Source organism: Paeniglutamicibacter sulfureus, from assembly GCF_039535115.1.
Taxonomy (GTDB): domain Bacteria; phylum Actinomycetota; class Actinomycetes; order Actinomycetales; family Micrococcaceae; genus Paeniglutamicibacter; species Paeniglutamicibacter sulfureus.
In genome coordinates this window covers 2,118,690-2,173,516 of sequence record NZ_BAAAWO010000001.1, presented here as the reverse complement: position 1 = coordinate 2,173,516, position 54,827 = coordinate 2,118,690, and the positions used below count along the sequence as shown (strand labels likewise).

Annotated in this window: 55 protein-coding genes and 2 pseudogenes (2 of these 57 cut by a window edge); 36 read left to right on the top strand and 21 right to left on the bottom strand. The window is 65.5% G+C overall.

Going from position 1 to position 54,827, the window contains the following annotated elements:
• On the bottom strand, nt 1-631 hold the start of the coding sequence (locus ABD687_RS09925) for an MFS transporter (RefSeq protein ID WP_310291679.1). Its footprint begins 698 nt before the window's first position; 631 of the gene's 1,329 nt are visible here — the first part of the coding sequence; it begins with the start codon at nt 629-631; the stop codon falls past the left edge of the window.
• Between the two features lie 381 nt (nt 632-1,012).
• Between ABD687_RS09925 and ABD687_RS09920 the strand changes: the two genes are divergently transcribed.
• From ABD687_RS09920 to ABD687_RS09890, 7 genes are all read left to right on the top strand, one after another.
• Nucleotides 1,013-2,383, top strand: a complete 1,371-nt coding sequence (locus ABD687_RS09920; protein ID WP_310291682.1) for an aromatic ring-hydroxylating oxygenase subunit alpha — start codon at nt 1,013-1,015, stop codon at nt 2,381-2,383.
• Nucleotides 2,384-2,434: 51 nt separating this feature from the next.
• Nucleotides 2,435-2,779, top strand: coding sequence for a non-heme iron oxygenase ferredoxin subunit (locus ABD687_RS09915; RefSeq protein WP_310291686.1), 345 nt, complete (start codon nt 2,435-2,437; stop codon nt 2,777-2,779).
• A gap of 49 nt (nt 2,780-2,828) precedes the next feature.
• On the top strand, nt 2,829-4,040 hold the full coding sequence (locus tag ABD687_RS09910) for an NAD(P)/FAD-dependent oxidoreductase (RefSeq protein WP_310291688.1): 1,212 nt from the start codon (nt 2,829-2,831) through the stop codon (nt 4,038-4,040).
• Between the two features lie 36 nt (nt 4,041-4,076).
• Nucleotides 4,077-4,622, top strand: coding sequence for an aromatic-ring-hydroxylating dioxygenase subunit beta (locus tag ABD687_RS09905; RefSeq protein ID WP_310291690.1), 546 nt, complete (start codon nt 4,077-4,079; stop codon nt 4,620-4,622).
• A gap of 70 nt (nt 4,623-4,692) precedes the next feature.
• The gene (locus tag ABD687_RS09900; protein ID WP_310291692.1) at nt 4,693-5,541 is read left to right on the top strand and encodes an SDR family NAD(P)-dependent oxidoreductase; all 849 of its coding nucleotides are present in this window, start codon (nt 4,693-4,695) and stop codon (nt 5,539-5,541) included.
• Nucleotides 5,538-7,130: an acyl-CoA synthetase gene (locus ABD687_RS09895; RefSeq protein WP_310291696.1), complete on the top strand. Its 1,593-nt coding sequence runs from the start codon at nt 5,538-5,540 to the stop codon at nt 7,128-7,130. The genes ABD687_RS09900 and ABD687_RS09895 overlap by 4 nt, the downstream gene beginning before the upstream one ends.
• Nucleotides 7,130-7,612: a hypothetical protein gene (locus ABD687_RS09890; protein WP_310291699.1), complete on the top strand. Its 483-nt coding sequence runs from the start codon at nt 7,130-7,132 to the stop codon at nt 7,610-7,612. Before ABD687_RS09895 ends, ABD687_RS09890 begins: the two co-directional genes overlap by 1 nt.
• An 81-nt stretch (nt 7,613-7,693) precedes the next feature.
• On the opposite strand, the gene ABD687_RS09885 is transcribed toward ABD687_RS09890, so the two are convergent.
• Entirely contained in the window at nt 7,694-8,503 is an 810-nt protein-coding gene (locus ABD687_RS09885) for an IclR family transcriptional regulator (RefSeq protein WP_302264497.1), read from the bottom strand.
• Between the two features lie 126 nt (nt 8,504-8,629).
• Between ABD687_RS09885 and ABD687_RS09880 the strand changes: the two genes are divergently transcribed.
• Nucleotides 8,630-9,199, top strand: coding sequence for a helix-turn-helix domain-containing protein (locus ABD687_RS09880; RefSeq protein WP_302264498.1), 570 nt, complete (start codon nt 8,630-8,632; stop codon nt 9,197-9,199).
• 24 nt (nt 9,200-9,223) lie between these two features.
• Here the strand turns inward: ABD687_RS09880 and ABD687_RS09875 are convergent, their stop codons facing one another.
• Together ABD687_RS09875 and ABD687_RS09870 are read right to left on the bottom strand one after the other, a co-directional pair.
• Nucleotides 9,224-9,688: a PaaI family thioesterase gene (locus tag ABD687_RS09875; RefSeq protein ID WP_302264499.1), complete on the bottom strand. Its 465-nt coding sequence runs from the start codon at nt 9,686-9,688 to the stop codon at nt 9,224-9,226.
• Between the two features lie 200 nt (nt 9,689-9,888).
• Nucleotides 9,889-10,749, bottom strand: a complete 861-nt coding sequence (locus ABD687_RS09870; RefSeq protein WP_302264501.1) for an alpha/beta fold hydrolase — start codon at nt 10,747-10,749, stop codon at nt 9,889-9,891.
• Nucleotides 10,750-11,067: 318 nt separating this feature from the next.
• Between ABD687_RS09870 and ABD687_RS09865 the strand changes: the two genes are divergently transcribed.
• Nucleotides 11,068-12,279: an NAD(P)/FAD-dependent oxidoreductase gene (locus ABD687_RS09865; protein WP_310291704.1), complete on the top strand. Its 1,212-nt coding sequence runs from the start codon at nt 11,068-11,070 to the stop codon at nt 12,277-12,279.
• 63 nt (nt 12,280-12,342) lie between these two features.
• On the opposite strand, the gene ABD687_RS09860 is transcribed toward ABD687_RS09865, so the two are convergent.
• Nucleotides 12,343-12,900 (bottom strand): dihydrofolate reductase family protein, encoded by a 558-nt coding sequence (locus ABD687_RS09860; protein ID WP_310291707.1) that lies wholly within the window; start codon nt 12,898-12,900, stop codon nt 12,343-12,345.
• A 166-nt stretch (nt 12,901-13,066) separates the two neighbouring features.
• Here ABD687_RS09860 and ABD687_RS09855 point away from each other — a divergent pair, with 166 nt between their 5' ends.
• Nucleotides 13,067-13,429 (top strand): non-heme iron oxygenase ferredoxin subunit, encoded by a 363-nt coding sequence (locus ABD687_RS09855; protein ID WP_310291710.1) that lies wholly within the window; start codon nt 13,067-13,069, stop codon nt 13,427-13,429.
• Between the two features lie 8 nt (nt 13,430-13,437).
• Here ABD687_RS09855 and ABD687_RS09850 read toward each other — a convergent pair whose 3' ends face one another.
• Nucleotides 13,438-14,271 carry a hypothetical protein gene (locus ABD687_RS09850; protein WP_310291712.1) on the bottom strand — a complete coding sequence of 278 codons (834 nt, stop codon included), beginning with the start codon at nt 14,269-14,271 and terminating at the stop codon, nt 13,438-13,440.
• 204 nt (nt 14,272-14,475) lie between these two features.
• On the opposite strand from ABD687_RS09850, the gene ABD687_RS09845 reads away from it, so the two are divergent.
• The 4 genes from ABD687_RS09845 (at nt 14,476) to ABD687_RS09830 (ending at nt 18,379) form a co-directional block, all read left to right on the top strand.
• A complete protein-coding gene (locus ABD687_RS09845) occupies nt 14,476-15,762 on the top strand; it encodes an MFS transporter (protein ID WP_310291715.1) in 1,287 nt (428 codons plus the stop codon).
• An 82-nt stretch (nt 15,763-15,844) separates the two neighbouring features.
• Nucleotides 15,845-16,297 carry a DedA family protein gene (locus ABD687_RS09840; protein WP_310291719.1) on the top strand — a complete coding sequence of 151 codons (453 nt, stop codon included), beginning with the start codon at nt 15,845-15,847 and terminating at the stop codon, nt 16,295-16,297.
• A 191-nt stretch (nt 16,298-16,488) separates the two neighbouring features.
• On the top strand, nt 16,489-17,790 hold the full coding sequence (locus tag ABD687_RS09835) for a S1C family serine protease (RefSeq protein WP_310291722.1): 1,302 nt from the start codon (nt 16,489-16,491) through the stop codon (nt 17,788-17,790).
• A gap of 169 nt (nt 17,791-17,959) precedes the next feature.
• Nucleotides 17,960-18,379 carry an Lrp/AsnC family transcriptional regulator gene (locus ABD687_RS09830; protein WP_254455817.1) on the top strand — a complete coding sequence of 140 codons (420 nt, stop codon included), beginning with the start codon at nt 17,960-17,962 and terminating at the stop codon, nt 18,377-18,379.
• Nucleotides 18,380-18,386: 7 nt separating this feature from the next.
• Here the strand turns inward: ABD687_RS09830 and ABD687_RS09825 are convergent, their stop codons facing one another.
• The gene (locus tag ABD687_RS09825; protein WP_310291724.1) at nt 18,387-19,844 is read right to left on the bottom strand and encodes a GuaB1 family IMP dehydrogenase-related protein; all 1,458 of its coding nucleotides are present in this window, start codon (nt 19,842-19,844) and stop codon (nt 18,387-18,389) included.
• 242 nt (nt 19,845-20,086) lie between these two features.
• Here ABD687_RS09825 and ABD687_RS09820 point away from each other — a divergent pair, with 242 nt between their 5' ends.
• The 3 genes from ABD687_RS09820 to ABD687_RS09810 all read left to right on the top strand — a co-directional run bounded on the left by ABD687_RS09820 (nt 20,087) and on the right by ABD687_RS09810 (nt 22,710).
• On the top strand, nt 20,087-20,380 hold the full coding sequence (locus ABD687_RS09820) for a DUF1540 domain-containing protein (RefSeq protein ID WP_302264509.1): 294 nt from the start codon (nt 20,087-20,089) through the stop codon (nt 20,378-20,380).
• A gap of 227 nt (nt 20,381-20,607) precedes the next feature.
• The gene (locus ABD687_RS09815) at nt 20,608-21,825 is read left to right on the top strand and encodes an NRAMP family divalent metal transporter (RefSeq protein WP_264270156.1); all 1,218 of its coding nucleotides are present in this window, start codon (nt 20,608-20,610) and stop codon (nt 21,823-21,825) included.
• A 69-nt stretch (nt 21,826-21,894) separates the two neighbouring features.
• A complete protein-coding gene (locus tag ABD687_RS09810; RefSeq protein ID WP_310291729.1) occupies nt 21,895-22,710 on the top strand; it encodes a putative hydro-lyase in 816 nt (271 codons plus the stop codon).
• A gap of 254 nt (nt 22,711-22,964) precedes the next feature.
• Here the strand turns inward: ABD687_RS09810 and ABD687_RS09805 are convergent, their stop codons facing one another.
• Nucleotides 22,965-23,966: an adenosine deaminase gene (locus tag ABD687_RS09805; RefSeq protein WP_310291731.1), complete on the bottom strand. Its 1,002-nt coding sequence runs from the start codon at nt 23,964-23,966 to the stop codon at nt 22,965-22,967.
• Nucleotides 23,967-24,053: 87 nt separating this feature from the next.
• On the opposite strand from ABD687_RS09805, the gene ABD687_RS09800 reads away from it, so the two are divergent.
• On the top strand, nt 24,054-25,436 hold the full coding sequence (locus tag ABD687_RS09800) for an MFS transporter (protein WP_344760986.1): 1,383 nt from the start codon (nt 24,054-24,056) through the stop codon (nt 25,434-25,436).
• Nucleotides 25,437-25,462: 26 nt separating this feature from the next.
• Here ABD687_RS09800 and ABD687_RS09795 read toward each other — a convergent pair whose 3' ends face one another.
• Nucleotides 25,463-25,975, bottom strand: a complete 513-nt coding sequence (locus ABD687_RS09795; RefSeq protein ID WP_310291736.1) for a hypothetical protein — start codon at nt 25,973-25,975, stop codon at nt 25,463-25,465.
• A gap of 117 nt (nt 25,976-26,092) precedes the next feature.
• The gene (locus ABD687_RS09790; RefSeq protein WP_310291739.1) at nt 26,093-27,754 is read right to left on the bottom strand and encodes a PucR family transcriptional regulator; all 1,662 of its coding nucleotides are present in this window, start codon (nt 27,752-27,754) and stop codon (nt 26,093-26,095) included.
• 136 nt (nt 27,755-27,890) lie between these two features.
• Here ABD687_RS09790 and lysA point away from each other — a divergent pair, with 136 nt between their 5' ends.
• The 5 genes from lysA to ABD687_RS09765 all read left to right on the top strand — a co-directional run bounded on the left by lysA (nt 27,891) and on the right by ABD687_RS09765 (nt 32,851).
• Complete coding sequence (gene lysA / locus ABD687_RS09785; protein ID WP_310291742.1) at nt 27,891-29,195, top strand: diaminopimelate decarboxylase; 1,305 nt, start codon at nt 27,891-27,893, stop codon at nt 29,193-29,195.
• A 66-nt stretch (nt 29,196-29,261) separates the two neighbouring features.
• Nucleotides 29,262-30,203 (top strand): ABC transporter substrate-binding protein, encoded by a 942-nt coding sequence (locus ABD687_RS09780; RefSeq protein WP_310291745.1) that lies wholly within the window; start codon nt 29,262-29,264, stop codon nt 30,201-30,203.
• Nucleotides 30,190-31,146, top strand: coding sequence for an amino acid ABC transporter permease (locus ABD687_RS09775; RefSeq protein WP_310291748.1), 957 nt, complete (start codon nt 30,190-30,192; stop codon nt 31,144-31,146). The genes ABD687_RS09780 and ABD687_RS09775 overlap by 14 nt, the downstream gene beginning before the upstream one ends.
• Nucleotides 31,147-31,158: 12 nt before the next feature.
• Entirely contained in the window at nt 31,159-31,968 is an 810-nt protein-coding gene (locus tag ABD687_RS09770) for an amino acid ABC transporter ATP-binding protein (RefSeq protein ID WP_310291751.1), read from the top strand.
• Between the two features lie 118 nt (nt 31,969-32,086).
• Nucleotides 32,087-32,851 (top strand): SurA N-terminal domain-containing protein, encoded by a 765-nt coding sequence (locus tag ABD687_RS09765; RefSeq protein WP_264270161.1) that lies wholly within the window; start codon nt 32,087-32,089, stop codon nt 32,849-32,851.
• Between the two features lie 24 nt (nt 32,852-32,875).
• On the opposite strand, the gene ABD687_RS09760 is transcribed toward ABD687_RS09765, so the two are convergent.
• From ABD687_RS09760 to ABD687_RS09745, 4 genes are read right to left on the bottom strand one after another with little or no spacing between them, the layout of a single operon-like run.
• Entirely contained in the window at nt 32,876-33,562 is a 687-nt protein-coding gene (locus ABD687_RS09760) for a GntR family transcriptional regulator (protein ID WP_264270162.1), read from the bottom strand.
• Between the two features lie 41 nt (nt 33,563-33,603).
• Nucleotides 33,604-35,346 carry an acetyl/propionyl/methylcrotonyl-CoA carboxylase subunit alpha gene (locus ABD687_RS09755; protein ID WP_310291754.1) on the bottom strand — a complete coding sequence of 581 codons (1,743 nt, stop codon included), beginning with the start codon at nt 35,344-35,346 and terminating at the stop codon, nt 33,604-33,606.
• A complete protein-coding gene (locus ABD687_RS09750) occupies nt 35,343-36,998 on the bottom strand; it encodes a 5-oxoprolinase subunit B/C family protein (protein ID WP_310291757.1) in 1,656 nt (551 codons plus the stop codon). The genes ABD687_RS09755 and ABD687_RS09750 overlap by 4 nt, the downstream gene beginning before the upstream one ends.
• A complete protein-coding gene (locus ABD687_RS09745; protein WP_310291759.1) occupies nt 36,995-37,753 on the bottom strand; it encodes a LamB/YcsF family protein in 759 nt (252 codons plus the stop codon). Before ABD687_RS09745 ends, ABD687_RS09750 begins: the two co-directional genes overlap by 4 nt.
• A 206-nt stretch (nt 37,754-37,959) precedes the next feature.
• Here ABD687_RS09745 and ABD687_RS09740 point away from each other — a divergent pair, with 206 nt between their 5' ends.
• The 3 genes from ABD687_RS09740 (at nt 37,960) to ABD687_RS09730 (ending at nt 39,281) form a co-directional block, all read left to right on the top strand.
• Nucleotides 37,960-38,148 carry a hypothetical protein gene (locus tag ABD687_RS09740; protein WP_217387513.1) on the top strand — a complete coding sequence of 63 codons (189 nt, stop codon included), beginning with the start codon at nt 37,960-37,962 and terminating at the stop codon, nt 38,146-38,148.
• 65 nt (nt 38,149-38,213) lie between these two features.
• Nucleotides 38,214-38,714, top strand: a complete 501-nt coding sequence (locus ABD687_RS09735) for a DUF456 domain-containing protein (RefSeq protein WP_302264525.1) — start codon at nt 38,214-38,216, stop codon at nt 38,712-38,714.
• A 204-nt stretch (nt 38,715-38,918) separates the two neighbouring features.
• Nucleotides 38,919-39,281 (top strand): hypothetical protein, encoded by a 363-nt coding sequence (locus tag ABD687_RS09730; RefSeq protein WP_264270168.1) that lies wholly within the window; start codon nt 38,919-38,921, stop codon nt 39,279-39,281.
• A 97-nt stretch (nt 39,282-39,378) separates the two neighbouring features.
• Here the strand turns inward: ABD687_RS09730 and ABD687_RS09725 are convergent, their stop codons facing one another.
• Together ABD687_RS09725 and ABD687_RS09720 are read right to left on the bottom strand one after the other, a co-directional pair.
• Entirely contained in the window at nt 39,379-39,618 is a 240-nt protein-coding gene (locus ABD687_RS09725) for a LapA family protein (RefSeq protein ID WP_310291765.1), read from the bottom strand.
• Nucleotides 39,619-39,779: 161 nt separating this feature from the next.
• On the bottom strand, nt 39,780-40,490 hold the full coding sequence (locus ABD687_RS09720) for an SDR family oxidoreductase (RefSeq protein WP_310291768.1): 711 nt from the start codon (nt 40,488-40,490) through the stop codon (nt 39,780-39,782).
• Nucleotides 40,491-40,803: 313 nt separating this feature from the next.
• Between ABD687_RS09720 and ABD687_RS09715 the strand changes: the two genes are divergently transcribed.
• A complete protein-coding gene (locus ABD687_RS09715) occupies nt 40,804-41,406 on the top strand; it encodes a TetR/AcrR family transcriptional regulator (RefSeq protein WP_310291770.1) in 603 nt (200 codons plus the stop codon).
• Nucleotides 41,407-41,469: 63 nt separating this feature from the next.
• Nucleotides 41,470-42,021, top strand: coding sequence for a PaaI family thioesterase (locus tag ABD687_RS09710; RefSeq protein WP_302264530.1), 552 nt, complete (start codon nt 41,470-41,472; stop codon nt 42,019-42,021).
• A gap of 79 nt (nt 42,022-42,100) precedes the next feature.
• Here the strand turns inward: ABD687_RS09710 and ABD687_RS09705 are convergent.
• The 3 genes and pseudogenes from ABD687_RS09705 to ABD687_RS09695 form a co-directional block, all read right to left on the bottom strand.
• Nucleotides 42,101-42,965: pseudogene (locus ABD687_RS09705) on the bottom strand (alpha/beta fold hydrolase).
• A gap of 72 nt (nt 42,966-43,037) precedes the next feature.
• Nucleotides 43,038-44,033: an NADP-dependent oxidoreductase gene (locus ABD687_RS09700; protein WP_310291776.1), complete on the bottom strand. Its 996-nt coding sequence runs from the start codon at nt 44,031-44,033 to the stop codon at nt 43,038-43,040.
• A gap of 433 nt (nt 44,034-44,466) precedes the next feature.
• Nucleotides 44,467-45,141: a TetR/AcrR family transcriptional regulator gene (locus tag ABD687_RS09695; protein WP_310291779.1), complete on the bottom strand. Its 675-nt coding sequence runs from the start codon at nt 45,139-45,141 to the stop codon at nt 44,467-44,469.
• Nucleotides 45,142-45,250: 109 nt separating this feature from the next.
• Here ABD687_RS09695 and ABD687_RS09690 point away from each other — a divergent pair.
• The 8 genes and pseudogenes from ABD687_RS09690 to ABD687_RS09655 all read left to right on the top strand — a co-directional run bounded on the left by ABD687_RS09690 (nt 45,251) and on the right by ABD687_RS09655 (nt 54,033).
• A pseudogene (locus tag ABD687_RS09690) lies at nt 45,251-46,676 on the top strand (flavin monoamine oxidase family protein).
• Nucleotides 46,677-46,680: 4 nt separating this feature from the next.
• On the top strand, nt 46,681-47,559 hold the full coding sequence (locus ABD687_RS09685; RefSeq protein WP_310291784.1) for a universal stress protein: 879 nt from the start codon (nt 46,681-46,683) through the stop codon (nt 47,557-47,559).
• A 78-nt stretch (nt 47,560-47,637) separates the two neighbouring features.
• Complete coding sequence (locus ABD687_RS09680; protein ID WP_310291787.1) at nt 47,638-49,164, top strand: APC family permease; 1,527 nt, start codon at nt 47,638-47,640, stop codon at nt 49,162-49,164.
• Between the two features lie 183 nt (nt 49,165-49,347).
• A complete protein-coding gene (gene idi, locus ABD687_RS09675; protein ID WP_264270179.1) occupies nt 49,348-49,878 on the top strand; it encodes an isopentenyl-diphosphate Delta-isomerase in 531 nt (176 codons plus the stop codon).
• A gap of 216 nt (nt 49,879-50,094) precedes the next feature.
• Nucleotides 50,095-50,859 carry an electron transfer flavoprotein subunit beta/FixA family protein gene (locus ABD687_RS09670; RefSeq protein ID WP_310291790.1) on the top strand — a complete coding sequence of 255 codons (765 nt, stop codon included), beginning with the start codon at nt 50,095-50,097 and terminating at the stop codon, nt 50,857-50,859.
• Between the two features lie 15 nt (nt 50,860-50,874).
• Complete coding sequence (locus ABD687_RS09665) at nt 50,875-51,843, top strand: electron transfer flavoprotein subunit alpha/FixB family protein (RefSeq protein WP_310291792.1); 969 nt, start codon at nt 50,875-50,877, stop codon at nt 51,841-51,843.
• 45 nt (nt 51,844-51,888) lie between these two features.
• Complete coding sequence (locus ABD687_RS09660) at nt 51,889-52,821, top strand: cytochrome b/b6 domain-containing protein (protein ID WP_310291795.1); 933 nt, start codon at nt 51,889-51,891, stop codon at nt 52,819-52,821.
• A 75-nt stretch (nt 52,822-52,896) separates the two neighbouring features.
• Nucleotides 52,897-54,033: an acyl-CoA dehydrogenase family protein gene (locus tag ABD687_RS09655; RefSeq protein ID WP_310291798.1), complete on the top strand. Its 1,137-nt coding sequence runs from the start codon at nt 52,897-52,899 to the stop codon at nt 54,031-54,033.
• Nucleotides 54,034-54,218: 185 nt separating this feature from the next.
• Here the strand turns inward: ABD687_RS09655 and ABD687_RS09650 are convergent, their stop codons facing one another.
• Nucleotides 54,219-54,614, bottom strand: a complete 396-nt coding sequence (locus ABD687_RS09650; protein WP_302264548.1) for a RidA family protein — start codon at nt 54,612-54,614, stop codon at nt 54,219-54,221.
• Between the two features lie 94 nt (nt 54,615-54,708).
• Nucleotides 54,709-54,827, bottom strand: the final stretch of a protein-coding gene (locus tag ABD687_RS09645; RefSeq protein WP_264270185.1) for an Lrp/AsnC family transcriptional regulator. 358 nt of this gene lie beyond the right edge of the window; 119 of the gene's 477 nt are visible here — the last part of the coding sequence; its start codon lies off the right edge, out of view — the gene reads right to left on this strand; it ends in the stop codon at nt 54,709-54,711.

The window sequence follows — 54,827 nt, the reverse complement described above, 5'->3', positions numbered from 1 at the left end:
GCACCGCGGAAAGCAGGAACGGGATGCGCCAGCCCCAGGCCAGGAATGCCTCCTCGGGGAGCCCCGCGAAGAGGCCAAGGATCAGGGTAGCCAGCACGGATCCGGTCGGACCGCCGGTCACGGCGATGGAGGCAGCGAAGCCGCGGTTCTTTTCCTTCACGTGTTCGGCGGCCATCAGCGTGGCGCCTGCCCATTCGCCGCCCACCGCCAGGCCCTGGATGACGCGCAGCAGAACCAGGAGCAGCGGCGCCGCGATGCCGATGGTCTGGTACGTCGGCATCAGGCCGATGGCGACCGAGACCAGGCCCATCATCATCAGCGTGATGAACAGGATGTTCTTGCGGCCAAACTTGTCACCGAAGTGACCGAAGAGCACGCCACCCACGGGGCGGGCGATGTAGCCGGCCAGCAGGATCACGAACGACAGCGCGGTGCCAAGGCCCTTGTCCATGCTCTCCGGGAAGAACAGGTGGGGGAAGACCAGTCCGGCGGCAGCGCCGTAGAGCAGAAAGTCGTAGTATTCGACCGTCGAGCCCAGGAAGCTGGATATCAGTGCCCGGCGGGTTTCCTTGGGCGTTGCCTCAGGGTGTTGCTGTGCTGCGTCCAGCCCGGTGTGGGAAGGGGTTGCCATGGTGACTCCGTGGTGTGTTTGCGAGTTGTGTCACATGGAAGCATGGCTGGCCGAGCCCGAGGATTCCCAAGCAGCGTGCCGCAGGGTGGAACGGCAACCGGGCCTTGCCCACGCTTGGACCGGAAGTTCATGGCGTCCAGACGGGAGCACACCGGACGTCAGGTTCCCCGAAATATGTCCTGGCCGCAGCCCCGGGTCGTCGTGGCCGGGACATTGCATTTGAGCCGGTGGAAATGCGTGGGCCGCCCGTGTTGACAGGGTTGTGCGTGCTGGGGTTCGGCACGGGCGTTGGCTCTTTGCCTCTCTCCTGGGGTCTTATTGAGAGCACGACCACACCCCATCATCCGTCGGGCGGCGAGCGCCCAGGAGGAAACGATCCACATGAGCACCACGGACAGCTGCCCCTCTGAGGCGAATGCCGCCATCGGCAAGATGCGCGGCTCCGAACACGGCCCGAAGAACATCGACGTCTCCGCGCTGGTCGACGCCGAAGGCGGGCTCATCGATCGGTCCATCTACACGGACCCAGGGATCTACGACCAGGAAATGCGCCGGATCTTCGCCCGCAGTTGGCTCTTCCTGGCCCATGCCAGCCAGTTCAAGAAGCCCGGCGACTTCTTTACCACCTTCATGGGGCAGGACCCGGTGATCGTCACCATGGACAAGACCAAGACGATCCGCGCCTACCTGAACTCCTGCCGCCACCGCGGGATGAGGTTGTGCCGCGCCGACGCCGGCGCCACCAAGATGTTCACCTGCACCTACCACGGATGGTCCTTCGACCTGGCCGGCGCCCTGCAGACGGTGCCCAACGAGAAGGCCTACCCCGAGGACTTCGACAAGAAGCAGTGGGGCCTGATCGAGGTCCCCCGCGTGGCCGAATACAAGGGCCTGCTCTTCGGCAACTGGGACAAGGACGCCGAGGACCTCGAAGAAACCCTGGGCGACATGCGCTACTACCTGGACGCCATGCTCGACCGCGACCCGGAAGGCACCGAGGTCATCGGCGGGGTGATGAAGTGGGAGCTGGAGGGCAACTGGAAGCTGGCCGCGGAACAGTTCGCCACCGACTGGTACCACGTGAACATGTCACACGCCTCCGCGCTGATGGTCATGTCGCCGACCGGCAAGGGCCCCAAGGCCGAGATCGTTGCGACGCCCGGGCGCCAGTTCCTCTCGCCGAATGGACACGGCGCGGGTTTCCCCACGCACCCCAAGTCCCGCTTCGACGCCCAAGCGGTGCACGAGCACTACGACTACGACGCCCTGCGGGAGCGCCTGGGCGACGCCGCGGTGGAGGGCCCGATGACCACCGGCCACGCCACGGTCTTCCCGTCGTTTTCCTACTTGCCGGTCAACGGCTCGATCCGCATCTGGCACCCCAAGGGACCGAACAAGATCGAGGTCTGGGCCTGGATTCTGGTGGACAAGTCGATGCCGGAGGACGTCAAGGACGCCCAGCGACTCTACAATCTGCGCACCTTCGGGCCCTCGGGCATCTTCGAGGCCGACGACGGGGAAAATTGGTCGGAGATCCAAGCGGTTTCCGGTGGCTTCGTCACCAACTCGGTGCCGTTGAACTTCCAGATGGGCATCGGCTCGGAGCGCGAGGACGGGGTGTATCCCGGGCAAACCTCGGAACTCTACTCGGACGCCGCGGGCCGCAGCTTCTACAGGCACTGGGCCGAACTGATGAACACCCCGGCCTGGCACGAACGGCCCGCGCCGGCACCCGCGGGCGAATCGGCCTGATCCCCGGCAGCAGCTGCCACCACCCACACGGATTTTTAGCAGGAGGACGCCATGAGCGAAGCAATCAATATCGGAACCATCGATGACATCGACGAGGGAGAAGCGAAGGTCATCCCCGCCGAGGAGAACGGCACGGGCGAGGACATCGCGGTGTTCCACGCCGAGGACGGCAACTTCTATGCGCTGGACGACACCTGCACGCATGAGACCGCGTCCCTTGCCGACGGCTGGATCGAGGGCACCGAGGTCGAATGCCCGGTGCACTCGGCCAAGTTCTGCCTGAAATCCGGCACGGCCCTGTGCATGCCCGCCACCCTCGCTGCCCGCACCCACAAGGTCGAGGTTTCAGGCAACGACGTGCTGCTTTACCCGGCCGTGAGCGTCGTCGACGCCTAGCCGCAATCGTCCACTTTCTTCCACCCGCCTGAAACCCAAGGAAAAATCGATGAGCGTCGAATCTGTTGTGATCATTGGTGGTGGCCTCTCCGGCTTCACCGCCGCCAAGGAACTGCGGGGACGCGGTTTCGCCGGGACGCTGTCCATCATCGACCCGGAGGGCCTGCCCTACGACCGTCCACCGTTGAGCAAGGACTACCTGGCCGGTTCCAAGGACGCAGCAGGAATCGCCCTGGCGCCGGCAACCTGGTACGTGGAAAACAACGTCACCGTCATCACCGGCACCGCCACCGCGCTGGACCCGGACGCGGGCACGGCAACGCTGGCTGACGGCAGGGTGCTGGTCGCGGACCGCTTCGTGCTGGCCACCGGCGGGCGGGCCCGCCGCCTGTCCATCCCCGGCGGGGACCTTCCCGGGGTCCTGGAACTTCGCACCAAGAATGATGCCGACACGCTGCGTGGGCTCCTGGCTCCGGGCGTCCGCCTCGCGATTGTCGGTGCCGGGCTGATCGGTGCGGAAACAGCTTCCTCCGCCCGCGCTTTCGGTGCGGAAGTCACGTTAGTCGACCCCGTGGAAATCCCGCTGGTCCCGGCAATCGGCGAAGTGCTGGCCAGCCGACTGCACGCCATGCATTCCGAGCACCAGGTGCGCACCGTCACCGGAATCCCGGAGGAAATCACCCAAGACGCCGAGGGCTACGGCATCCTTCTGTCTACCGGTGAAACCATCGCGGCCGACGTGGTGCTGGTGGGCATCGGCATCATCGCCGCCACCGAACTGGCCGAGGCCGCCGGCCTGGATACAGACAACGGGGTGCTGGTCGATGAACGAGGCGCCACTTCCCACCCGCGCGTATTCGCGGTGGGCGACTCCGCCCGTACCCGGCTGGCCGACGGCACGCTGCTGCGCCGCGCCGAGCACTGGGAACACGCCATGAACGCCGGAGCCACGGCGGCCGCCGCGATCCTGAACCAGGAGCCGCCGGTGCACGGCGCATCCTGGTTCTGGTCGGACCGGCACGGGGTACACGTAGAGGGCGTGGGGTCGATGCACGGGGATGGCGAGCACGTGGTGCGGATGCTTGACGGCGTGCCGATCGCGGCCTTCCGCCTCGACGCCGAGGGCCTGATGCTCGGAGCCGCGGCTATCGACGGCGGGCTGACGGTGCGGGCGGCACGCCGCATCATTGACCGCAGCATCAAGGTCGATCCGCTCGCGCTGGCCGATCCGGCCACCGAACTGAAGAAATTGGCGCGCTAGCGGCGCCCGGCAACGATCCAAAGAAACGGAAACACCATGACCCAGGAAACCGGCACGCAGTTCCAGGTGCGTCTGGCCGACGCCGAACTGACCCACGCAGTGGCGCAGTTCTATTTCCACGAGGCCGAGCTGCTCGACGACGGGCGTTTCGCCGACTGGCTGGAGATCTTCGACGAGGACCTTTTCTACTTTGCCCCGCTGCGCACCAACAGGCTGCGCCGCCAGGCCGCCCTGTCCATTGGGCAACCGGGGGAGGCAGCCTACTTCGACGAGACCAAGGAGTCGTTGGCCTGGCGCATCCGCCGCTACGACTCGGGCATGGCCTGGGCCGAAGACCCGCCCTCGCGCACCCGCCACCTGATCTCCAACGTGATGGTGCGGCACACCGGGGACTCCGAACTCACGGTCCGCTGCGCCTTCCTGGTCTACCGGAACCGGCTGCACACCGAGACCGACATCTACGCCGGCGGACGCACCGACGTGGTCCGCGTCCAGCCCGACGGAGGCTTCAAAGTCGCCAAGCGCGAGATCCTTTTCGATGCGAATGTTTTGCAGGCCAAGAACCTGTCGACCTTCTTCTAGACCCTGCAGGCAGGGGCACCGTCCCTCCAGTCCCTACACATCAATGGAATAACACGAGAGTGAGCAGATCATGAGCACCACGGCACCAGGCTGGCTCGAGGGCAGCGTCGCCCTGATCACCGGAGGAGGCTCCGGCATCGGACGCGCGGTGGCCGACCGCTACCTCGCCGAGGGGGCGAGCGTGGCGATCTTCGGCCGCGATGCTGCCAAGCTGCAGACCGTCGTCGATGCCTCGGCCGATCCCTCGCGGATGATGGCCATCGCCGGGGACGTGCGCGATGCCGACTCCCTGGCCTCCGCGGTCACCGACGTCGTGACGCGCTTCGGCAAGCTCGACACCGTGGTGCCCAACGCCGGGATCTGGGACTTCAACCGTTCCCTGACCCGGCTCTCACCCACGGAACTCGGTGCAAGCTTCGACGAGCTCTTCGAGATCAACGTCAAGGGCTACCTGCTCACCGTCCAGGCCGCCTGGAAGGAACTGGTCGCAGCCAACGGTTCGGTCGTCATGACCCTGTCCAACGCCTCCTTCCATCCGGCCGGCGGCGGCCCGGTCTACACCGCAGCAAAGTTCGCTGCCCGCGGCCTGGTCACCCAGCTCGCCTACGAACTCGCACCCAAGGTGCGGGTCAACGGCGTGGCGGTGGGCGGGATGGACACAGACTTGAGCGGACCGAGTGCCACCGGCCTGGAAAACCGCACCATCGCGGCGTCGTTCGCGCGCTCGGAGATCACCGGGAACAACCCGCTGATCCCGCTGCACCACGCCTCGGTCGACCCGGTGGACTTCACCGGGTCCTACGTCCTGCTGGCCTCGAAGGCCAATGCGGGTAACATCACCGGTGCCATCATTCCCGCGGACGGCGGCATTGCCGTGCGCGGGTTCGGCGCCCAGGCAGCTGGAGGAGACCACCTGTGAACTTCATCGACCGCAATCCCGTGGTGGGGCTCGAACGCCAAACCATCTACTTCCCCCACCAGCTCCTGTTCACCTACGAGGAGCGCACCTGGGACTACGCCTCGTTCTTCGCCGAGGTCCGCGAGCAGGCCACGGCGCTCCACGCGGCCGGTGTGGCGCCGGGGGAGCGCGTTGCCTACCTGGGGCTGAACTCGGTCTCCTTCATGCGCACCATGTTTGCCTGCTGGTGGCTCGGGGCCGTGTTCGTCCCGCTGAACTTCCGCCTGGCGCCGCGCGAGATCGCCGGGCTGCTGGATCAGTGCAACCCGCGGGCGCTCTTCGTCGAGCCCGGGCACCGGGAGACCCTCGAGACCATGCTCGGCTACGCGGACGTCGAGACCGGCGACATGGCCCTGCTGCTCATCGACGACGACCCCGCCGTTCCCGCACCCGCGACCATCGCCGCACCCTGGACGCCGGCATCGGCGTGGGTGCGCGAGGGCGTCTCCGGTGCCGCGGAACCGGCCATCCAGGGCGCCGACGAGGACGATCTGGCGATCCTCATGTTCACTTCCGGCACCACCGGGCAGCCCAAGGGCGTGGAACTGTCCTACGGCAACATCTGGTGGAACTCGGTCAACGTCGACTCGCTGGTGGACACCCGCCGCGGGGACACCAACCTGGCCGTGGCCCCGCTCTTCCACATCGGCGGGCTGAACGCGCTGACCATCCGGGTCATCGTGCGCGGCGGCCACGTGGTGGTACGGCGCACCTTCGACCCCCGGCAGGCCCTGAAGGACATCCATGAGTACAAGGTCAACCAGGCGTTCCTGGTGCCGGCCATGCTGTCGGCGATGGCCCAGGCCGACGAATTCGCCGACGCGAAACTTGAATCTCTGCGCGCGCTGATCTGCGCCGGTGCCCCGGTGCCTACGATCCTGCTGCGCCAGTACCAGGCCAAGGGGGTGGAGGTGCAGCAGGCGTGGGGACTGACCGAGACCGCTCCCTTCGCCACCTACCTTCCGGCGGAACTGACCCACCAGCGTCCGGGCTCCTGCGGGGTGCCCATGCCGTTCACCCAGATCAAGGTCGTTGACCCGCTGACCGGGGTCGAGGTGGAGGAAGCCGGACAAACCGGTGAGCTGTTGGTCAAGGGACCCAACGTCACCAAGCGCTACTGGAACAATCCGCAGGCCACCGAGTCGGCGTTCTCCGATGGCTGGTTCCGCTCCGGGGACATCGGCTACCGGGACGCCGATGGGTTCCTGTACGTGGTCGACCGGCTCAAGGACATGATCATCACCGGCGGGGAGAACGTCTACCCGGCCGAGGTCGAGCGTGCGCTGATGGAATACCCAGGCGTCCTGGACGTCGCGGTGGTGGGTGTGACCGATGAGCAGTGGGGAGAGGCCGTGGTCGCGGTCATGAGCTGTGCCGACGGAACCGTCCCGAGCATCGAGGAAGTGCGCGAATTCTCCGCCTCGCTGCTGGCCCGCTACAAGCTTCCCAAGCGGCTCATCATCACGGGGGCGGTCCCGCGCAATGGATCGGGCAAGCTCGACAAGCCGGCCGTACGCCTGCTGGCCAACAACACCCTGGAGGCCAAGTAATGTCCGGGCACGACCACGACCACGCCCACGACGACGTCGACCTGCTCAGGTGGCCCGACGCACTGGGTCCCGAATGGACCTGCGAGGCCGCGGCGGCCGCGCCGGGCCACGAATCCACGCTGATCATCCGCCGAGCCGGAAGCCAGGTGGCCACGGTGGACGTGATGCGGATCGTGGATTCCGAATTCGCCGCCACCTACCCTTCGGGGCTGCGCGACAGGCTCCTGCTTCCCGACGCGGGTGCGCCGGCCGAGGCAATCCAGCTGGCCTCGGAATCCGTGATGGACGCCGACCCCGCCTGCCGCCGCCTGGTCATGGCCTGTGCGGAGGACGACCTGGAGACCATTGGCATCGCAGAGACGGCTGGGTACCGGTTCGTGGTGGAGGTGGACCTGCATCGCGGGTCGTTCGCGCTGCTGACCGCCGAACCGGCTTGGGTGCTCGAGGAATCGCGGAACATCGACGAGGTTCCCACCGTCTAGCCCGTGCTCCAAGACCGGCGGGTGTCGCCGGCGCCTATGAACGCGCCAGAGGCACCCGCCGGTTCCTTCTTGCCCCGATCCCTATGCGGTTTGCGCATGGCGTAGCTGCTGCCGCTGGCGTGCGCTGACCGCGGCGACGGCGCGCGAGGCCGCATAGCAGACCTTGCGCAGGACCTCGGATTGCGAGTCGGGAATGAACTTGCCGGTGGGACCGGAAATCGACAAGGCCGCCACTGGCTTGCCTCCCGGGCCCATCACGGGAGCGGCGATGCAATTGAGGCCCATCAGGATTTCCTCCCGATCGAAGCCAACATGCTCCTTGCGGATAGTGGCCAGTTCTATCCGGAGCGCCTCCGGATCGGTGATGGTGTGCGGGGTCCATGCCGACATTTCACTACGCAGCGCCTCGTCGGCACTCGCGGGGTCGAAGGCCAGCAGGACCTTGCCCACCGCGGTGCAATAAGCAGGTGCCATGCCGCCGATCCGTGAGGGGCTGCGAACCTGCAGATGCCCGTAGAGCTTATTGAGGTAAATAACGTCGGTGCCCTGCAGCACTGCCAGGTGCACGGTTTGCTTGGTTAGTTCATAAAGGTCGGCGAGATAGGGCGTCAGCACATCGCGCATCCGCCCGTGCGCTGCCGATTCCTGGGTATCGCCGAGGCTCAGGATCATCTTGCCCAAGCGGTAGGCGTTGCCCGCCCGCTCCACCGCCCCGTTGCGCTGCAACATCCCCAGCAGGCGGAAAGCGGTTGACTTGGAAAGATCGGCCCGGCGCGCCAATTCGCTGACACCGACGCCGCCCACTGAATCCTGACCGAAGGCGTTAAGCAGCGACATGGCCTTGTCCACTGCGGTGCGGTCATCGCGTTGCTGAACTGGGCTCAGGGACATCTCGGGAAACCTCCAACGTTGCCACCCGAGAGATACTGGGAAGTTTTCGGGCGTGTTACAAGTGTCGTGGGGAAAGTGACGCATGTCAAACATGACAAATTGTCATCTATAAGTGACGATAGATGCATGGCGATGAACAACGTGGTCTCACGGAACATCCAGCGAATCCGCACCGAACGGGAGCTGTCCCTTGGCGAGCTGGCCCGCCGCGCGGGTGTGTCAAAGCAGACCCTGTCCAAGATCGAACAAGGCCTTGGCAATCCCACCATCGGCACGCTCGAGGAAGTGGCGCGTGCGTTGAGCGTCCGGATCGGCGGCCTGCTGACCGAGTGGGGCTCTCCCGTCCTCATGCGGCGCAAGGCCGAGGGGGAATGGAGTGCCAGGCCGCAGGGCCCAACCCGGGACCTGGACCAGATCTATGGATCGGGCTATGTGCGCACCCAGTTGCTGGCTGTCGCGACGCCGCTGGAGGGCGCCAACGGAACCACGTTGAGCACAGGATCGCTCCACCAGGTCTATGTGATCGAGGGCCTGGTCGAAATCCGCTATGGCGCCGAGCTGGTGCAATTGTCCGAAGGGGACTTCCTGCGTTTCCCGGCCGATGTCGAGCATGTCTTCGGCACGCCCGATGGCAAGGCCCTGCTGCACATCACCACCACCGCGCCGCACGTGGCGCAGTTCGCGTCCGAAGGCTAACCGGGCGCCGGCCTCGGACCCGCGTCAGGCCGTTGTCCGCTCCTCGGCCCGCGCGTACTGGCCCGGTGTTTCCAGCACAGCCAGCGTGCAGCGTGAAATACACACAAGCTTGCCGACTTCGTTGCTGATCCTGATTTCCCAGACCTGGGTCTTGCGGCCCACGTGGATGGGGCTTGCTACTCCGTAGACCCATTGCCCGGCAATGCCGGCGCGAAGGTGGTTGGCGTTGATTTCCTGGCCGACCACGTGGAAGCGTGCCGCGTCCACGGTCAGCGATCCGGCCCAGGATGCCAGCGTCTCGGCCAGCGCCACCGAAGCCCCGCCATGCAGCACCCCTGCCGGCTGGATCGTGTGCTCGTTGACCGGCATGCGCCCCGTGAGCGTGGCCTCGGTGAACGAGGTGATTTCAATGCCCAGGATTGCGTTCAACGTGCCCTTGGCCTTGTCGTTGAGTTCTTGGATGTCGAATTCTTGTGCCCAAAGCTTCATGTTCGTTGGCTCCCGGGATGGTTCTCGCAGTGGCGCGGCAACCTTGTTTGGGCCGCAGGTTCTTCACGAGCCTATTGGGGTGGTGCCCAGATGGGGCAGGGTTCATGCCGCTGGCCGGAACGACGGAAGCCCCGCCGGTCCTGGTGCGGACGGGCGGGGCTTGCGGACGGGCGGGGCTTGCGGGCGGCTGCCTGGCGAAACTACTTGGCCATGTGCAGTGCGAGGTAGGCCTTGATGACCTGGTTGAATTCGTTGGCGCGTTCGACCTGGGACCAGTGGCCGCATTGGTTGAAGATGTGGGAGTCGGCGGTGGGGATGACGGCCTGGAGTTCGTGGGTGCGGCTGACCGGGATGACGACGTCCTGCATGCCGTGGACCAGCAGCACCGGAATCTCGAGCTTGCCCAGGACCTCGAAGTCCAGCGGCAGGGCGTCGCGGTCGCGGTCGCGGGCGGTGACGACCTCGACGAGGCGGTCCGAGGCGGTGTCGTTCAGCGCGGAGGCGTAGCGCAGGGCGACGAGTTCGTCGGTGACCAGGGACTTGTCGACGACGAACTGTTCCAGGGTGCGGCGGATGCCTGCCTCGGAAAGCTCGGGCTTGGCGTGGCCGGAGAGCGCGGCGGTCTTCTTGGCGCCGCCGGTGCCCATGGAGACGATGCCCAGCAGGCGCTCGGGGAAGTCGATGGCGAACTGCATGGCGACCCAGCCGCCGATGGAGTTGCCGACGATCCAGGTCTTGTCGATGCCCAGGGCGTCCAGGACGCGCACGGCGTGGCGGACCCATTCCTTGATGCCGTATTCGATGCCCTCGGGCACGACGGTCTGGCCGTAGCCGACGGAGTCGATGGCGATGCAGCGGCCGGAGGCGGCCAACTCGGGAAGGTTCAGCCACCAGTTGGCGGCGGCGGTGACGCCGGTGCCGGAGCCATGCAGGAAGAGGATCGGGGTGCCCTCGCCGAGCTCGTGGTAGTGGGTGATTTCGCCTTCGGCGGTTTGAAGCCACTTGTCTTCGAGGCCGAAGAAGGCGTCGGTCGTGTAATCGGGAATCTGGGTGACGGTCATCGTGAAACTCCTGCGTAATTCGGTGAGCCGGACGGTGGTTTAGCTCCACCCTAGACGCGTGCCCGGGTGCCGGGGGATGAATCGTGCCAACCTGCGGCACGAAATCGGCGGACACAGGATTCAAAGTCGCCATCACCCGTGAAGACCGCTTGGCAAGCATTGCACTGGTGCAAGAAATTTATGCGGGCCCCGCGCCCTCCGGGGCGGCGCCGCTTTGTGCGCCGCGGCGCGCACGCGCGATGATGGGGGAAGGGAAGTGCCGGACCGGGAGTCCCGCCACCCCCCCGCCTCGACCACATCGACAGATCGGTAACATCCATGAACATCGAATCCATCCTGATCGTTGGAGGCGGCCTGGCCGGATTCACCGTGGCGCAGAACCTGCGCGTCCGCGGATACGCCGGAACGTTACAGATCATCGATCCGGCAGGGATCCCCTATGACCGTCCGCCCCTGAGCAAGGGCTACCTGCTGGGGGATAAGGATGCCGCGGGCATCGAGCTGGCCCCCGCTTCATGGTTCGCCGAACACCGGGTGGAACTTCTTCCGGGCACGGTGCGCGCCCTGGAACTCGAGCCCCTGGGGGTGGAACTGGAGGACGGTCGCACGCTGCATGCCGACCGCCTGGTCCTGGCCACCGGCGGCTCCGCACGCCCGCTCCCGATCCCGGGCGGGGACCTGGACTCCGTGTTGGTGCTGCGCGACCGCGCGGATGCAGACAGGCTGCGGGCCAAGATCGTCCCCGGGACGCGGCTGGCCATCGTCGGGGCCGGGCTCATCGGTGCCGAGGTCGCCTCCTCGGCCCGGCAGCTGGGCGCTGAGGTCACGCTCGTTGACCCCATGGACCCGCCTCTGGTTCCCGCGGTCGGCCCCGAGTTGGCCAGGCGGCTGCACGCCATGCATGCCGACGCCGGGATCACCGTCATCCACGGCGCCCCCGTGGGCATCGCGCGCACTGCCGACGGTCACCGGCTGGAGCTGGCTGACGGCCGGGTCGTTGAGTGCGATGAGGTGCTGGTGGGCATCGGCATCATCCCCAACACCGAGCTGGCGCAGGCCGCGGGACTCGAAACCGACAACGGGGTGCTGGTCGATGAAAACCAGCGCACCTCGCACCCGAGCGTATTCGCCGTGGGGGACATGGCCCGTACCCGGAGGCCCGACGGAACGTTGCTGCGCCGCGGTGAGCATTGGGAGTACGCCATGAACACCGGGGCCACCGCCGCCGCGGCGATCCTGGAGCAGGACCTGCCGGTGCACGGCGCCTCCTGGTTCTGGTCCGACCGGCACGGCACCCACGTGGAGGGAGTCGGGGACATGAACGCCGAGGGCACCACGATCCTGCGGATCAACGAGGGGGAACCCGTGGCCGCCTTCCGCATCGCGGCCGACGGGCGGATGCTGGGGGCAGCGGCCATCGATGGGGGACTGACCATCAAGGCTGCGCGGCGCATCATCGACAAGGGCATCATCGTCCAGGCCGCGGCGCTCGCCGATCCGGGAATTCAACTGAAGAAGCTGGCACGTTAGGCACGGTCACCAGGATCCGGGCGAGGAGGCGGGGCATTCGCCGACCGCGACCGGACCCGTGGCCTAGCCTTTCGGCTCGTACCGCATGGCCACCGCCCCCGAGGCGAACTCCAGCCGGCTCACGAGTCGCAAATCGATATGCCTGGACAATCCCTCGAACAACTTTGGCCCGTGGCCCGTCAACCGGGGATGCACCACGAACTCGTACTCATCGATCAACCCCAACTCCGCCAGCGCCAATGGAAGCTTCATGCCGCCCACGAAAATTCCCTGGCCGGTCTCTGCCTTGAGCTGTCGGACGGCTTTTTCCAGGTCCCCGCGCACGAGCTCTGCGTTCCAATCGACGCTTTCCAGGGTGCTCGAGACGACGTACTTCCTCGCCGCGTCGATCGTCCGGGCGAAGGGCTCCATCCAAGCGGGCCTCGCCTCCGCAACCCCGGCAGCCCCCGGCGACCGCCACGCTTCCTCCATCATCTGGTAGGTCACCCGGCCAAAGAGAAGGGCGTCGGCCCGGACGAGGTTCTCAACAGCATGTCGATGCAGATCCTCGTCGACGACTCCCGCACGATGATCGCAGCACCCATCCAAGGTGACGTTGATGGAGTACCTAAGGGGTCTCATGGCGCAAGAGTACCCACTGGACGCGGGGCATGGAATACAAGATCAGCCGTTCGCCGTCGGCACACTTCGGTTCTTCCTTGCCTCCGTGCCGCGGCGGGGCCAGACTGGAGGCGGGACAACGGCATGATGGTGCTTGCCCCCCCGCCAGCAGGAAGGCAGAGCCAGGATGGACACCGAACCCACCGGAGACAGCCCGCGCACCGTGGATCTGGGAGAGGTGGACATGCTGGAACCGGGCACTGCCGTGCTGGTTTCGGGAGAGACCAGCGGGTATCCGGAGGACATCGGCCTCTTTCGCACCGAGGCGGGGGATTACTACGCCCTGGACGATGAGTGCCCGCACGAGGTTGCTTCCCTGTCCGAGGGGTGGATCGAGGGGGACGAGATCGAATGCCCGCTGCATTCCTCGCGCTTCGACCTGCGGGACGGCAAGGTGCTTTGCCTGCCGGCGCTCAACGATGCCCGCACCCACAAGGTCGAGGTCAGGGACGGACGTGTGCTCCTGTTCCCGGGAACCGACGCCCCGTGACCCCCCTGCTAGGGAATCGGACGCAAGGTTGCCACGCGCACCAGGGCCGCCCCGGTGCCCAGCTCGGCCCGGTCTCCGGGATTGGCCCAGTAATGCTCCAAGGTGCGCAGGAGCTGGTCCGGGTTGGCCGTGAGTTCATGGACCAGGATGACCACTTTTCCTGCCCGTGCCTGTTCCCCGGCCTCCTGGCGTACCACGATCCAGGCCGGGCCGCGCTTGCCCAGGGGCTTGTGCCGTGCGGGATCGGCCGCCTCGATGCCGGCGACATCGTTCCAATAGATTTCCCTGGCGCCGCGCGATCCATGGACCACAATGCGGCTGCGGGTGAGGTAGACACCGGGTTCCTGGGACGCTGCCGCAATGCGGGCCAACCGGATTCCGCGGTTCAGCACGTATACGCCGGTGGCCAACAGAAAAATCGCCAACAAGATGATCAGGACCAGCGGGTCGTAGTCCTGGAGGATCAGCAGCCGGGCGCTCAGTGCCACGGTGGCGACCAAAATCACCACCGCCAGACCCATCACCACGGCTGCCCATTGGGCCGAGGTCCGGAACATCGGGAACCACGTGGCGGCGCGCGGCCCCGTGCTGGTCAGAACGGCCTCGGTGCCCGCGGCGTGATCCTCCGTGGGGCGCCGGTAGGCGGATGCCACGCCGAGCAATACCGCCAGGGCACTGGCGATCAGTGCCGTGGACAACACGGGACTGGCATGCAGTGCGGCATAGATTCCGGTGCCGGCCAGAAAGGCGAACAACACAAAAGATGGCAGAAGATGGTGCGCCATTTTCCAGCCGCTGTGGCGCGGTGCCCACAGGGGTGCCTCGGAACCGGTTTTGCTCATGTCACCAGCCTAAGCCGCCGATTGGATGAAAGACGTTACACACTGCGCCATGGCGTCTTCTCCAACGGGACATTCGCTGTGTATCTCGCCTACGATAAACGCACTATGGAATCGATTCGCAAACGCGTAAAAGTAATCACTTGGCTGCTGATTGCCGCCCTGGTCGTCGGCACCGGAGCCGGCCTGCTTTCTGGCGTGCTCTAAATGACGCATAACCCCAACGATCCCGCGACGCTTCCCGGAGGAGGCGAGGCGGGACTTCCCGAGGCCCTGCGCACACCAACGGTAAACGTCAAGCGCAGCTGGGTAGCCTCGGTTGTCGCCATCAACATCGGCATCAACATTGTCTTCTTTGCCCCCATCAACGTGTTGCTCGGGTTGCAGGCCACGGCCATCGACGCCGGGTCCAAGGAAGCCATCCTGTCGCTGGTCACCGCCTGCGGCGCATCCGTGGCGCTGGTGGCCAACCCGCTGTTCGGGGCGCTCTCGGATCGCACCGTCTCCAAGATGGGGCGTCGCTCGCCCTGGATTCTCGCCGGGGCCATCCTGGGTGCCGCCTCGCTGTTGATGCTTTCCGGGGCCACCACCGTCGGGTTGATGCTGTTGGGTTGGTGCGGCCTGCAGGCAGGTGCCAACTCCGCCTATGCCGCGGTCACCGCCACGATCCCGGACCGCGTGCCGGAACGCCGGCGCGGCGGAATCGGCGGGCTGGCGGCCATGGGGCAAACCGTGGGCATCCTGCTGGGTGCCGTGGTGGGCTTCATGATCACGGGGAATATCGCCGTTGGCTACATCATCTGCGCCGCAGCCCTGGTCGTCTCCGTCATTCCCTACGTGCTGCGTGCCAACGACCCTGCCCTGCCGCGCGAGTTCCGTCCCGCCTTCAAATTGCTGGACTTCGCCAAGGGCTTCTGGATCAACCCGATGACCCACCGGGACTTCGGGTGGGCCTGGCTGACCCGGTTCATGATGAACACCGGCAACCAGATGACCATCGTGTACCTGCTGTTCTTCCTCACTGACGTCGTCAAGTACCCCGACCCCGCCGGAGGAGTGCTGATCCTGACCGGCATCTACGCGATCATGGTCATCATCAGCGCCGTGCTCCTGGGTCCGATCAGCGACAGGTCCGGCAAGCGCAAGATCTTCGTGATCGTCTCCTCGATCGTCGTGGCCTCCTCCGCCCTGATCATCGCGGTGTCGCAGAACTTCGCCGGCGCGCTCATCGGTGCCGCCGTCCTGGGGCTTGGTTTTGGCGCCTACCTTGCTGTCGATTTTGCGCTGTTGACCCAGGTCCTGCCCTCGGCCAAATCCCGTGGCAAGGACATGGGCGTGATCAATGTGGCCAACTCGCTGCCGCAGGTCATCGCCCCGGCGTTGGCCTTCTTCGCCGTGAAGGTGCTGGGCGGTTACACGGCCTTGTTCATCGTTGCGGCGGTCATTGGCATCTTCGGCGCCCTGCTGGTGCGCAACATCCGCTCGGTACCCTAGGCGTCGCACGGCCCGCGCCGGCCGGTGTCTGGTGGCTCACCAAAACCGCACAACGGGCGGCAGCACCGATAGGCTGGGACCCATGGCATGGTTACGCGACGCACCGTTTGGCTGGGCCTTCGCGTTCCTCTTTTTGCTGGCCATGGCGCGGGCCAACACCACTTACTGGATTGGCCGAGGCATCGCCGCCGGGGTGGAGCACACCCGCTTCCAGCATGTGCTGACCGGCCCAATCTACCGGCGAGCCGAACGCTTCATCCAGCGTTGGGGCGTGTTTGCCATTCCGCTATCCTTCATGACAGTGGGCATCCAGACCGCCGTCAATGCCAGCGCCGGCGTCGCCCGGATGCCGGTGCTGCGCTACCTTCCGGCCGTCATTGTCGGGTGCCTGATCTGGGCCACCATCTATTCCACCGTTGGCATGGCGGTGATCTACGCGTGGCTGGCCCTGGGATGGCAGTGGATCGTTGCAGGGGCGCTGGTCCTTCTCATCGCGACCTTGGCCTGGATCCGCTACCGCCGGCGCGACAGCTGAGGCGAATATCGTCGATCAGCGGCGTGAGCAGTACATAACGATTGCGCCATCGTTCCGGGTTCACTCTGGCTACTCGTGCCATCCCTGACTAGTCTGTGGAAAATGTTGTTCGGCGTGTGAGTCTCTTGGGGAGCTTGGCAATGGCGATTTGTAATAAGAACCTACGGTCCGCATCGAGAATCTTGACGGCCGTGTTTCTGGGGGTTTCGCTCAGCGCCTGCGTCATGATTGATGCCTCGCCCGAGCCGACGGACACTTCTCCCGCCGTCCCTTCGCAGGTATCATCCCCGGTAACCACCAGCCCTGTCGAGAACCCGACTCCGAGCTCAGAGGCGCCGTCCGCCCCCGCATCGAGCACGGAACCGGTCGCCGAATGGACGGACGTCATCAAGGACGCACGCTCCGGGGTGGCACACCTGCTGGTCACGCGATGCGAGAACGAGGGTGCGGGCAGTGGATTCCTCATCGATGACGATTTGGTGGTGACAGCGGCACACGTAGTGAAGGACGCCGCCGAAATCACGTTGCGAGTCGACGACGAGCTGGTGAGCGGCCAGGTCTTGGGAACCAACGACAGGTCGGATATTGCATTGGTCCGTCTTGCCCGGACCAGTGAAGGGCACCAATTTTCATTCATTGACGGTGACCCGGAAATCGGCACCGAGATACAGGCACTGGGGTTCCCGCAGAACCTGACAGTGAAGGACGAAAGGGAATCCAACAGCGGATTCACTGCCACCATCGGTTCCGTGTCGGCCGGGGACCAGACCGCACGCTATGAATCGGGGCCCATTGAGAACATGATCAGGATCGACGCATCCGTGGATTCGGGAAATTCCGGTGGCCCCTTGATTACGAAGGACGGGAAAGTGGTCGGGCTTGTCAGCGGGGTACGGATGACGGCGGATGGATCGCCGGTCAACGGATGGGGCTATGCCGTGATCGCTCCGCGTATTTCTGTTGCAGTAACGGAGTGGAAAGAACGCAGCACAATGGTGGCATTAAAATCCTGCGCGAATGCACCGGCTCCGGACGGCACCGCCGTCTACTCGGAAGTCCTTTCGTCCCACGACCAGGCTCCGGGCATTGCACAGAGCCTGGTGGCGCACGGCCAAGCCATTAACAACGGCAATTACGAATCCGCCTACTCGATCTTCACGGGCAACATCCTGGGCAGGATTGGAAGCCTTCCGGAATGGTCGGATGGGATCTCAACCTCGTATTGGCTTGGATTGCTGGTTGATGACGTGAAGGGGGCCGATGACACCGTGACAGCTCGCGCCAGGCTGGTGACGGCCCAGGATCCGGTTCTCCACAGTCCTGCCGGAACCATGGACCAGGCATGTTCGATCTGGACCATGGACTACACGATGGAGTGGGACGGTACCCGATGGCTCATGGAAGATGTTGAAAGCATTGGTCTCCCCGAGGACTGCACCACGGAAATGGAAGACCGCGACAACACCGACCCCAACGACGACATTGGTGACTAGTCTTGGGCTTCCTGCAGCGTGTTGAGGTCTTTGGCAAATATTCGTCGGTAGGATTCAGGAAACCAACGAAACATTGCGAAAGCTGGGTACAGACTTGGCCATCACGACAAGGAACCCCCGCGAGGCCGGCCCCGTGGAGCTCGATGACATCGACCGCGGGCTGCTGCGCATGCTCACGGAGAACGCCCGCCGCACCAACAACTCGCTCGCCGAGGAACTGGGCATCGCGCCATCGACCTGCCTGGCCCGGCTCAACGCCCTGCGCTCTGCCGGGGTCATCCGCCGCTTTACCCTGGAAATCGATCCCGAGGTCCTGGGCCACGCGCTCGAGGCGTTGATCTTCGTGAAGATCCGCCCGGGCGCCCGCCACCTGATGTCGAGCTTTGCCGAGGAAATGCGCGCCAAGCCCGGGGTCACCCAGCTCTTCTTCCTGGGCGGTGCCGACGACTTTCTGATCCACGTCGCGGTGCGCGACTCAAAGGACGTGCGCCAGTTCGTGCTCGACAACCTCTCGGCAAACCCAGCGGTTGCCACGACGCAGACCTCGCTGGTCTTCGAGCACAGCCAGGGCGCGGTGCCCTGGCTGTAGCCCGGCTTTACCAGGAGACCTCGCGCGGACGCCCCTCCTCATAGCCGGCGGCGGACTGCACCCCGACAATGGCGCGCTCGCGGAACTGGGCAATCGAGTCCGCCCCGGCGTAGCTGAAGGCTGAGCGGACCCCGGAAACGATCGAATCGATGAGGTCTTCCACGCCCGGCCGGTGCTGGTCCAGGTACATGCGGGAGTGTGAGATCCCTTCCTCAAAGAGCGCCGCACGGGCCCGCTCAAACGCCGACTGGTGCTTGGTGCGCTGCTGCACCGCGCGGGCCGAGGCCATGCCGAAGCTTTCCTTGTAGAGCCGCCCTTCGCCGTCGGAGACCAGGTCCCCTGCCGATTCGTAGGTCCCCGCGAACCAGGATCCGACCATCACGCTGGCGGCGCCTGCCGCCAGCGCCAGGGCCACGTCGCGCGGGTATTTGACGCCGCCGTCGGCCCACACCTCGACGCCGGCCTCGCGCGCCGCGGCCGCGCATTCCAGGACGGCGGAGAACTGCGGGCGTCCCACCCCGGTCATCATCCGGGTGGTGCACATGGCGCCGGGCCCCACCCCGACCTTCAGGATGTCTGCGCCGGCCTCGGCCAGGTCCCGGGTGCCGGCAGCGGAGACCACGTTTCCCGCCGCGATCTGGATCCGGCGCCCGGTGCGTTGGGCAAAGTCGTCGCGGGCCGCAACCGCCAGGGGCAGGGCCTCGATCATTCGCTCCTGGTGGCCGTGGGCGGTGTCCAGCACGATGACGTCCACGCCGGCCTCGAGCAGGTCGCGGGTCTTGGCGCCCACGTCGCCGTTGATTCCCACGGCTGCCCCGACCATCAGGTTTCCTGCGGGATCCACTGCCGGGGTGTAAAGCGCGGACCGCAGAACGCCCTTGCGGGTCAACACCCCGGCGAGGTGCTCGCCGTCGAGCACCGGGACCATGCCCAGGTGTCGGGTGCTGAGTGTCTCGAACACCGAGTCGAGGTGCGTGTCCTTGTCCACGGTGACGATTTCGGAGGTCATGACTTGGTGAATCGGGGTGAAGCGGTCGACTTCCAGGCAGTCCTTTTCCGCGACGATGCCCACCGGGCGGTGGCCCTCCAGCACCACCGCCGCACCGTGCGAGCGCTTGCCCAGCAGCGCCAGGGCGGTGGAGACCGAGTCGTTGACGTCCACGGTGATGGGGGTTTCGAAGACCGGGTGGGCGCGCTTGATCTTCTCGACCATGTCTTGCAGGGCGGCCAGGGAGATGTCCTGGGGCAGGATCGTGATCCCGCCGCGGCGGGCCACCGTTTCGGCCATGCGCTTGCCGGCCACCGCCGTCATGTTCGAAACGACCAGCGGGATGGAGGTGCCCACCGAATCCGGCGTGGTGAGGTCCACCCCGGACCGGGACACCACCGCCGAGCGCGAGGGAACCATGAAGATGTCGTTGTAGGTCAGGTCGTGGGTTGGTTGCAGATCATTGAGAAACTTCACTTGCTCAGGCTACAGCCGCGGTGACATCGCGCGCGTGGCGCGCGTCACGGCGGGCGTGGTGTGGGATCGGGATTTGGGCATGTTCCGCGCGCGGAATTGCGCGCCCGGAATCCTGTACCCGTGGGTAGCAAGCCGCCGGATTAGGGCCCATAAACATCACTAATTTCCGGGCGCGGTTTGGGGTTACCGTGGTATCCAGAGCGGTTCGAAATCCGCGAGACCGCCGGTTCGAGGAGTGCATCATGACAGTCACCGTGCCCGTTACCGAATGTTCCGTATCCAATTGCTCGTTCAACGACCACACCCATTGCGGGGCCTCCGGCATCACCATCGGCGGAAATACCGACCACGCGCAATGCGCGACGTTCATCGACACCGGCGTGCACGGCGGCCTGCCCAAGATCCTGGCCTCGGTGGGTGCCTGCCAGCGCATGGAATGCACCCACAATGACCACCTGATGTGTGCAGCGGACTCGGTGCGCGTGGGGCCCGGTGCGGACAATGCGGACTGTCTCACGTACGAACACGGCGCCTGAGCCGCGACTGTTTGGGCCCTTCCCGGCGCTGGTGAACCACGGCGCCGGGGAGGGCCTTGTCGTGCGCGGGTCGGGAGTCCTTTCCGCGGGTTCCCTCCGGCGTCGGGGGAGGGGGGCCGAAATAAATTGTTGAACAACCTCTTGTCAAGATTGTTCAACAACCTGTAGTGTACTTCTCATCGCTCCCACTTGTGACAGCAGTCACCCGCAACCCGATGGATGGAATCATGGCCACTCCTAGCACGAAACCGAAGCTCAGCACTTCAGCCAGGCGCACCGCAATGCTGGGCGCCATGTTCCTCATGGCAACCAGCGCCATCGGGCCCGGCTTTATCACCCAGACCACTGAATTCACGGTCCAGATCGGCGCTTCCTTCGCCTTCGCGATCGTCGTCTCCATCCTGGTGGACATCGCCGTCCAGCTGAACGTGTGGCGCATCATCGGCGTTTCGGGCCTGCGTGCCCAGGAACTCGGCAACAAGGTCCTCCCCGGCATCGGCTGGGTCCTGGCGGGTCTGGTCTTCATCGGTGGCATGGTCTTCAATATCGGCAACATTGCCGGAACCGGCCTGGGCTTCAACGCCATGATGGGGCTTGACCCCAAGGTCGGCGGCATCATTTCCGCCGCCGTGGCGATCCTGATCTTCCTCTCCAAGCGCGCGGGCATGGCCCTGGACAAGATCGTGGTGCTGCTCGGCGCCATCATGATCCTGTTGATGCTGTATGTGGCAATCGTCGCCGCACCTCCGGTGGGCGAGGCCCTGAAGAACGCGGTGCTTCCGGAGAACATCAGCTTCCTGATCATCACCACCCTGATCGGCGGCACCGTGGGCGGCTACATTACCTACGCCGGTGCCCACCGCATGCTTGACTCCGGCGCCGCCGGCATCGAGAACGTCAAGGACATCACCAAGACCTCCATCTTGAGCATCATCGTCACCGGCATCATGCGCGTTCTCCTCTTCCTGGCCATCCTCGGCGTCGTCGCCGGCGGAGCCGTGCTGACCACGAACAACAAGGCCGCCGAGGCCTTCGGCATCGCCGCCGGCGACATCGGCATGCGGTCCTTCGGCGTGATCCTCTGGGCCGCCGCCCTGACCAGCGTCATCGGAGCCGCGTACACCTCGGTTTCCTTCATCACCAAGTCCACCACCCCGGAACGCACCCGCAACCTGCTCACCGTCGCCTTCATCGCCGTGTGTGCGGTCATCTACATGTTCCTGGGCCAGGCGCCGCAGACGCTGCTGATCTTCGCCGGGGCCTTCAACGGCCTGATCCTTCCCGTCGGCTTCGCGGTCCTGCTCTATGCCGCCTGGCGCCGCCGCGACTTGCTGCAAGGCTACGCGTACCCCAAGTGGCTGCTGATCGTCGGTGTCGTGACCTGGCTGCTGACGCTCTTCCTCGGCTGGAACTCCCTGGCCGGCCTGTCCAAGCTCTGGGCCTAGCCCGCCCACACCACCGCCCCGGCAACACCTTGCCAACAGGTCCGCCCCTTCGAAAGGACGCCAGCAGAAATGACAACCGCCAATTCTCCAACAACCGGAGCAGGGGAGCGCGCAACGCTGTCCCCGGCCCAGGCACGCGAACTGTTCCGCAACGGATTGACGGTTCCGACCGCCGGCTTCTCCCTCGGCTACGCCCAGGCCAACCTGATCATCGTGCCCAGGGACCAGGCTTTCGACGTGTTGCTCTTCGCCCAGCGCAACCCCAAGTCCTGCCCGATCCTGGGCGTGCTGGACGCGGGGGAGACCAGCGGGGACCTGCTGAAGGGCGGGGACATCCGCACCGACGTGCCGAAGTACATGGTCTATGAAAACGGCGTGAAGATCGCCGAGCCCACGGACCTGGCCGAGTACTGGCGAGATGACCTGGTGACGTTCATCGTCGGCTGCTCGTTCACCTTCGAGACAGCCCTGATGGAGGGCGGCATCAAGATCGCCCACATCGACCAGGGCGTGAATGTGCCGATGTTCAAGACGAACATCCGCAGCGCCTCGGCCGGCTCCATGTCAGGGCCCATGGTGGTGTCGATGCGCCCCATCCCCGCTTCACAGGTCGCCGATGCCGTGCGCATCACCTCGCGCTACCCGGCGGTGCACGGGGCCCCGGTGCACATCGGCAACCCGGAGGAGCTGGGCATCACGGACCTCTCGAAGCCGGACTTCGGCGACGCCGTCGAAATCCCGGCCGGGCACATCCCGGTGTTCTGGGCCTGCGGGGTCACGCCGCAGGCCGCGGTCATGGAATCCAAGCCCGCGCTGGCCATCGGCCACGCGCCGGGGCACATGCTCATCACCGACGCCCGCGACAGCAACTACCTGGTTCCCTAGGAACCCTTTCCCCCTCCACGAACGGGGTCCCGCGGGACCCCGTTCGAGGACCCCGATCCGCCAGGGAATTTCCTGCTCCCCCATGCAGGGGACTTCCCTGGTGCCCAAAAAGGGCCGTCGCCGGGAGCACCATCCCCTTGTCGACGCCCGTGAGAATCGCGTCCTGGTTCCCCCGGAATTCCGGCGCGATCCTCCGCCAAGGAAGTGCCCGTTCCCCCCAAAACGGGCACTTCCTTGGCTACTTTAACGGCTGCCTACCTGTCCCGGCCCACGGCCGACAGCCAGAAGTCCACCTCGGCGCACAGGCGGGACTTCGCCGGCTCCTCGAGGAAGGACGACTCGATCGAATTCCGTGCCAGTGTCGCCCGCTCGGCGTTCGTCAGGCCCAGCTCCCGGTCCACCGCCTCGAAGTTGGCGTCAAGGTAGCCGCCGAAATAGGCGGGGTCATCCGAATGGATGGAAACATTCAATCCCCGTACCAGCATCTCTTTCAGCGGATGGTCGGCCAGGGTGTCGACGGTGCGCAGCCGCACGTTGGAGAGCGGGCACACGGTCAGCGGCATCCGCTCCGAGACCAACCGCCGGACCAGGCCCTCGTCCTCGAGGCAGCGGATTCCGTGGTCGATGCGTTCAACCTTGAGCAGGTCAAGGGCCTGGACAATGTATTCCGGCGGCCCCTCCTCCCCGGCGTGCGCCACCACATGCAGCCCATGGTCGCGCGCATAGTCAAAGACCGCCCGGAACAGCGCGGGCGGATAGCCCAACTCCGAGGAATCCAGTCCGATGCCGTCGATCTGGTGCCCTTCGGCAAGAAGCGTGCGCAGGATTTCCATGGCCGAGGCCGCCGGGGCATGCCGCCAGAAGCAGGCGATGAGCTTGTGCGTGATGCCGAAGCGTTCCTCGCCCTCGCGCAGCGCCTCGCGGATGCCCCCGATGACCTCGCCCAGCCCGATCCCGCGTTCCAGGTGCGCCTGCGGGTCGAAGAACAACTCGACATGCCGCACTCCGGAGGCCTCGGCCCGGCGCAGGTAGGCCAGGGTGATCTCGTGGAAGTCGGCACGGGTCCGCAACACCGCAAGGTTGGTGTAGAACAGGTCAAGGAACGACTGAAGATTGCTGAAGTCGTACTGGTCCCTCAGCTGTTCCAGGGACGGCCACGGCAGCGTGACGCCGTTCTGCTTGGCCAGGCGCAGGATGGCCTCGGGTTCGAGCGTTCCTTCGAGGTGGATGTGCAATTCGGCAACGGGCAACTTCATGGTCTTGGCTCCTGTCGGTGGTCGACCAAGAATAGTCTCCCGGGTCCCTGCTTCCCCGCGTGCACGCCGGGGTGGCTGCCGCCGTGAGTGGCAAGTCACGGATCGGCTACCCCCTCCGCTGCCGTGGCAGACTGGTCGGTGAAGCGCTCGCGATCGAGCGCCGGAGACCTGCGCGAGACGCAGCCCGTGAGTGATGAGAAGGACAGGAACGTGAGCGTCACAACCGACCGGCGGAAGCATTGGTTCCCCGCTGCCCTGAGCCTGATGATGGTGGGCTGGGGAGCCAACCAATTCGTTTCCCTGCTGGTGTTCTACCGCCAGGAACACGGCTTCTCCGAGGTCATGGTTACCTCGATGCTCGGCATCTACGTCGTGGGCCTGGTTCCGGCGCTGCTGTGGGGCGGCCGGCACTCGGACCGGATCGGCCGCAAGCCCGTCACGCTCTTTGCCGTCACCCTGTCCATGGCGGCCAACGTGGCCATGATGGGGTCGGTCATTGGCACCGCACCGCTGTTCGGCGGAAGGTTCATGGCTGGCATTGCCACGGGGCTGGCCATGGCGGCGGCCACCAGTTGGGTCAAGGAACTCTCCCAGGCGCCGTGGGACTTGCACTCCGCTGCGGGATCGGGCGCACGACGCGCCTCACTGCTCACCAGCGCCGGCTTCTGGCTTGGGCCCGTCGTGGGAGGCTTGCTGGCCAGCTTCGCCCCCGCTCCGGCGATCATGCCCTACGCGCTGCACATCGCCTTGTGCATCCCGTTGCTTTTCATCGTGGCCAGGCTGCCCGAGACACGCTCTAGCGGTACCACCGGGGGCACGCCGGGCTCCCATCCGGCCCCGCACCCCGGGGCACGCAAGCGATTCAGGCTGGTGGTGGCGCCGGCCGCACCATGGGTGTTCGCGGCGGGCACCACAGGCTTTGCCGTTGTGCCGGCGGTTATCCCCGGGTTGGGAGAGGGACGGCTCGCGTACGCCACCGCAGCAGTGGCCATCACCCTGGGCTTCAGCGTGCTGATCCAGCCGCTGGCTCGCAGGCTGGACACTGTCCGAAATGCGCGCTCGCTGCTGACCGGAACGACCACCGCCTTCCTGGGACTGGCCGCCGTGCTCGTTGCGATCCTGGCTGCCAGCCCCGCGCTCGGCCTGGTAGCCTCCGCGGTCCTGGGCTCGGCCAACGGGCTGCTCATGGTCGGCGGGCTCCTGGAGATCCAGCGCCTGGCGGCCGCCCACGAATTGGGCAAGCTCACGGGCTTCTTCTACACGCTGGCGTATGTGGGGTTCCTGGCACCCACAGTGGTGGCCTTCGCCGCGCAGTGGATCCAGACCGCCTGGATCATGGCAGGGATGCTGGCTTTGTGCCTGGTGTCGCTGGCCTTCATCGGGGTGAACTCACGCAAGTATCTGCCGCCGCTGCTCGAGCGGGTCGACGCGGATCCGGCCGTTAAAGTCCGCAAGCACAAAACCAGCTAACTTTGGCGGGCGGCTGCCGCCACAGGTCAGCCGGTCACGCGGAAGGCCACGTGGGGCATGGCACAGGCGGCACGCACCACGCCCAACCCGGTGTCCCCGAAATCGGGATTCTCCACCCAATTATTGTGTCCGGTGTCGTCGCACCAGTCCACGGAATCGGGGGCCGCCGAGATGCCGTAGGTGCCTGGCATCAGGGTTGCCGGGATTTTCAGCACATGGTTGAAAGCTCCGTCGTCCGACATCGGGGCAAGTTCGCTGAGCAGGATCTCCTGGCGGGCGTTGACCAGGTCGATCCGTACTCTTGCTGCCTCGCCGTAGCGCGGATTGCACGTGGCTGCCGGAGCCGAAACCCGCAACGTCCCGCCCGGGGCAACGACGCGGGAATCCAACGTGTAGCCGGGCGGCATGCAGGGACCGGAGGAATGCAGCAACAATGAACACGCCGGCAGTCCCAGCAGGGCACCCGTCCCCAGAAGGGCCACCAACAGGCCCCGCGCGCAGGCGCCCAATCCCGGTGCCTGTGCCGCCATTCTCGTCATGGAACCCAGTCTGCGCGCCCGGGACGGTGCAGGACAGGGGGCGTGGAACAACGTTGCGTCATTGTTGTGGGGCGCCGGTCCCAGGGCAGCGCCGGCGCCGACACCCACCCTGGTGATTTACGCCGTGCGTCCCGTCGCGACACGCAATTGCACCCACAGCGCAAGCTGCTCGTCCCCGGTTGAAAAGTCCAGTCCGAACAATTCTGTGGCTCGTTTGATTCGGTAGCGCAGGGTGTTGGGATGCACGTTCAATGTCCGGGCTGCCAACGCCACGTCGCCCGTGGCGGCAAAGTAGGCGCACAGGCTTGACTGGTACTCGGTTCCCGAAGCGGCGTCGTTCTCCAGCAGTTCCCGCACCCCGGGATGCACCAACCGCGGCCGCGACCGCAGCACGCGCTCCAGTTGGTCCAGGAGCAAGGCCGCATTCACTTCCTTGGTTCCCACCACGCGGCCGGCACCTCGATGGGGGCCGGGGCTTTCGAGCACCCGCACCACGTCCTCAAGTTCCCTGCGCAGTTCGACCAGGCCCAGCAAACTGCCTTCCACGGAGCTTACGGCGACGTCCACTTGGCATCCCAGGCGGGCGGCCACGGCGCCGGACGCGCCGCCGGCAAGTCGCATGGCGGCTTGTTCGGATCCAATGGCCGGGACCAGGACGTAGACCATGGTCCCGGATTCCACCGCGGAGACATTGGGATGGAAAATCGAGCAGTATTGTTCGGCGGCGAGTGCCAGCTGGCGGGTCAGCGGAAATGCACTGCCGGGAGCCTTCCCAGCGGGCAGCGGGGCAAACTTGAAACCCAGCAGGACCGGGGACACCCCCTCCATGAGTCCGAAACGGGCAGAGGTTGCCGGATCGGAACCGTGTCCTTCCAGCGCCGATCGTAGCCATTCGGTGCGCACCTGGCGTTCCAGGTCCACTGCGTTTTGTGAACGCAGGATGTGAATGGCCGCAAGGCGTGCGACTTCCAGAATGGCGGCCTCCCCGTCGGGACCCAGCGTGGCCTTGTCCTCGATTACCCAAATTGAACCCAGCATTTGCCGGCCGGCGCGCACCGGCGCCGCACAGCGGGGCAATTCGCCGTCGTCGGGATCATAGGGGAAATGGACCACGGAATCGGTCAGCATGACGGACCGGTACTGGTCGGCGTTCTTATCCATTTGCGGAACCTGCCTGGCCAGGATGCCGCTGCGGCGCAGCGGGTCGACGGTATGCCGCTCTAGGTTCGAGTACGCGAGGATGTTCTGGTCCAGGTCCTCGATGGCCACTGCGCCGTCGGTGGCCGTGGCCAACGCGTTGGCCAGCACAAACAGGTCCTCTCCGTGCGAATTTGCAGCGTTGCTACCCGCGGGACGGCCGCTGGTCACCGCAGTGATGAGGTTGTCCAGATGCAGCCACGGGACCTGGTCATCAACGACGAGCACCGGCAGAGCCGCATGGGCCAGGTGCGCCGCGTCCGGTGCCTTCCCACGGTTCTTGACGACCACCGCGCCAAACCCATGCTCGGCCGCCCGCGCAATCAGGTCGTTCAGGGCCTCGTGGTTTGGTGCCATGCCCACGAGCAGCAGGATCCCGCCGGGAGTTTCCGGCAGCGGATCCAGGGGGTCATGGATGACCGGGACGGAAATCGAGGCGGCCAGGCCCCGGCTTCCGGTCAGCGGGGTCAGCAGCGGGGCGCCCAGGCTCTCCAGGAGCCCGGCCAAGGTGAGCGGTCGTCCGGTGCTGTTCAACGAGGTCCGTTCTTCCTGTGCCGTCCACGTCTTTAGCGGATCAGACAATAAATCGATTTCAAGCTTGGTTTGATCTACGAATTATTTCGGTGAGGTCAATCCTACAGTTGACGCAGATCACATTATCCCCCGGATATTGCTTCGGCAACCAACCGCCAGGCACAAAGGAAAACGGCACACCACCATGACAGTCACCCAGCAAATGCACCATCCGGACCTCAACTTGTTGATGGACATCCTCCCCGAGGAATCAGAGGTATCCGACACCGGCGAATTGTCCATCGGCGGGGTACCGGTCGGCGAACTGGCCCGGCAATACGGGACCCCCGCCTACATCATGGACGAGACCGGACTGCGTCGGCAGATCCGCCGCTTCGTCCAGGGCATGAAGTCCAGGCGCCCCAACTCCGAGGTGCTCTTCGCCTCCAAGTCGCTGCCGTGTGTTGCCATGTATGCGATCGCGCAGGCCGAGGGGCTCAGCGTCGACGTTGCAGGTGGCGGGGAACTCATGATGGCCCTGACCGCCGGCGTCAACCCCGGGAACATCTACCTGCACGGCAATGCCAAGTCCGACGCTGAAATCCAGATGGCACTGGCAGCTGGCATCCGGGCGATCATCGTGGACAACTTCAACGACCTGGACCGGCTCGAGGCCATGGCGACGAAAAAGCAACACGTCCTGCTTCGGATGATCCCGGGCATTACCCCGGCCACACACGCCTCGCAGGTCACCGGCGGCAACGATTCGAAATTCGGGCTTCCCCCCGCCGACATCACCCGCGCCATCGAACGCATCGCCCGGCACCCCCTGCTGTACTTCGAGGGCATCCACGTCCATATCGGCTCGCAGGTGCTGGAAACCGAGCCATTTGCCCAGGCCGTGAAATCCGTTGCCGAATTCGGAAGCTTCGACACCTATGACGTGGGCGGGGGATTGGGCGTGAAATACACCTACGACGAGATCGCCCCGAGCGTCGAAGACTACCTGGACACACTGACCGAGGCCGCAGCCCGGCTATTGCCCGCCGAGGCAAGGCTCATCATCGAGCCCGGTCGCTCGCTCGTGGCCCGCGCCGGCATCACCCTTTATTCGGTCAACACAGTCAAAACCACGGGCAAGACGTTCGTCGCAGTCAACGGAGGCATGGCCGACAACATCGACATCGCCCTTACCGGACAACGCTACGAGGCCGTGATGGCCTCCAAGATCGGCGCCGAGCCCACCGTGGTCGCAGACGTCGTGGGACGTCAATGCGAATCCGGCGACCTCATGTGCGCGGACGTCCCATTGGCGGATCCGCAGGTCGGGGACCTGGTAGCCATGCCGGCGACCGGGGCCTACGCCTACACGCTGGCCAACAACTACAACGGCGCCTGCAAGCCGCCGGTCATCTTCTGCGCCAACGGGTCCTCCACGCTCGCTGTCGCCCGGGAAACCTATGAAGACCTGTTACGCACCCAACAACCTGCCCTGCAGCGTCGCTGGTAAGCCTGCCGCGGCCAACCGTCCATTCCTTCCCTATCGCATCCCACTCCCAAAGGAAACCGAATCGCCATGAACATCACCGCGCACAACCGCCGTCCCAGGTTGGCATTGCTTTCCACCGCCGCATTGGCCATTGGCCTGGCCCTGACCGGCTGTGCCACGGACGAACCCGTTGCCGCCGGAACTCCGGCACCTGAGCACAGCGTCGAAGTCGACTCTGCCGCCGCGGCCGCCCTGCCCGCGAAGTACAAGGACGCCGGGGCCATCAACGTGGCCGCCGACATGCCCAACCCGCCCATGGAGATGCTGGACAAGAACAACAACCCCACCGGCCTCGACTACGACCTGTCCCAGGCCATGGGCGGAAAGCTCGGCGTGAAGTTCAACTTCCAGCAGCAGGCCTTCGACACCGCCATCCCGTCCCTGCAGGCGGGCAAGCACGACATCATCTTCGCGGGGATGAACGACACCGCCGAACGCCAGAAGGTGCTGAACTTCGTGGACTATTTCCACGCCGGGTTCAAGATCCTGGTCAATGCCTCCAACCCCGAGGGGATCGGATCCATCATCGACCTGTGCGGCAAGCCGGTAGCCGTCCAGAAGGCCACCGTGCAGGTCGAATACCTGGTTTCCTTCGCCCAGAAGTGCTCCGACGCCGGCAAGCCGCCGATCGAGCTGGTGCAGCTTCCCACCGAACTTGACGCCCAAACCGCCGTGCGCTCGGGCAAGGCCGTCGCCGATGTCGTCGATGCCTCGGTCGCCGCCTACGCCGCCGCCACCGCGGGGGACGGCAAGCTCTTCGAACTGGTCAAGGACCCCGAATTCCCCAACGGTTACAACCCCGTCTACACCGGCATCGGGCTGCTGAAGGAAAACCAGGACCTCACCGAGGCGCTGCACCTGGCGCTGCAGTCATTGATCGAGGACGGCACCTACACCAGACTCATGGAAAAGTATGACCTGGCCGACTTCGCCGTGACCGAGGCCGGTGTCAACAATGGCGGGAAATAGCACTGCGCTGAGGCAGCCCGCACCCGCACAGCCGGAGGCGGGGGAACCCGGCGCACACGACATCGTGGCCGTCCCGCTGCGCCACCCCGGCCGCTGGGTCCTGGCCTCCCTCATCCTGCTGGTCCTTCTCGGCGTGGCAACCTCGCTGTGGCGCAACCCCAACATCGACCACCCCACGATCGCCAAGTACCTCTTCAGCGACCGGATCGTGGCCGGCGCGGTGCTCACGGTGGCCCTGACGATCCTGACCATGGTCCTGTCCACCATCCTGGGCATCGTGCTGGCACTCATGCGGCTCTCCGCCAACCCGGTGCTCAACTCCGTCGCCTGGCTGTATGTCTGGATCTTCCGGGGCACGCCGCTGCTGGTGCAAATCGTGTTCTGGGGCTACCTCGGACTGCTCTACAAGCAGTTGTCCCTGGGTGTTCCCTTCACCGAGTTCACGGTCTTCACCGTGGACACCAACGCGTTGATCCCGGCGTTCGTGGCCGGCGTGATCGCCCTTACCACCAACCAGGCCGCCTACACCGCGGAGATCGTCCGCGCCGGCATGCTCTCGGTCGACCAGGGGCAGAAGGAGGCCTGCTACTCCCTGGGCATGACCCCGCTGTTCACTCTGTTCAAGGTGGAACTGCCGCAGGCCATGCGGGTCATCATCCCGCCCATGGGCAATGAGACGATTTCCATGCTCAAGGACACGGCGCTGCTTTCGCTGATTGCCGTGGCGGAGCTCTACACCGTGGCAGCCCGCATCTCTTCGCAGAACCTGCACCAGGTGGAACTGCTGATCGTGGTCAGCATCTGGTACCTGGCGCTGACCTCCATCCTGTCGGTTCCGCAGTACTACCTCGAGCGCCACTACGGCCGGGGGAGCCGGACCCTGGGACCCACACCCATCGGCAGGGCAGTGGCCCTGGCCAACCGCGTACGCCGCAGCAAGTAAGGAAGCAGAACAATGAACCCCGTCCTTGAATCCCCGTCCCCGGTACGCACCGACGAAATCCGCAGGCCGCTCGTCCAGGCTCAGGGGGTGCGCAAGAGCTACGGCCCGATCCAGGTGCTCAAGGGCATCGACCTGCAGGTCGACGCCGGGCAGGTCATGTGCCTGCTTGGGCCCTCCGGTTCCGGGAAGTCCACCTTCCTGCGCTGCATCAACCACCTTGAGCGCATCGACGGCGGGCGGATCAACTTCGACGGCGAACTCATCGGCTACGCCCAGCGCAACGGCAAGCTCCACGAGATGAAGCCGCGCGAGGTCGCGCGGCAACGCCGCGGCATCGGCATGGTCTTCCAGCGCTTCAACCTCTTTCCGCACCTGACTGCGCTGGAGAACATCATCGCCGCACCCATCGGCATCAGGAAGGTTCCCAAGGCGCAGGCCGTCGCCCAGGCCCATGCGCTGCTCGAGCAGGTCGGTCTGGGCGACAAGGCCGGGCTGCACCCTGCCAAGCTCTCCGGAGGGCAGCAGCAGCGCGTGGCCATTGCGCGTGCGCTGGCCATGGAACCCAAGTTGATGCTCTTTGATGAGCCGACCAGTGCCCTGGACCCGGAGCTGGTGGGCGATGTGCTGGACGTGATGCAGAAGCTGGCCGCCAGCGGCATGACCATGATCGTGGTGACCCACGAAATCGGGTTCGCCCGCAACGTTGCCGACGAAGTGGTGTTCATGGACGCCGGCATCGTGGTCGAATCGGGTGCACCCGCCAAGGTGCTGGGCAACCCCAGCCACGAACGAACCAGGGCCTTTCTGGAGAACGTGATTTAGCGGAACCCTGTCTTGGCTCCGGGCACCGTCCGTGCGGTCGTGATCGTCGACTGGCGTTCAGCGGCCGTTCGGTTTCGCCTGTTAGGGTTCCAAGGGTTGTTCGAAACGCTGGGAGTTTATGTTGCAGAAGAAGTGGGTTATTTCCATGTCCCTGATCGCCTCGTTGGCGTTCATGACCGGGTGCAGTGCCGCGGAGGAACCGGGAGCCGCCCCCGAGGCCAGCGCCCCGGCCCCTGAAGCGGCGCCATCGGACGCCGCGGCACCGAAGCCGGATGTTTCCGGAATCCCGGAGGTCATTGCCGAAGTCAACGGCGAGAAAATCACCAACGCCGACTTCGTCCGCATCTACGAGGGCCAGTTCCCCCAGATGGTTCAGCAGGCGCAAGCCTCGGGTCAGGAGCTTGACCAGGGCCAGTTGCGCAAGCAGACTGCCGAGGGTCTGGTGAACACCGAGCTGCTGATCCAGCAGGCGAAAAAGAAGAAGATCTTCGCGACATCCAAGGACCTTGACCAGGCACTTGGCGATGTGGCGAAGACCAATGACATGAGCGCCAAGGATTTTTTGGCGACCATGGATAAGCAGGGGCTGAACGAGGACGTGGTTCGCACCCAATTGAAGACCCAGCTCGAGGTCGGGCGGCTGATCTCCAAGGAAGTCGGAGATTTCACGCCCACCGACAAGGAACTCAAGGATGCCTACCAGGTCGTGCTTGAGCAGTACAAGGGCCAGGCCTCCGCCGGCGCGGAGGCACCCGAGGCGCCTTCATTCAAGAAGATGAAGCCCGAGCTCGAACAGCAGCTCAAGCTCCAAAAGGAAGGTGCCGCGGTCAAAGGCTACGTCGCGGAGCTGCGCAAGGACGCCAAGGTCACCATGAACATGTAGGACCGGCCGGCCGGCCGGGCGGGCTCAGTTCCCTTCGGATTCGCCCAGGTGCGCCAGCAGTTCCGCTTCGGCGCGGTCAAGGTAGCCGCGCATTGCAGCGGCTGCCTCTTCGCGCTTGCCCTCGGCCAGGAGCCGAACCAAGCCGGCATTGCGTTCCACATAGTGCGAATGGAAATCCGGCGCATCGCCCATGGCGTGGAAGACCAGGCGCATCTGCGCCAGGACCTTGGTCATGAGTTCCTGCAGGTGCTGGCTGCCGGTGGCCCGGACCAGCTCCTCATGGAAGCACTGGTTGGCATCTGCCATGCTGGCAATGTCCCCGGCCGCCAGGGCCTTGCGCGCATCCACGATGATCGCTGCCAGCGCCTCGACATTCAGGTTGGGCCCCCACAGGACGGCCGCGGGCTCGATCATGCGCCGCACCCCGTAAATCTCCCGCACCCCTTCGGGACCGGGGGAGGTAACGAAGACGCCGCGGTTGGGGATCCTGGTGATGACCAGCTCGTGGTCAAGGACCGCAAAGGCCTCGCGCAGGGTGTTGCGTGAAACCCCCAGCGCATCGGAGAGGGCTTGTTCGGAGAGCTTCGCTCCGGGGAGCAGCTGTCCCTCGGCAATGCGCGAGCGCAGCACAGCGGCAACCCACGCGCCGGTGTGTGCGTGGGTTGACCCCTCGGCCAGGGGCAGTGCGGAGATCATGGCGTTCACTGGCATCCTTTCAATCTAATCCAAGGCCGTCCCGAGAGCCCCAAGCATTAAGCGATGGCCCCGAGTGCTTCGCCGCGGCCAATGGCGGTTCCCGGCTCCTGGGAGCCACGGGTGAATGTCCCGGCACGGTGGGCGGTGATATTCGATTCCATCTTCATGGCCTCCAGCACTGCCACGGTGTCTCCCTCGGCCACGGCGGCACCGTCGTCGAGCACCCACTTGACCAGGTTTCCGTTCATCGGAGCCAACAGCGCGGCGGCATCCGAGGCAGCGGCCACGTTTTCGGCCGCAACATCCAGGGCCACGCCGTTTCCGCCGTGTCGGATGGCCTCGACCAGGGACGCCGGCAGGCCGATGTCCATGGCCTTGCCGTCGACCTCGATGGTCAGGGTCTCACGTTCTGCGTTTGGCTCGGCCGCGGCGATCTCCGGGCTCGAGGCCAGCTCCTCGGCGAATTCGGATTCGATCCAGGTGGTGTACACCCCGTAGCGCTCGTCGTTGGTGAAGTCGGCGTTGCGCACCACCGCGCGGTGGAACGGCAGCACGGACGGCACCCCGGCGATGACCATTTCGTCCAGGGCCACCTTGGCACGGCGCAGCGCCTGGGCGCGGGTGGCGCCGGTGACGATCAGCTTGGCCATGAGCGAGTCGTAGTGCGAGGGGATCACGGAGTCGGTGCGCACCCCGGAGTCCACGCGCACGCCCGAGCCGGTCGGGGCCTCGAATGCGGTGATGCGGCCGGGGCCGGGCAGGAAGCCACGGGCGGGGTCCTCCGCGTTGAGACGGAACTCGAAGGAGTGGCCGGTCGGGGCCGGATCCTCGGTGAGGCTGATGGGCTCCCCGGCGGCGATCCGGAACTGTTCGGCGACCAGGTCCACGCCGGTGGTTTCCTCGGTGATGGGGTGCTCGACCTGCAGCCGGGTGTTGACCTCGAGGAAGGAAATCAGTCCGTCGGGGGCGACCAGGTATTCGACGGTTCCTGCGCCATGGTAGCCGGCCTCGCGGCAGATGGCCTTGGCCGAGGCGTGAATGGAGGCGCGCTGCTCGTCGGTCAGGAACGGGGCCGGGGCCTCCTCGACCAGCTTCTGGTGGCGGCGCTGCAGCGAGCAGTCGCGGGTGCCCACCACCACGACGTTCCCGTGGGTGTCGGCGAGGACCTGGGCCTCGACGTGGCGGGGCTTGTCCAGGAAGCGTTCGACAAAGCACTCGCCGCGGCCGAAGGCCACGGTGGCCTCGCGCACGGCCGATTCGAAGGCGTCGTCGATCTCCTCGAAGTTGCGCACGATCTTGATACCGCGCCCGCCGCCGCCGAAGGCCGCCTTGATGGCCACCGGCAGGCCGAATTCCTGGGCAAAGGCGCGCACCTCGGCGCCCGAGGCCACCGGGCCCTCGGTGCCGGGCACCAGCGGGGCGTTGGCCCGGACCGCGATTTCGCGGGCGGTGACCTTGTTGCCCAGCGCGCGGATGGACTCGGGGGAGGGGCCGATCCAGGTGAGCCCGGCGTCCATGACGGCCTGGGCGAAGTTGGCGTTCTCGGAAAGGAAGCCGTAGCCGGGGTGTACCGCATCGGCGCCGGAGCGGGCGGCGATGTCAAGGATCTTGGCCATGTCCAGGTAGGTTTCGGCACCGCTGGACCCGTGCAGGGCCCAAGCCTCGTCGGCGCGGCGCACGTGCAGTGCATCGGCGTCGGGGTCGGAGTACACGGCCACGGACACCAGCGAGGCATCCGCGCAGGCGCGGGCGATGCGGACGGCGATTTCCCCGCGGTTGGCGATCAGGACTTTCTTCATGGGGTGTTTCCTTCGTGGCTGGGGGCGCCGGCGGCCCGGGGAGCATGGGGGTTGTGGGTGAGCGGGTCGACCAGTTCAAAGCGGAGCTGGGCGCCCGGTGGCAGCTGGGCCGCGGCAGGCAGGTCCTCGGCGATGACCCCGGCAATGACCGGGTAGCCGCCGGTGACCGGGTGGTCGGCCAGGAAGAGCACGGGCAGGCCGGAGGGGGGAACCTGCAGGGCGCCCACAGCCACCCCTTCGGAAGACAGTTCCCCGGTGCGGATGCGTGTCAGCGGCGAGGAGTCCCCGGGCAGGGCCAGGCGGACGCCGACGCGGTTGGATTCGGCCGAGACGCTCCAGGTTTGGCCGGTCAGCTGCCGCAGCCCGGCCTCGCCGAACCAGTCCTCGCGGGGGCCCTTGCTGATGCGCAGCGTGTAGATGCCGTGCGCGTCGGGAACCGGCAGCGTGGAGGGCTCGGGGTTCCCGACCACGTGGGATCCGTTGACGGTGCCGACCGGCAGCAGGGTGCCGGGAGCGAGCGGGGCGGGGCCGATGCCCGACATCGAGTCGGTGGAGCGCGATCCGAGCACGGGGTCGACGTCGATGCCGCCGCGTACGCCCAGGTAGCTGCGCAGCCCGGAACCGGAGGGGAGAAGCGTGAGTGTTTCCCCGTCGAGCAGGGCAAAGGGCGTGTTCATCTCCGGCGCGCGCTCCTCTTCGTGGAAATCGTCCTCCTCCACGGGGGTGATCAGCAGCTGCGCGTGCGCGCCGGTGACGGACAGGACCGCGTCGCCGCGGGCGCGCAGGACCAGCGAGCCCAGGAGGTTTTCGATGACTGCCGCCTCCGCGGCATTGCCCACCAGGCGGTTGGCGGCCCGGGCGGAGGAAGTGTCCGCCGCCCCGGCGGCGGAGACCCCGAGGTTGCCCAGGCCCAGGCGGCCCAGGTCCTGGATGAGGGATTGCAATCCGGGATCCAGGATTTCCAGCTGCCCGGCTGCGGCCTTGGGTGCCGCGTGTGCGGGGGCAGCGGCGGTGCGAGAGGAAAGCTTCAGCGAAGTGTGCGAGGCGGTGAATTGCACGCGGTCCTGCGGGCGGATCAGTGCGGGGTTCTCCCGTTCCAGGTCCCAGAGCACCGCGTCGGTGTGCCCGATCAGCTGCCAGCCGCCGGGGGATTGGCGGGGGTAGACGGCCGAATAATCCCCGGCCAGGGCCACGGCACCCGAGGGCACGACCTTGCGCGGGGTGTCGCGGCGCGGCACGTTCAGGCTGCTGTTCTCCCCGAGCAGGTAGGCGAAGCCGGGGGCGAAGCCGCCAAAGGCAGCGCGCCATGTCTGCGAGGTGTGGGCATTGATGACCGACTCGATGCTCAGGTCGGTGAGCTTGGCGACCTCCGCCAGGTCCTCGCCGTCGTAATGCACGTCGACGGTGACCAGCGAGCCGGCGTTCTCCGGCGCCGTGCCCAGCTCGAGGGCGGGAATGGCGGCGGCGATCTTCCGGGCGCTGGCCCAGGAATCGGCCTTGATGAAGACGGTGGAGGCCGCCGCGAGCACGTCAAGTTGTCCGGGCAGTGGAGAGGCCTCCAGCAGGGCGTCAAGGGCCAGCACGGAGTCGAGGTCGGAGAGCTCGACGAGCACCGACCGGGTTCCGGCAAAGCGCGTCGCTGTCACGCTCATGCGAAGCTCTTGATCGACACGCTGGCGGATTCCAGTCCGGCACGAACGGCCGCGGCCATGGCGACGGCCCCCGCGGTGTCCCCGTGCACGCAGATGCTCTCGGCGTCCATCGGGATCACGGAGCCGTCGACGGCCACGATCGTGCCCTCGGTGGCCAGGCGGATCATGTTCGCGGTGACAGTCGCGGGGTCGTGCAGCACCGCGTTCGCCTCGCGGCGCGAGACCAGGGTCCCGTCGGGGTTGTAATTCCTGTCGGCAAAGGCCTCGGCAACCGGGCGCAGGCCCGCGGCCTGCGCCTTGGCCAGGGCGACGGAACCGGGCAGCAACAACACGGGCAGGTCCGAGCCGAAGGCGCGGATGGCGTCGACGACTGCCTGGGCGTGGGCCTCGTGGTGCACGATGGTGTTGTAGAGGGCGCCGTGCGGCTTGACGTACTTGATGCCCGAACCCGCCGCGCGGGCCAGGGCCTCGAGGGCACCGAGCTGGTAGAGCACGTCGTCGGCCAGTTCGGTGGGGGAGCAGTCCAGGAAGCGGCGGCCAAAGCCGGCCAGGTCCCGGTAGCCCACGTGCGCACCGATGGTGACGTTCGCGGCGACGGCGTCGCGGCAGGTCTGGGCTATGACGCTGGGGTCCCCCGCGTGGAATCCGCAGGCAACGTTTGCCGAGGATACGGAGGTGAAAATGGCGGCATCGTCGCCCATCACCCAGTTGCCGAAGGATTCCCCGACGTCGGAATTCAGGTCGATGTAAGGCATTTGTGACCCCCGTCTCGTGTTGTGGTCCCTTAAGAATGCACTAATAACGCGGATTGTTCAACAATCTTTCGCATCGGGTTTCCCGGAGCGGCATTTCCGGGCCGCGCGTTTCGCCGTGGCACATCGGATCGCCGCCAGCCTAGGATGGGAAAAATACAGGGCGTGACGCCACGGGATGGCGTCGCACTGAGCGAGGGACGTGGGACATGAGATTCATTTTCGAAGTCGACATGAACACCGAGGCGATGAAGCTTGACCCCGAGGCCGAGCTCGGACGTGCCTTGCGCTACTGGGCCGGAAACCTGAAGAACTACCCCATGGAACCCGGCGCCGGGGAAGACATCTTCGACAGCGAATACAAGCCCGCCGGCAGCTGGGCCATCGTCGACGACTGAGTCCGCCGCCCGCCTGATCGGCGCGCCCCGCCCGGCCGGGCTGAACGGATGCCAGACTTGCACTCGTGGATATCCAAATCATCATCACCGTCGTCGCCGGACTGCTGTTGGCGGTCGCCGTCGTGGGAACCATCGTCCCCGTGCTCCCCGGGAGCCTCCTTGCCATCGGCACGCTGCTGGCCTGGGGCTGGGTCCTGGGCGGCCCTGCCGCCTGGTGGTGCGCCGGCATCGGCATGGCCCTTGCGCTCGTCGGATGGGGCGCATCGACGGTGCTGACCGGCCGGAACCTGAAACAGCAGCAGATTCCGCGCGGCTCCATTGCCCTGGCCATCGCGCTGGCGGTCGTGGGCATGTTCCTGATCCCCGTGCTCGGGCTTTTCATCGGCTTTGCGGTGGGGCTGGTGCTGGGGGAATACGGGAGGCGCAGGGATTTCCCGGCGGCGCTGCGTGCCTCCGGTTCCGCACTCAAGGCCATGGGTCTGGGCGTCCTTGTCGAATTCGGCTGCGCGGCCATGGCCTCGTCGGTGTGGATGATCGGCGTGATCGCGCACTTCACCACGCGCTGAGCGGCGGATGTGCGCGGCGCCACGGGAATCGGGCGGTCCAGGCCACAGACCCCTGTGAGCTTGCCAACCGAAAGCGCTTAATAGCGCTTTCGTCGAAAATTCACACGTAATCTCAATGTTGTAACGATTGAGATGATTGCGGGTGTCGGCTTCCCCGCTCGAAGATTTTAAAAGGGGTAGGCAATGCGGTTGGCGCGTCGAACAATGCCACTTGGCGAAGACATCCTGTTGGCCCGCCATGGGTCCAACATTGCTGAAATGACCCAGGACCGCAGGAACAACCTGACCCGCGCCCGCCTGATCGACGGCAGCATCGACACCGCCTCCAACTTCCTCGTGAGCCTCAATGCAATGGCGGCGATCACCCCGGCCGAGCGCTTCAGCAAGGTCGCCGGAGACTACTCGGCCGACCGCCTGCCGGTCAGCCGTTCGGAGATCCGCTTCATGGCCAAGCTCTCGGCCGCCTGGGGCGTCGCTTCCCTCGCCTTCATCGGCGGAATGAGCTGGGTCGTCTACAACTACGGCGATCCGGAGATGCTCATGCAGGTCATGGGCACCTCGCTCTAGGGCCACTCCAACTTTTCCCAAGCCGCCCCGTCGGGCCGCACCCCCACCCGTGGGTGCTTCCGGCGGGGCGGTTTTGCGCTCTGCGGGGCACGCGGACTCAGCGCTTGCGGAACGAGAAGCGCCCCATGACCCAGCCCATGAGCAACACCGCGCCGAGGGAGATCCACAGCGGGGCGTTCAGGTCGAGGAACAAGAACTCGATGCGGACCCGCTGGCGGTTTTGCAGGATGAAGATGGCCGCCAGGACCGCGCCCACGATGGCGATCCAGTTCTTGGCCGAGAGCCGCGCGAAGAAACGAAGGACGGGGTTCCTGGTGCTGCCAGGGGTTTCGCTCATGCCAACAGGGTAGTCGAATCCCGCAGCGCGACTCGTGGGCCGTTGCGTTGGCTCCTTGCCGCCACCGGAGCGGTTCGACGGTGCTGTAGTCGGCCGGATGAAGGGAGATCCTGCTGCCCCGCCATCCGGCCGTCGCTTGGAGAACCTACGGCGATGTGCCGCTACGGCCTGACGGCCAGCTGCGGGTAGACGGATTCCACGGGGGCGCTGAGGGACGCCTTGAGCTGAACGGACGTCTGGTCCGCGAGGACCTCGTGCTCGCCGGCTTCGAGTGCGTCAAAGACCGAAGCCACCAGGTCCGCCGGGTCCACTTTCGGCTCGGTGCTGTGTGCGGCCATTGCGGTGTCCACGTATCCGACGTGCACGCCCAGGACCTGGACTCCCGCCGGAGCAAGTTCCAGCCGCAGGGAGTTGGTGGCCGACCACAGGGCAGCCTTCGTCGCGGAGTAGATTCCGGCCACTGCCCACCAGGCCAAGGCCGAGTGGATGTCGATGATCGCCGCGTTGTCCTTGGCGGACAGAATCGGGGCGAAGGCCCGGGCGAGGAAGAGCGGGCCCAGGAAGTTGGTCTCAACGTTCCGGCGAATCTCCTCGTCGGTGTGGGCAAGGATGCCCGGGGTGGAGACCGAGGCGCCGGCGTTGTTGATCAATACCGTCACATCCTGGGCGGCCGCCAGTGCGGCCCGGATCGATGCAGGGTCGGTGACATCCAGGGTGAGTGGCACAATCCGGTTGTCGTCCCACCCTCGTGGGGTGCGGGCGGTGGCGTAGACCTTCGCCGCCCCCCGGGCCAGGGCTTCGCGTACGAAGTGGGTGCCGATACCGCCGTTCGCCCCGGTGACGAGGACCACGGCTCCGTTCAATGAGGTCATGGGAAGGTTCCTTCTCTTGTTGCGGCAGGATTGCGCGTCGCGCTTTCCCAGGGGAGTGGTGCGGGTCAGGATTGGCTGAGCGCTGGATAGTCGGTGTAGCCCGCGGCGCCACCGCCATAAGTGGTGGTTGGCACGATCTCGTTCTGCTTTGCATTTGCCGGGGAGGGCCGGAGCGGCGGTCGTGCCTGGTCGACATCCGATCGAACCGATTCATCGTGGGAGAATGATTGCCTGACCGGGATGCCGATCCCGATCACTAGCGACTATACTCATAACTGAGCGCAGTCATAATATATTCCGAGAGGATCACCTCATGTCATCGCCGTCCCCACAGCTCGGTCGGCGCGAACGCAACAAGCTGGAAAAGCTCGAGCGCATCACCGCCGCAGCCAGCGAATTGTTCGCCAAGCACGGGATCGAGGACGTCACGACCCAGCAGATTGCCGACAAGGCAGACATCGGCACCGGAACGTTGTTCCTGTACGCGAAATCCAAGGGCGAATTGCTGCTGCTTGTCCAGAACGCGCACTATGCCCACGCGCTGGAGCAGGGGCAGGCAGCGGCCGGGAAAACGGCAGATGTGCTTGAGGGGGTGCTGGCAATTGTGACGCCAATAGTGGAATGCAACCGCGTGCAGGTTGAGAACGGGCGCACCTACTTGCGTGAGATGGTCTTCGGCGACCCCGCCGAACCGCGCCATGCCGAGGCCCTGGAAATTGTCGCCCAAACCCAGGAGGCACTCGCAGCGGTCCTTGGTCGGCATGAGCGAATCGGTGAAAGCGAGGCGACAACACTGGCAGGTGTTGTCTCCGCGGCCATGTTCCTCGCGATGGCCGCGAGCATTAATGCGCAGCGGAGCACCGTTGAGGTCATCGGTGCCATCAGGGCGCAGGTTTCCGCCATTCTTCCGCACTAGGCAGCAGCCCAGTCGCCGAGCCCGAGCAACCATCACCCGTATCGAGCATGTGGAGATCAAACGATGTCAGCAAGGCCAACGCCACCGGCGAACCGTTCGCGGACGATCCATTACCAGGTCCCCGAAGCGGATAAGACAAGGTTGTTCGAGCGGACCGGACTCGAGCAGCTGCGCGCCATGGCCGAAGGGCGCATCGCGGCACCGCCGATCAGCAGCCACATCGGTTTGGAGTTCGTGGCCGTCACCGATGGGGACGTCGTGATGACAGCGCAGCCGGACGAATCGCACTACAACCCGATCGGATCGGTTCACGGCGGTTTCTTCGCCACGGTGCTGGACTCCGTGTGCGGATGTGCCGTGCACAGCACCCTTCCGGCCGGAGTGGGATACACCAGCCTGGAAATCAAGGTCTCGTTCCTGCGTCCAATCACTGCCGAAACGGGCGCCGTCACCGCGCATGGCTGGGTCACCCGACGCGGTAAGTCGGTCGCCTTCGCCGATGCCGAGATTCGGGACGCGGAAGGCCGGGTACTGGCCACCGCCTCGAGCACCTGTTTGATCATCTACCCCGGCGGTGCCGTCCCGGACTCCCGGCCCGGTCCGGCGAACCAATAGCGCGTACGCATTGCCGGATGGGCCGCACAGCAGAAGTGGTTTGCGCTGTCCCGCCCGATTCGAGGGGAAGCACCGCCATTTAGGCGGCCAAGAATTTCGCGGCGATCGGAGCGAAATCCTGGTGGAACTGGAAGATGCCGCCATGTCCGGAGTTCGGATAAATGATCAGCTCGCTGCCGGGGATGCGACGGCTTAGTTCCTCGGACAGGACCGTGGGGGACCATTCGGTCGTTGTCGCCATTGGCGATCAGCGTGGGCCGGGTGATCACCGAGAGATCCGATGGCGCTGAACGCCCGTACTTTTGGATGGCCTTCAACTGGGTTTGGAGTGCCTTGGTGGAGACGGCGGCGTCGCGGTTGGCGGTGCGTTCCTTGAGGCGACCGATGAACGCCTTGCCTGCCCGTTTCCCTGCAGTGTCGCGGTTGAAGAACAGGAACTCCTTCGGGTCCGAACGCGCGAGGGCAGCGCGCAGGATGTCGCGGTAGGTCACCCCCGCGACCTTGTCGATGTCCTTGCCGCCGCGTGGACCGGTGCCGGTCAGCACAAGCCTGCGCACCAGATCGGGGTGCTTGACGATCAGGTCCTGGGCGATGAATCCACCCATCGAGAAGGAGAAGACATCGATCGTCTCGAACCCGAGGGCGGTGATGAATTCATAGGCGTCGTCGGCGGCTTCCTCGAGTGTTTTGCGCACTCGCCCGGAGGATGCGCCGACGCCGAGCTGGTCGAAAGCGATGACGTGCCGATTCCGGGCAATGGGATCAACGATGCGTGGATCCCAGTTATCCAAGTTGGCGGCCAGATGCGCGAAGAAGATGACTGGGATCCCGCCCCTGGGGCCCAGCTCCCGGTAGGCGAATGTTTCCTTGCCAACGGTGATGCTCTTGTTCGGCGCCACGGCATAGGAATCGATGACCGGTTCCACCTCGTTGCCGGTGGTCATGATGGTTCTCCTTGTTGAAGATGCTGATGGAGGTGGAGATGGTTGCCGGTTCCTGATCCGGGTCGGTGGCACTCAGTCGTTGACGACGACGACTTTTCCGCGCACTCCGCCCTTGGACAGGGCCAGAACCGCCTGCGGCGTCTGGGTGAAGGGGAAGGTCGCACCCACGATGGGGCGCAGGGCGCCGTCATCGATGAGCGCGGAAATCCTGCGCAGCTGTTCACCGCTGGGGTGCATGAACAAGAATTCATAGGACACGCCAAGCTTCCTGGCCTGTCGGCGGATCTTGCTGCTGAGTCCCGCGATAACCAGTCGCAGCAGGGGGTTCAGTCCCGCATCCTTCGCAAACGCTGGATCCGGTGGACCGGAAATCCCGATCACCTTTCCTCCTGGCTTCAGGATCCGCAGCGACTTTTCCAGGTTCTCGCCACCCAGGGAATCAAGGACCAGGTCGTAGCCGGAAAGCTCCTTTTCGAAGTCCTGGCTGCGGTAATCAATCACTTCGTCCGCACCCAGGGAGCGAACGAAGTCGGCATTGGCGGCCGAGGCCGTGGTGGCAACGTGGGCGCCGAGGTGCTTGGCCAGCTGGATCGTCAATGACCCGACACCTCCGGCACCTGCATGAATCAGAACCTTCTGGCCAGGCTTCAGTTTCCCCTTGACCACCAGGGCCTGCCATGCGGTCAGCGCCACCAGCGGGAGGGACGCTGCTTCTGCCACGGTAATGGAGGTGGGGCGCAACGCCAGGTCCGCCTCGGTGACTGCCACCCGTTCGGCGAACGTTCCCACCTGGTCTTTGGCAACCCGAGCGTAGACTTCGTCGCCAATCTTGAATCCGGTGACATTCGCGCCGATGCCGATGACGCTACCCGCCATATCGTGCCCGATCCCATGAGGCAGCGAGTAGGGCAGGATCGACTTGAACTCGCCCTCAATGATCTTCGCATCGAGCTGGTTCACGCCGGCGGCAGCCACCTGCACAAGTACATCGTGGTCACCCACGGCGGGCTCTGGGACATCTGCCTGCTGGAGAGGTTGCTTGTACTGGCTGAACACGAACGCTTTCATGGCGCATGGGCTCCTGTCTGGGTTGGGTCTTAGGACGGTGTTGATGTTGTTCGGCGTTCGGGGAACGTGAGGTCCTCGTGCGGGAGGAACATGTGCTTTTGAACCTCGGTGCCGTGCCCGAAGCCGGAAGTATTCTCACCGAGGATGTTCGGAAAAAACTTGCCGCTGCGTCGATAGTGGAGGGAGGAGCCCCGGTCTTATTCTCTCGGGCCGATCATCGGACCATCTGGGAGGCGACGGTCAGCGGGCCTTGCTGTCGAGCCTCGGGTAGTTGGGTGTGGGAGTGCCCCGGGGATTACCGGTGATCGAGCTGGCCGTCATGATTCCTCACGCCTTGTGTAACCCGAAATCGGACAATATGAGCATACTCAATTATGAGTACACTCATTTATTAAGTCAAGGGAGAGGGAGCGGTCGGGCCCGGGCCGCGGTTCTAGGCGATCTCTGCCTGTTCCATGAGCCCGCCGATGATGGCCCTGAGTCCGGTCATGAAGGCAGCGTCGGCACTGTTTCGGCCCGTCGCCCGTTGTGCCTCCAGGGCGCTTTCGAAGCTTGGCATTTTTCCGGCGTTCGCGCCCGGGTCGAAGATGTCCAGGGGTGCGGTGGCGTCGAGGGCTGATCCGAAAATAAACGATTCGAGTGCCACAATGGCCGGGACGATCTCGGCCTGCTTCCAGCCGGCGCGGTTGAATCCCGCGGCGACCTTTTCGTACATCTCCTGCGTGCGCGGTGAGCCGGAGACCGGCAGGACGGCGATCAGCGGAATCAGCGGGGCGTGCTCGGCAAAAATGCCCCGGTAGGTCACCGCCCATTTCTCCAGGGCCTCGACCAGCGGCAGCGTTTCAAAGACCGTGGAATCGACCCCGTCCATCACGATTTCCTGGATCCATTGCATGAGTTCCTGCTTGGATTCCACGTGGTTGTACAAGGCTGAGGGCGAGACGCCCAGTGACTTTGCCACCGAGGACATGGTCAGGGTGGAATAGCCCCCCGCCACAACGAGCTTCAGGGCGGCCCGGGCAATGAGCTCCCGGTCGAGTACCACCGACCGCGGGCGGCCGGCGCGGCGACGGGGAGCCCCGGCCGGTGCTGCTGATTCCTGGTTCAAAGTGCGCTCCTGACGTGGCCTACTTCACAATACTGCACTTTATGGCCTACCATGGAACCAGTCTAGTAAATGAATGCCATTCATTTAAAAACCGAAAGAAGTGGAAGCCATGACAACCCTGGATCGCGACGTCGTCATCATCGGAGCGGGTCCCTCGGGCCTGACCGCAGCCTACGAACTGCGCAAGGCCGGCAAGACCGTCGCAGTGCTTGAGGCACGCGACCGCGTCGGCGGCCGCACCTGGACCCAGGACATGGACGGTGCCACCATCGAGATCGGCGGCCAGTGGATCTCCCCGGACCAGACCGGCCTGTACTCGCTGATCGAGGAACTGGGCATCGAGACCTTCGAACGCCACAAGGAGGGCGCCTCCGTCTACCTGGCCGAAGACGGCACCCGCACGGTCTATTCCGGGGAAGACTTTCCGGTGGGCGAGTCCACCGTGGCCGAGATGAACAGGCTCATTGCCGAAATGGACCGCCTCACCACCGAGGTCAACCCGGACGCCCCGTGGGAACACCCGCAGGCCGAGGAGCTCGACAAGATCTCCTTCCACCATTGGCTGCGCAACATTTCCGGCGACGAGGTCGCCTGCAACAACGTCGGGCTGTTCATCGCCGGCGGCATGCTCACCAAACCCGCCCACACCTTCTCCGCGCTGCAGGCGTTGCTGATGTCCGCCTCCGCCGGATCCTTCTCCAACCTCGTCGACGAAGACTTCATCCTCGACCGCCGCATCGTCGGCACCATGCAGGGCGTCTCGATCGCCCTTGCCGAACGGCTGGGCGAAGACGTCTTCCTGAACAACCCGGTGCTCAAGCTGGACTGGTCCGATGCGGGCGTGACCGCCCACGGCGCGGATGTGAGCGTCAACGCCAAGAAGGTCATCGTTGCCGTTCCGCCGAACCTGTACTCGCGCATTTCCTACAACCCGCCGCTGCCGCGCCGCCAGCACGTGACCCACCAGCACCAGTCCATGGGCCTGGTCATCAAGGTCCATGCCGTGTATGAGACTCCGTTTTGGCGCGAGGAGGGGCTCTCGGGCACCTGCTTCGGCCCGTCAGCGATCGTGCAGGAGGTTTACGACAACACCTACCACGGGGAATCCACCGGAACCCTGGTCGGGTTCATCTCCGACACCCAGGCCGACGCCATGTTTGCACTGGACGAGGCCGCGCGCAAGGAAGCCATTCTCAAGGGCATCGCCGGGTTTTCTGGGGGACAAGGCGCTGGATCCGGAAGTGTTCTACCTTTCCGACTTCGCTGCCGAGGAATGGACCCGCGGGGCGTACGCCACCAGCTACGACCTGGGCGGCCTGTTCCGCTTCGGGCCGGACCAGAACAAGAACGTCGGCCCGATCTACTTCTCCTCCTCGGATTTGGCCGGCGAGGGCTACCAGCACGTCGACGGCGCGGTGCGCATGGGGCGGCGAACTGCCGCGCGCATCGTCGCCGCGGTGGACGGCACGGAGCACGATATGGACTACGACGGTGTCGTCTCCAAGTTCGGCACCCTCGCGGCGTTGGACGCCTAGCGCCATGCGCCTGCTTGTTGGATACACCGCCGATGCCCGGGGCGCCGAGGCGATTGCCCTGGCCGCCGCGCTGGGCGGCCCCGCCGCCCACCTTGACCTTGCCATCGTCCTGCCCGAAAGCACTCCGTTCTCCGCGGTCTACCCGGGCGGCGACCACGGGTATTGCTCCATCCTGGCCGAGAAGGTCGACCTGTGGGCGAAGGAAGCGCTTGCCCTGGTCCCTCCGGGCATCAGCGCCCGAGTGATTGCCCGGGCGGTGGGCTCCCCGGCCCAAGGCTTGATGGCCCTGGCCACGGAGACCGGCGCACGGGCCATCGTGCTGGGCGGCCGCAAGCGCCACATGGCAGGGTTCTTTGCCCCGGGATCGGTGGCCAGCGCGCTGCTGCACGCCGCGCCGATCCCCGTGGCCATGGGGTCCCCCGAGGCCGTTGCTTCGCTGGAGAGGGCCAACGGCCAACTGCGCCGGGTCACCGCCCTGGTGGGCACCCGCCCCGGGGCCAAGGGGGTGGTGCAGGCTGCCGCTGCCGCCGCGCACCAGCAGGACCTGCAGCTTCGGGTCGTGTCCCTCGTGGCCCAGGACGACAACGACACCCGCGCCGCGGACCTGGACGAATCCATCTCCCGGGCCCGGGCAAACGTCGCCGAGGTCGTGGCGGAACTGGGCGTCGCAGCCGAGATCTCCATTGCCTCCGGCACCGGCATCGACGATGCCATTGCCGAATTGGGATGGGAAGACGGGGAAATTGCCGTCGTCGGTTCGAGCCGGCTGGCGCGCAAGCGCCGGCTCTTCCTGGGCTCCACTGCCCAACGCATGTTGCGGACCCTGCCGGTTCCGCTGGTGGTGGTTCCCAAGAACTACCAAACGGGGCCGGCACGGTCCTAGCACCAATCACCGCATGATGGTGCGGCGCGTTCCCTTTCGGGGTCACGTGCCGCACCGCCCGGATGAAGGAAACCAATCATGAGTCGTGAAACAACGACCGAAACCCGTCCCGCGCAGGATGCCGCATCGGGCCTGGGCAACAAGGGACTGTCAAAGGGCACCGTCGGGGTGCTCGGCGCCGTGGTCATCGGGATTTCGTCCATTGCCCCCGCCTACACGTTGACCGCGGCACTGGGGCCCACGGTCGCCGAGGTGGGCACTCAGCTCCCGGCCATCTTCATCGCAGGATTCCTGCCCATGCTCCTGGTGGCTCTGGGATACCGCGAGCTCAACAGCGCCATGCCCGACTCGGGCACCTCGTTCACCTGGGCGACCCGCGCGTTCGGACCCTGGATCGGCTGGATGGGTGGCTGGGGCCTGGTCGCCGCCACCATCATCGTGCTCTCCAACCTGGCGGCCGTCGCGGTTGACTTCTTCTACATCCTTCTCGCCCAGCTCACCGGCAACGACGCCATCGCCGAGCTGACGACGAACCTGTGGGTCAACATCCCAACGACCCTGGTGTTCATCGCCGCCGCGTGCTGGATTTCCTATCGCGGCATGCAGACCACCAAGGCCTTCCAGTACTGGCTGGTCGCCTTCCAGCTCATCGTGTTGGCCTGGTTCGCGATCGCCGCCTTCGGCCACGTGAAAAACGGCACGGCCTTCGACCCGACACCCATCTCACTGGACTGGTTCAACCCCCTGGCGGTGGAATCCTTCGGGGCCTTCGCGGCCGGCATCTCCCTGTCGATCTTCATCTTCTGGGGCTGGGACGTCACCCTCACCATGAACGAGGAGACCAAGAACCCCGCCAAGGTGCCGGGCCGCGCCGCGACGATCACGGTGCTTGTCATCATGGGCATCTACATGGTCATCTCCCTTGCGGTCATCGCCTATGCGGGTATCGGCGAGACCGGGCTCGGCGCCGGCAACCCGGAGAACCAGGAATCGATCTTCGCCGTCCTGGCCGGACCCGTCATGGGACCGTTTGCGATCCTGATGTCCCTGGCCATCCTTTCCTCCTCGGCCGCTTCCCTTCAATCGACCCTGGTGTCCCCGGCCCGCACCCTGCTGGCCATGGGCTACTACAAGGCACTGCCGGAAACCTTCGGCAAGATTTCCCCGCGCTTCATGTCCCCGTCGGTGGCGACCGTCACCGCCGGCGCGGCCGCCGCCGGCTTCTACGTCATCACCCGCCTGCTCAGTGAAAACGCGCTGTGGGACACCATCACCGCCCTGGGCCTGATGATCTGCTTCTACTACGGCGTCACCGCGCTCGCCTGCGTCTGGTACTTCCGCCGCGAGGCCTTCGACTCGGCGCGCAACTTCTTCTTCAGGTTCCTGGCCCCGCTGCTGGGCGGGGTGATCCTGCTGGTGATGTTCGTGAGCACCGCGCGCGACTCGATGGACCCGAACTACGGTTCGGGTTCCAACATCGGCGGCCTGGGCATGGTGTTCATCCTGGGAGTGGGCGTGCTGCTGCTGGGCGTGGCCATCATGTTCTGGATGCGCGTGCGCAGCCCGGGATTCTTCAAGGGGGAAACGCTCAAGCGCCTGAGGTAACCCGGAACCCGGGACAAGGCAAGACGGCTGCCTGCCGGATCGCGGCTTCACGTCGCCGGCGGGCAGCCTCCCGCGTTAAGCACCCAAACAATCCCCGCACCCAATCCCCAGCGGCATGGGAGAATTGGGGGTGGCAGCAGGGAAGTCTCCCGCGCCGAACCCATTCTTTGATGAAAGAGAGTCATGAGCGAGGAACTTGTGGTGCTGTTGGCAGCCGATGGCACCCGCATCGGCACCGAGCCCAAGGCGAGCGTGCACACCGCGAACACCCCGTTGCACCTGGCGTTTTCCTGCTACCTCTATGACGGGGAGGGGCGGATCCTGATGACCCGGCGCGCCCTGGGCAAGAAGACCTGGCCGGGAGTGTGGACCAATTCGTTTTGCGGGCACCCCGGTGCCGACGAATCCTTTGAGGATGCCATGGTGCGCCGTGCCGGGCAGGAACTAGGCGCCGCCATCGGCGGGATCCGACCGCTGCTCCCGGACTTTGCCTACCGGGCCGTTGATGCCTCGGGCATTGTGGAAAACGAGGTTTGCCCGGTTTTCGCGGCCCGGATAGCCGGGGACCTCGAGCCCAATCCGGACGAGGTTGCCGAATACGCGTGGGTCGCCCCCGCCGACCTATTGGCCGCGGCCAAGGCAACGCCCTTCGCCTTCTCCCCGTGGCTGCTCGAACAAATCGCCCAGGGTTCGCTTGACGATCCCCTGCCGTAGGACGGCTTGAGGGCCGAAGCCTCCCTTGCCCGGAACACGGGGGAGGGAGGCTTCGCCATTGCCGGAGGCCTTGGGACGGGCACGGCACGCTGCCAAAAGCCGGATTCCGTACGGGCGTATTCCGGCCACAATTTAGTAGGAAGACCTAGTAAATTTTGAAGGTTCCTAGTAGTCTCGCGAATGAATGCAGAGCCCAGCATCACAAGGAGAACTCGGATGAAGATCGTGGTTTTGATCAAGCAGGTTCCGGACACAGCGGAGGAACGCAGGTTGTCCCCGGACACCGGAAGGGTTGACCGCGAAGCCACCGACCCGGTCATTGACGAAATCACCGAAAGAGCCCTCGAACTGGCCCTCACGGTCAAGGACCGAGACAAGTCCACCGAGGTCGTGGTCGCCTCCATGGGCCCCGCCGACGCCGCCAAGTCCATCCGCAAGGCATTGTCGATGGGAGCCGATTCCGGCATCCACATCCTGGATGATTCGCTGGCAGGAGCCGACATGGTCCTCACCGCCGCGACGCTGGCTGCGGCACTGCGCGACACCGGCGCGGACCTGGTCATCGCCGGAAACGAGTCCACCGACGGACGGGCCGGAATGATCCCGGCAATGATCGCCGAACACCTGGGCCTGCCGCTGTTGGGCTCCCTGGTGTCAGCGGAAATCGGAGGCGACGCCGTCGCCGGGGTGCGGCTCTCTGAGGTCGGCACGCAGGAAGTCACCGCGTCCTACCCCGCAGTCCTCACCGTCACCGAACGATTCGAGGAAGCCCGCTTCCCCAACTTCAAGGGCATCATGGGCGCCAAACGCAAGCCGCTGGCAACCATCTCCGCCGCCGATCTCGGGGTCTCCGCCCAGGTGCGCAGCACCGTGCTGGATGTTGCGCAGCGGCCACCGCGCACCGCCGGCCGCAAGATCGTCGACGACGGGAACGCCGCCGCCGAACTTGTCGACTTCCTCGCCGCCCGGCGCCTGATCTAGCAAAGGTCCCCTTCCATGCCAAGCATCCTTGCCCTCATCGAACTCACCCACACCGGACACGCCACCGCATCGGCGCGTGGCCTGCTGGCGGTCGCCGCCCGGCTCGGCACTCCCGTCGCCGTCACCGTTTCCGCGACCTCGCTGCCGCCGGAAACCGTGGCCAGGCTCGGGGAGCTCGGCGCCGCGAAAATCCACGCCGTGGAAATGGCCGACGCGGACACCACCTTGCTCACCCCCCTTGTCGATGCGCTTGCCGACGCAGTGGCCGCCCATGCACCGGAGGCCGTGCTCCTCGCCGCATCGGTCGATGGCCGCGAGGCTGCAGCCCGCTTGGCTGTGCGCACCGGCGGGGGACTTCTGGCCGATGTCGTGAACGCGGCCACCTCCGATTCCGGGATCGTCACCGAACATTCCGTTTTTGGCGGCAGCTACTCCGTACACGCCACCGTGCCCGGTGCCCTGCCCATCATCACCCTGCGCTCGGGTGCCATCGACGAACAGGCAGCGCCTGCCACGGCCGAGGTCAACGTCGTCCGGCTCGAGCCGGGCACCGCGCGTACCGCCGCCATCACCTCGCGCGCCGATGCACCGGAAGAATCTTCCCGGCCGGAACTGCGCGGGGCTGCCACCGTGGTCTCCGGCGGCCGCGGACTGGGTTCGGCCGAGAACTTCCTGCTGGTCGAGCAGCTGGCCGATGCCCTCGGCGGAGCGGTCGGAGCCTCCCGCGCAGCCGTTGACGCCGGATTCATTGCCCAGAGGGCCCAAGTCGGGCAGACCGGGGTGAGCGTGTCACCGCAGCTGTATTTGGCCCTGGGCATCTCCGGGGCCATCCAGCATCGCGCCGGCATGCAGACGGCCAAGACCATCGTGGCCATCAACCGTGACGAGGATGCCCCGATTTTCGAGATCGCCGATTTGGGTATCGTTGGGGATGTGTTCACGGTGGTTCCGCAGGTGGTCGAACTGCTCAAGTCCCGCTCCTGAGCCACCCCGAACGCACCTACCAACCACGAACACGAGGAACATGAGATGACCGCACGGTCCACCCCCAAGAAACAGGCAGCCAACAAGTGGGTGCGCGCAGGCATCATCGCGGGATCGCTGATCGTCCTGCTGGTCATCGCCGTATTCATTGCCCGCTGGCTGGTCACCCTTGAGGGCGTCAAGACCTGGATGGCCACCTACACCGGGCATTCAGAGCTTCCCGCGGGCACGCCGGTGGGGTTCCCCGCGTGGCTGGGATGGCAGCACTTCCTGAACGTCTTCTTCCTGGTGCTGATCGTGCGCACCGGCTGGCAGGTGCGCACCGTGACCCGGCCGGCCGCGCACTGGGTGCGCAACAACAAGGGCCTGATCCGCACCAAGGGCGCTCCCGCCCGGATCAGCCTGGACCTGTGGTTCCACCTCACCCTCGATGCCCTGTGGGTGCTCAACGGCATCATCTTCGTCATCGTGCTCTTTGCCACGGGCCAATGGGCGCGCATCGTGCCCACCAGCTGGGACATCATCCCCAACGCGCTCTCCGCCGGGCTCCAGTACCTCTCGCTGAACTGGCCGACCGAGCACGGCTGGGTGAACTACAACGCCCTGCAGGTGCTGACCTACTTCGTGACCGTCTTCATCGCGGCCCCGCTGGCGATCCTCACCGGCCTGCGGATGTCCGGGACCTGGCCCAAGAAGGCGGTTGCGCTCAACAAGGCCTACCCCATGGAACTCGCCCGGGCGCTGCACTTCCCGGTCATGATCTACTTCGTTGCCTTCACCGTGGTGCACGTGGCGCTGGTGCTGGCCACCGGGGCATTGCGCAACCTGAACCACATGTACGCGGCCAACGATTCGGCCGGGTTCACCGGGCTCATCATCTTCGCCGTGTCCATCGTGGTGATCGTGGGCGTCTGGTTCCTGGCCCAGCCGGTCTTCCTGCGCCCGATCGCCTCGTTGACCGGAAAGGTCGGCAAGTAGCCGAACCCCCCGATTCGCCCCCACCCACCGAAGTGAACCTGACCTCCGCCCACCGCACAGACCCAGGAGCCGAGCATGTTTGAACTCACCGAAGACCAGAAGGCAATCGTCGAGATGGTGGGAGACTTCGCCACCGAGCAGCTTGCCCCGCATGCAGCGACCTGGGACAGGGACCACCATTTCCCCGTCGACGTCCTGGCCGAGGCCGGGGCCCTGGGCATGGGCGGGATCTACGTGCGCGAGGAATTCGGGGGCTCGGGAATGAGCCGGCTGGACGCAGCCCTGATCTTCGAGGAGCTGGCCAAGGCCGATCCGACCATTTCCGCCTACATTTCCATCCACAACATGGTGGCGTGGATGATCGATCGCTTCGGCAACGACGAGCAGCGAGCGGCCTGGGTGCCGCAGCTATGCACCATGGAGATGTTGGGCAGCTATTGCCTCACCGAGCCCGGAGCAGGCTCCGACGCCGGGGCGCTGGCCACCAGGTCCGTGCTCGACGGCGACTCCTACGTGCTCAACGGGACCAAGCAATTCATCTCCGGCGCCGGATCCTCGGGCGTGTACCTGGTGATGGCCCGGACCGCCGACACCGGAAGCGCCGGAATCACCGCGTTCATTGTCCCGGATGGAACCCCGGGTCTCTCCTTCGGGGCGCTGGAGGCGAAGATGGGCTGGAACGCCCAGCCCACCCGCCAGGTGGTCATGGAAAACGTCAGGATCCCGGTGGGCAACCGCCTGGGCGATGAGGGCATCGGTTTCGGGATCGCCATGAAGGGCCTCAACGGTGGACGGGTGAACATCGGAGCGTGCTCGGTCGGCGGCGGCCAGGCGGCCATGGACAAGTCCGTTGCCTACCTGAAAGAGCGCGAGGCCTTTGGCAAGCCGCTGATCGCACAGCAGGCGCTGCTCTTCGAAATCGCGGACATGGAGACCGAGCTGGAAACGGCGCGGACCATGATTTGGCGGGCTGCGGATGCCCTGGATCGCGGGACGGACGACACCGTGCGCTTGTGCGCCATGGCCAAGCGGGTGGCCACCGACGCCGGATTCAAGGTTGCCAACACCGCACTGCAACTGCACGGCGGCTATGGCTACCTCTCCGAGTACGGGATCGAGAAGATTGTCCGCGACCTGCGGGTGCACCAGATCCTGGAAGGCAGCAACGAGATCATGCGCATGGTCATCGGGCGAATGGCCGTGGAGCGCTAACCCCGCGTCGCGGACGGAGGCCGCCCGCTGCCGCATTCAAGCAATGGCCTCATCGTGATTTCGACCGTCTTGGCGGGGGTCGAAGCTGCGATGGGGGTCCCCAGCGGCCGATATTGCACGTGATTCGGCGAGCCGTGCCCGGCCACGAGTTCCTTGGGACCCGGCCCGCCGAAAAATCGGTGCGGTTACTTCCCTGCCCAGGCAGTGGCTTGGACCTCAACCAGAAGTTCGGGTGCCAGCAGCGGCGCCACGATGGTGGCGCGTGAGGGACGGTGGCCGCCGAAGGTGTCAACCCATGCGCGGTTGTATTCGCCGGCCATGGCGGCGTCGTTGATGTAGACCGTCGTGGTGACGACGGCGTCGAGTCCCAGATCGTAGGCCGCCAGGACGGTCTGCAGGTTCCTGAGTGTCTGCACCGTCTGTGCGTAGATGTCGCCCTTGCCGACCAAGACCTTGTTTTCGTCCTTGGAGACCATCCCTGAAACAAAGACCAGATCGCCTGCGCGGGTCGCGCTCGGGAAGGGACTTGCCTCGGTGGTCATGCCTGCAACGTCGATATTTGTAAGGCCCGCAGCGCCCATGATGCTCCTCTGTTCGATGTGGTGCGGGTAGCAAGGTGCCACCCAGAAAAGACTAGGGCATCGAGCTGGCAGTCACCGGGACCCCAGCGCGGGTCTAGCGCAGGTGGTTGAGAAGCGCCGTGGTGCGGTACGGGATCACATCGCGCAGGATCATGGACGTCGAGGTCCTGGTGATTCCCGGACAGAGGCGGATTTCCTCGCTGACGCGGTAGA

Excerpts from the sequence above, each read along its gene's own strand:
- ABD687_RS09915 (WP_310291686.1), top strand. The coding sequence starts at position 2,435 with ATGAGCGAAGCAATCAATATCGGAACCATCGATGACATCGACGAGGGA.
- ABD687_RS09780 (WP_310291745.1), top strand. The coding sequence starts at position 29,262 with ATGAACATCACCGCGCACAACCGCCGTCCCAGGTTGGCATTGCTTTCC.
- ABD687_RS09665 (WP_310291792.1), top strand. The coding sequence starts at position 50,875 with ATGCCAAGCATCCTTGCCCTCATCGAACTCACCCACACCGGACACGCC.
- ABD687_RS09660 (WP_310291795.1), top strand. The coding sequence starts at position 51,889 with ATGACCGCACGGTCCACCCCCAAGAAACAGGCAGCCAACAAGTGGGTG.
- ABD687_RS09745 (WP_310291759.1), bottom strand. The coding sequence starts at position 37,753 with ATGCCTTACATCGACCTGAATTCCGACGTCGGGGAATCCTTCGGCAAC.
- ABD687_RS09765 (WP_264270161.1), top strand. The coding sequence starts at position 32,087 with ATGTTGCAGAAGAAGTGGGTTATTTCCATGTCCCTGATCGCCTCGTTG.
- lysA (WP_310291742.1), top strand. The coding sequence starts at position 27,891 with ATGACAGTCACCCAGCAAATGCACCATCCGGACCTCAACTTGTTGATG.
- ABD687_RS09700 (WP_310291776.1), bottom strand. The coding sequence starts at position 44,033 with ATGAAAGCGTTCGTGTTCAGCCAGTACAAGCAACCTCTCCAGCAGGCA.
- ABD687_RS09720 (WP_310291768.1), bottom strand. The coding sequence starts at position 40,490 with ATGACCTCATTGAACGGAGCCGTGGTCCTCGTCACCGGGGCGAACGGC.
- ABD687_RS09880 (WP_302264498.1), top strand. The coding sequence starts at position 8,630 with ATGGCGATGAACAACGTGGTCTCACGGAACATCCAGCGAATCCGCACC.
- ABD687_RS09685 (WP_310291784.1), top strand. The coding sequence starts at position 46,681 with ATGCGCCTGCTTGTTGGATACACCGCCGATGCCCGGGGCGCCGAGGCG.
- ABD687_RS09850 (WP_310291712.1), bottom strand. The coding sequence starts at position 14,271 with ATGAGCAAAACCGGTTCCGAGGCACCCCTGTGGGCACCGCGCCACAGC.
- ABD687_RS09750 (WP_310291757.1), bottom strand. The coding sequence starts at position 36,998 with ATGAGCGTGACAGCGACGCGCTTTGCCGGAACCCGGTCGGTGCTCGTC.
- ABD687_RS09845 (WP_310291715.1), top strand. The coding sequence starts at position 14,476 with ATGACGCATAACCCCAACGATCCCGCGACGCTTCCCGGAGGAGGCGAG.
- ABD687_RS09815 (WP_264270156.1), top strand. The coding sequence starts at position 20,608 with ATGGCCACTCCTAGCACGAAACCGAAGCTCAGCACTTCAGCCAGGCGC.
- ABD687_RS09710 (WP_302264530.1), top strand. The coding sequence starts at position 41,470 with ATGTCAGCAAGGCCAACGCCACCGGCGAACCGTTCGCGGACGATCCAT.
- ABD687_RS09890 (WP_310291699.1), top strand. The coding sequence starts at position 7,130 with ATGTCCGGGCACGACCACGACCACGCCCACGACGACGTCGACCTGCTC.
- ABD687_RS09715 (WP_310291770.1), top strand. The coding sequence starts at position 40,804 with ATGTCATCGCCGTCCCCACAGCTCGGTCGGCGCGAACGCAACAAGCTG.
- idi (WP_264270179.1), top strand. The coding sequence starts at position 49,348 with ATGAGCGAGGAACTTGTGGTGCTGTTGGCAGCCGATGGCACCCGCATC.
- ABD687_RS09820 (WP_302264509.1), top strand. The coding sequence starts at position 20,087 with ATGACAGTCACCGTGCCCGTTACCGAATGTTCCGTATCCAATTGCTCG.
- ABD687_RS09910 (WP_310291688.1), top strand. The coding sequence starts at position 2,829 with ATGAGCGTCGAATCTGTTGTGATCATTGGTGGTGGCCTCTCCGGCTTC.
- ABD687_RS09725 (WP_310291765.1), bottom strand. The coding sequence starts at position 39,618 with ATGAGCGAAACCCCTGGCAGCACCAGGAACCCCGTCCTTCGTTTCTTC.
- ABD687_RS09755 (WP_310291754.1), bottom strand. The coding sequence starts at position 35,346 with ATGAAGAAAGTCCTGATCGCCAACCGCGGGGAAATCGCCGTCCGCATC.
- ABD687_RS09875 (WP_302264499.1), bottom strand. The coding sequence starts at position 9,688 with ATGAAGCTTTGGGCACAAGAATTCGACATCCAAGAACTCAACGACAAG.
- ABD687_RS09885 (WP_302264497.1), bottom strand. The coding sequence starts at position 8,503 with ATGTCCCTGAGCCCAGTTCAGCAACGCGATGACCGCACCGCAGTGGAC.
- ABD687_RS09680 (WP_310291787.1), top strand. The coding sequence starts at position 47,638 with ATGAGTCGTGAAACAACGACCGAAACCCGTCCCGCGCAGGATGCCGCA.
- ABD687_RS09865 (WP_310291704.1), top strand. The coding sequence starts at position 11,068 with ATGAACATCGAATCCATCCTGATCGTTGGAGGCGGCCTGGCCGGATTC.
- ABD687_RS09770 (WP_310291751.1), top strand. The coding sequence starts at position 31,159 with ATGAACCCCGTCCTTGAATCCCCGTCCCCGGTACGCACCGACGAAATC.
- ABD687_RS09795 (WP_310291736.1), bottom strand. The coding sequence starts at position 25,975 with ATGACGAGAATGGCGGCACAGGCACCGGGATTGGGCGCCTGCGCGCGG.
- ABD687_RS09920 (WP_310291682.1), top strand. The coding sequence starts at position 1,013 with ATGAGCACCACGGACAGCTGCCCCTCTGAGGCGAATGCCGCCATCGGC.
- ABD687_RS09860 (WP_310291707.1), bottom strand. The coding sequence starts at position 12,900 with ATGAGACCCCTTAGGTACTCCATCAACGTCACCTTGGATGGGTGCTGC.
- ABD687_RS09655 (WP_310291798.1), top strand. The coding sequence starts at position 52,897 with ATGTTTGAACTCACCGAAGACCAGAAGGCAATCGTCGAGATGGTGGGA.
- ABD687_RS09855 (WP_310291710.1), top strand. The coding sequence starts at position 13,067 with ATGGACACCGAACCCACCGGAGACAGCCCGCGCACCGTGGATCTGGGA.
- ABD687_RS09775 (WP_310291748.1), top strand. The coding sequence starts at position 30,190 with ATGGCGGGAAATAGCACTGCGCTGAGGCAGCCCGCACCCGCACAGCCG.
- ABD687_RS09760 (WP_264270162.1), bottom strand. The coding sequence starts at position 33,562 with ATGCCAGTGAACGCCATGATCTCCGCACTGCCCCTGGCCGAGGGGTCA.
- ABD687_RS09905 (WP_310291690.1), top strand. The coding sequence starts at position 4,077 with ATGACCCAGGAAACCGGCACGCAGTTCCAGGTGCGTCTGGCCGACGCC.
- ABD687_RS09810 (WP_310291729.1), top strand. The coding sequence starts at position 21,895 with ATGACAACCGCCAATTCTCCAACAACCGGAGCAGGGGAGCGCGCAACG.
- ABD687_RS09840 (WP_310291719.1), top strand. The coding sequence starts at position 15,845 with ATGGCATGGTTACGCGACGCACCGTTTGGCTGGGCCTTCGCGTTCCTC.
- ABD687_RS09870 (WP_302264501.1), bottom strand. The coding sequence starts at position 10,749 with ATGACCGTCACCCAGATTCCCGATTACACGACCGACGCCTTCTTCGGC.
- ABD687_RS09900 (WP_310291692.1), top strand. The coding sequence starts at position 4,693 with ATGAGCACCACGGCACCAGGCTGGCTCGAGGGCAGCGTCGCCCTGATC.
- ABD687_RS09805 (WP_310291731.1), bottom strand. The coding sequence starts at position 23,966 with ATGAAGTTGCCCGTTGCCGAATTGCACATCCACCTCGAAGGAACGCTC.
- ABD687_RS09670 (WP_310291790.1), top strand. The coding sequence starts at position 50,095 with ATGAAGATCGTGGTTTTGATCAAGCAGGTTCCGGACACAGCGGAGGAA.
- ABD687_RS09730 (WP_264270168.1), top strand. The coding sequence starts at position 38,919 with ATGCCACTTGGCGAAGACATCCTGTTGGCCCGCCATGGGTCCAACATT.
- ABD687_RS09830 (WP_254455817.1), top strand. The coding sequence starts at position 17,960 with ATGCTCACGGAGAACGCCCGCCGCACCAACAACTCGCTCGCCGAGGAA.
- ABD687_RS09650 (WP_302264548.1), bottom strand. The coding sequence starts at position 54,614 with ATGGGCGCTGCGGGCCTTACAAATATCGACGTTGCAGGCATGACCACC.
- ABD687_RS09740 (WP_217387513.1), top strand. The coding sequence starts at position 37,960 with ATGAGATTCATTTTCGAAGTCGACATGAACACCGAGGCGATGAAGCTT.